At 39.7% G+C, this 57,671-nt stretch carries 47 protein-coding genes (1 of these 47 running past the window's edge); 23 read left to right on the top strand and 24 right to left on the bottom strand.

Going from position 1 to position 57,671, the window contains the following annotated elements; genetic code table 11:
- From hemW to HH219_RS04310, 3 genes are all read left to right on the top strand, one after another.
- Positions 1-1,084 carry the 3' portion of a radical SAM family heme chaperone HemW gene (gene hemW, locus HH219_RS04320; protein ID WP_054203136.1) on the top strand. Its footprint begins 53 nt before the window's first position, so 1,084 of the gene's 1,137 nt are visible here — the last part of the coding sequence; its start codon lies off the left edge, out of view; it ends in the stop codon at positions 1,082-1,084.
- 82 nt (positions 1,085-1,166) lie between these two features.
- Positions 1,167-2,999: a DUF885 domain-containing protein gene (locus tag HH219_RS04315; RefSeq protein ID WP_169326741.1), complete on the top strand. Its 1,833-nt coding sequence runs from the start codon at positions 1,167-1,169 to the stop codon at positions 2,997-2,999.
- Positions 3,000-3,135: 136 nt separating this feature from the next.
- A complete protein-coding gene (locus HH219_RS04310; protein WP_169326740.1) occupies positions 3,136-3,846 on the top strand; it encodes a hypothetical protein in 711 nt (236 codons plus the stop codon).
- 262 nt (positions 3,847-4,108) lie between these two features.
- Here the strand turns inward: HH219_RS04310 and HH219_RS04305 are convergent, their stop codons facing one another.
- The gene (locus tag HH219_RS04305; protein WP_169326739.1) at positions 4,109-4,825 is read right to left on the bottom strand and encodes an SIMPL domain-containing protein; all 717 of its coding nucleotides are present in this window, start codon (positions 4,823-4,825) and stop codon (positions 4,109-4,111) included.
- A 143-nt stretch (positions 4,826-4,968) separates the two neighbouring features.
- On the opposite strand from HH219_RS04305, the gene HH219_RS04300 reads away from it, so the two are divergent.
- The 5 genes from HH219_RS04300 (at position 4,969) to HH219_RS04280 (ending at position 11,224) form a co-directional block, all read left to right on the top strand.
- Positions 4,969-7,635, top strand: coding sequence for a bifunctional acetate--CoA ligase family protein/GNAT family N-acetyltransferase (locus tag HH219_RS04300; protein WP_169326738.1), 2,667 nt, complete (start codon positions 4,969-4,971; stop codon positions 7,633-7,635).
- Between the two features lie 10 nt (positions 7,636-7,645).
- Positions 7,646-8,578, top strand: coding sequence for a uroporphyrinogen decarboxylase family protein (locus HH219_RS04295; RefSeq protein WP_169326737.1), 933 nt, complete (start codon positions 7,646-7,648; stop codon positions 8,576-8,578).
- 9 nt (positions 8,579-8,587) lie between these two features.
- On the top strand, positions 8,588-9,649 hold the full coding sequence (locus tag HH219_RS04290) for a LicD family protein (protein WP_054203129.1): 1,062 nt from the start codon (positions 8,588-8,590) through the stop codon (positions 9,647-9,649).
- Positions 9,646-10,119 carry an adenylyltransferase/cytidyltransferase family protein gene (locus HH219_RS04285; protein WP_169326736.1) on the top strand — a complete coding sequence of 158 codons (474 nt, stop codon included), beginning with the start codon at positions 9,646-9,648 and terminating at the stop codon, positions 10,117-10,119. Before HH219_RS04290 ends, HH219_RS04285 begins: the two co-directional genes overlap by 4 nt.
- A gap of 157 nt (positions 10,120-10,276) precedes the next feature.
- Positions 10,277-11,224: an ion transporter gene (locus HH219_RS04280; protein ID WP_054203127.1), complete on the top strand. Its 948-nt coding sequence runs from the start codon at positions 10,277-10,279 to the stop codon at positions 11,222-11,224.
- Positions 11,225-11,235: 11 nt separating this feature from the next.
- Here the strand turns inward: HH219_RS04280 and HH219_RS04275 are convergent, their stop codons facing one another.
- The 3 genes from HH219_RS04275 to HH219_RS04265 are packed head-to-tail and all read right to left on the bottom strand — an operon-like array spanning position 11,236 to position 16,382.
- On the bottom strand, positions 11,236-15,717 hold the full coding sequence (locus tag HH219_RS04275; RefSeq protein WP_249118448.1) for an EAL domain-containing protein: 4,482 nt from the start codon (positions 15,715-15,717) through the stop codon (positions 11,236-11,238).
- 36 nt (positions 15,718-15,753) lie between these two features.
- Positions 15,754-16,176 (bottom strand): GNAT family N-acetyltransferase, encoded by a 423-nt coding sequence (locus HH219_RS04270; RefSeq protein WP_169326734.1) that lies wholly within the window; start codon positions 16,174-16,176, stop codon positions 15,754-15,756.
- Positions 16,177-16,178: 2 nt separating this feature from the next.
- Positions 16,179-16,382 carry a DUF3283 family protein gene (locus HH219_RS04265; protein WP_054203124.1) on the bottom strand — a complete coding sequence of 68 codons (204 nt, stop codon included), beginning with the start codon at positions 16,380-16,382 and terminating at the stop codon, positions 16,179-16,181.
- A gap of 226 nt (positions 16,383-16,608) precedes the next feature.
- Between HH219_RS04265 and HH219_RS04260 the strand changes: the two genes are divergently transcribed.
- Entirely contained in the window at positions 16,609-17,226 is a 618-nt protein-coding gene (locus tag HH219_RS04260; protein WP_249118447.1) for a transporter substrate-binding domain-containing protein, read from the top strand.
- Here HH219_RS04260 and HH219_RS04255 read toward each other — a convergent pair.
- From HH219_RS04255 to zntR, 4 genes are all read right to left on the bottom strand, one after another.
- Positions 17,223-17,468, bottom strand: a complete 246-nt coding sequence (locus tag HH219_RS04255; RefSeq protein WP_082378982.1) for a DUF1289 domain-containing protein — start codon at positions 17,466-17,468, stop codon at positions 17,223-17,225. The two genes, HH219_RS04260 and HH219_RS04255, sit on opposite strands and share 4 nt — an antisense overlap.
- Before the next feature lie 114 nt (positions 17,469-17,582).
- Positions 17,583-18,716 (bottom strand): 1-acyl-sn-glycerol-3-phosphate acyltransferase, encoded by a 1,134-nt coding sequence (locus HH219_RS04250; RefSeq protein ID WP_169326732.1) that lies wholly within the window; start codon positions 18,714-18,716, stop codon positions 17,583-17,585.
- 158 nt (positions 18,717-18,874) lie between these two features.
- The gene (locus HH219_RS04245; protein WP_169326731.1) at positions 18,875-20,068 is read right to left on the bottom strand and encodes an SO_0444 family Cu/Zn efflux transporter; all 1,194 of its coding nucleotides are present in this window, start codon (positions 20,066-20,068) and stop codon (positions 18,875-18,877) included.
- Positions 20,052-20,465, bottom strand: coding sequence for a Zn(2+)-responsive transcriptional regulator (gene zntR, locus HH219_RS04240; RefSeq protein ID WP_082355674.1), 414 nt, complete (start codon positions 20,463-20,465; stop codon positions 20,052-20,054). The genes HH219_RS04245 and zntR overlap by 17 nt, the downstream gene beginning before the upstream one ends.
- 100 nt (positions 20,466-20,565) lie before the next feature.
- On the opposite strand from zntR, the gene HH219_RS04235 reads away from it, so the two are divergent.
- Together HH219_RS04235 and HH219_RS04230 are read left to right on the top strand one after the other, a co-directional pair.
- The gene (locus HH219_RS04235; protein ID WP_169326730.1) at positions 20,566-21,510 is read left to right on the top strand and encodes a D-2-hydroxyacid dehydrogenase; all 945 of its coding nucleotides are present in this window, start codon (positions 20,566-20,568) and stop codon (positions 21,508-21,510) included.
- Between the two features lie 161 nt (positions 21,511-21,671).
- A complete protein-coding gene (locus HH219_RS04230; RefSeq protein WP_054203118.1) occupies positions 21,672-22,049 on the top strand; it encodes a DUF3192 domain-containing protein in 378 nt (125 codons plus the stop codon).
- Between the two features lie 464 nt (positions 22,050-22,513).
- Here HH219_RS04230 and HH219_RS04225 read toward each other — a convergent pair whose 3' ends face one another.
- The 3 genes from HH219_RS04225 to HH219_RS04215 form a co-directional block, all read right to left on the bottom strand.
- Positions 22,514-23,428: a diguanylate cyclase gene (locus tag HH219_RS04225; RefSeq protein WP_054203117.1), complete on the bottom strand. Its 915-nt coding sequence runs from the start codon at positions 23,426-23,428 to the stop codon at positions 22,514-22,516.
- Positions 23,412-27,191: a response regulator gene (locus tag HH219_RS04220; protein WP_169326729.1), complete on the bottom strand. Its 3,780-nt coding sequence runs from the start codon at positions 27,189-27,191 to the stop codon at positions 23,412-23,414. Before HH219_RS04220 ends, HH219_RS04225 begins: the two co-directional genes overlap by 17 nt.
- A gap of 66 nt (positions 27,192-27,257) precedes the next feature.
- Positions 27,258-28,655, bottom strand: coding sequence for a PhoH family protein (locus HH219_RS04215; protein ID WP_169326728.1), 1,398 nt, complete (start codon positions 28,653-28,655; stop codon positions 27,258-27,260).
- A 295-nt stretch (positions 28,656-28,950) separates the two neighbouring features.
- Between HH219_RS04215 and rapA the strand changes: the two genes are divergently transcribed.
- The 3 genes from rapA to HH219_RS04200 all read left to right on the top strand — a co-directional run bounded on the left by rapA (position 28,951) and on the right by HH219_RS04200 (position 33,747).
- Positions 28,951-31,845 carry an RNA polymerase-associated protein RapA gene (gene rapA, locus HH219_RS04210; RefSeq protein WP_169326727.1) on the top strand — a complete coding sequence of 965 codons (2,895 nt, stop codon included), beginning with the start codon at positions 28,951-28,953 and terminating at the stop codon, positions 31,843-31,845.
- Positions 31,846-32,041: 196 nt separating this feature from the next.
- Positions 32,042-32,695: a bifunctional tRNA pseudouridine(32) synthase/23S rRNA pseudouridine(746) synthase RluA gene (gene rluA, locus HH219_RS04205; RefSeq protein WP_054203113.1), complete on the top strand. Its 654-nt coding sequence runs from the start codon at positions 32,042-32,044 to the stop codon at positions 32,693-32,695.
- 143 nt (positions 32,696-32,838) lie between these two features.
- Positions 32,839-33,747 carry a DUF3530 family protein gene (locus tag HH219_RS04200; protein WP_249118446.1) on the top strand — a complete coding sequence of 303 codons (909 nt, stop codon included), beginning with the start codon at positions 32,839-32,841 and terminating at the stop codon, positions 33,745-33,747.
- Here the strand turns inward: HH219_RS04200 and djlA are convergent.
- The 3 genes from djlA to HH219_RS04185 are packed head-to-tail and all read right to left on the bottom strand — an operon-like array spanning position 33,730 to position 36,274.
- Complete coding sequence (gene djlA / locus HH219_RS04195) at positions 33,730-34,602, bottom strand: co-chaperone DjlA (protein WP_054203111.1); 873 nt, start codon at positions 34,600-34,602, stop codon at positions 33,730-33,732. The genes HH219_RS04200 and djlA overlap by 18 nt on opposite strands.
- Complete coding sequence (murU, locus tag HH219_RS04190; protein ID WP_054203110.1) at positions 34,592-35,263, bottom strand: N-acetylmuramate alpha-1-phosphate uridylyltransferase MurU; 672 nt, start codon at positions 35,261-35,263, stop codon at positions 34,592-34,594. Before murU ends, djlA begins: the two co-directional genes overlap by 11 nt.
- A gap of 3 nt (positions 35,264-35,266) precedes the next feature.
- Positions 35,267-36,274: a phosphotransferase gene (locus tag HH219_RS04185; RefSeq protein WP_169326725.1), complete on the bottom strand. Its 1,008-nt coding sequence runs from the start codon at positions 36,272-36,274 to the stop codon at positions 35,267-35,269.
- 103 nt (positions 36,275-36,377) lie between these two features.
- Here HH219_RS04185 and lptD point away from each other — a divergent pair, with 103 nt between their 5' ends.
- From lptD to HH219_RS04150, 7 genes are all read left to right on the top strand, one after another.
- Positions 36,378-38,624 (top strand): LPS assembly protein LptD, encoded by a 2,247-nt coding sequence (lptD, locus tag HH219_RS04180; RefSeq protein ID WP_169326724.1) that lies wholly within the window; start codon positions 36,378-36,380, stop codon positions 38,622-38,624.
- A gap of 25 nt (positions 38,625-38,649) precedes the next feature.
- Entirely contained in the window at positions 38,650-39,945 is a 1,296-nt protein-coding gene (gene surA / locus HH219_RS04175; protein ID WP_054203107.1) for a peptidylprolyl isomerase SurA, read from the top strand.
- A complete protein-coding gene (gene pdxA, locus HH219_RS04170) occupies positions 39,946-40,938 on the top strand; it encodes a 4-hydroxythreonine-4-phosphate dehydrogenase PdxA (RefSeq protein WP_169326723.1) in 993 nt (330 codons plus the stop codon).
- Positions 40,935-41,741: a 16S rRNA (adenine(1518)-N(6)/adenine(1519)-N(6))-dimethyltransferase RsmA gene (gene rsmA, locus HH219_RS04165; protein WP_054203105.1), complete on the top strand. Its 807-nt coding sequence runs from the start codon at positions 40,935-40,937 to the stop codon at positions 41,739-41,741. Before pdxA ends, rsmA begins: the two co-directional genes overlap by 4 nt.
- Entirely contained in the window at positions 41,725-42,114 is a 390-nt protein-coding gene (gene apaG, locus HH219_RS04160; protein WP_054203104.1) for a Co2+/Mg2+ efflux protein ApaG, read from the top strand. The genes rsmA and apaG overlap by 17 nt, the downstream gene beginning before the upstream one ends.
- 5 nt (positions 42,115-42,119) lie before the next feature.
- Positions 42,120-42,944 (top strand): symmetrical bis(5'-nucleosyl)-tetraphosphatase, encoded by an 825-nt coding sequence (locus HH219_RS04155; RefSeq protein ID WP_054454572.1) that lies wholly within the window; start codon positions 42,120-42,122, stop codon positions 42,942-42,944.
- 122 nt (positions 42,945-43,066) lie between these two features.
- Positions 43,067-45,082: a methyl-accepting chemotaxis protein gene (locus tag HH219_RS04150; RefSeq protein ID WP_169326722.1), complete on the top strand. Its 2,016-nt coding sequence runs from the start codon at positions 43,067-43,069 to the stop codon at positions 45,080-45,082.
- 623 nt (positions 45,083-45,705) lie between these two features.
- Here HH219_RS04150 and HH219_RS04145 read toward each other — a convergent pair.
- The 5 genes from HH219_RS04145 to rplU form a co-directional block, all read right to left on the bottom strand.
- Positions 45,706-46,083, bottom strand: a complete 378-nt coding sequence (locus HH219_RS04145) for a DUF3718 domain-containing protein (protein WP_169326721.1) — start codon at positions 46,081-46,083, stop codon at positions 45,706-45,708.
- 79 nt (positions 46,084-46,162) lie between these two features.
- Positions 46,163-46,654, bottom strand: coding sequence for a type 3 dihydrofolate reductase (gene folA / locus HH219_RS04140; protein ID WP_169326720.1), 492 nt, complete (start codon positions 46,652-46,654; stop codon positions 46,163-46,165).
- Positions 46,655-46,726: 72 nt separating this feature from the next.
- The gene (gene cgtA / locus HH219_RS04135) at positions 46,727-47,887 is read right to left on the bottom strand and encodes an Obg family GTPase CgtA (RefSeq protein WP_054203100.1); all 1,161 of its coding nucleotides are present in this window, start codon (positions 47,885-47,887) and stop codon (positions 46,727-46,729) included.
- 154 nt (positions 47,888-48,041) lie between these two features.
- The gene (gene rpmA, locus HH219_RS04130; protein WP_054203099.1) at positions 48,042-48,299 is read right to left on the bottom strand and encodes a 50S ribosomal protein L27; all 258 of its coding nucleotides are present in this window, start codon (positions 48,297-48,299) and stop codon (positions 48,042-48,044) included.
- 16 nt (positions 48,300-48,315) lie between these two features.
- Positions 48,316-48,627 carry a 50S ribosomal protein L21 gene (gene rplU / locus HH219_RS04125; RefSeq protein WP_004587921.1) on the bottom strand — a complete coding sequence of 104 codons (312 nt, stop codon included), beginning with the start codon at positions 48,625-48,627 and terminating at the stop codon, positions 48,316-48,318.
- Between the two features lie 687 nt (positions 48,628-49,314).
- Here rplU and ispB point away from each other — a divergent pair.
- A complete protein-coding gene (gene ispB, locus HH219_RS04120) occupies positions 49,315-50,286 on the top strand; it encodes an octaprenyl diphosphate synthase (RefSeq protein WP_169326719.1) in 972 nt (323 codons plus the stop codon).
- A gap of 84 nt (positions 50,287-50,370) precedes the next feature.
- Here the strand turns inward: ispB and mdh are convergent, their stop codons facing one another.
- The gene (mdh, locus tag HH219_RS04115) at positions 50,371-51,306 is read right to left on the bottom strand and encodes a malate dehydrogenase (RefSeq protein ID WP_169326718.1); all 936 of its coding nucleotides are present in this window, start codon (positions 51,304-51,306) and stop codon (positions 50,371-50,373) included.
- A 217-nt stretch (positions 51,307-51,523) separates the two neighbouring features.
- Between mdh and argR the strand changes: the two genes are divergently transcribed.
- Positions 51,524-51,991, top strand: coding sequence for a transcriptional regulator ArgR (gene argR / locus HH219_RS04110; protein WP_054454574.1), 468 nt, complete (start codon positions 51,524-51,526; stop codon positions 51,989-51,991).
- Here the strand turns inward: argR and HH219_RS04105 are convergent.
- From HH219_RS04105 to HH219_RS04090, 4 genes are all read right to left on the bottom strand, one after another.
- On the bottom strand, positions 51,988-52,887 hold the full coding sequence (locus HH219_RS04105; RefSeq protein WP_054203095.1) for a Dyp-type peroxidase: 900 nt from the start codon (positions 52,885-52,887) through the stop codon (positions 51,988-51,990). The genes argR and HH219_RS04105 overlap by 4 nt on opposite strands.
- A 63-nt stretch (positions 52,888-52,950) precedes the next feature.
- Positions 52,951-54,000: an ABC transporter ATP-binding protein gene (locus HH219_RS04100; protein ID WP_169326717.1), complete on the bottom strand. Its 1,050-nt coding sequence runs from the start codon at positions 53,998-54,000 to the stop codon at positions 52,951-52,953.
- Positions 54,001-55,632, bottom strand: a complete 1,632-nt coding sequence (locus HH219_RS04095; RefSeq protein WP_169326716.1) for an iron ABC transporter permease — start codon at positions 55,630-55,632, stop codon at positions 54,001-54,003. It abuts the gene before it with no gap.
- Positions 55,632-56,636, bottom strand: a complete 1,005-nt coding sequence (locus HH219_RS04090) for a Fe(3+) ABC transporter substrate-binding protein (RefSeq protein WP_169326715.1) — start codon at positions 56,634-56,636, stop codon at positions 55,632-55,634. The genes HH219_RS04095 and HH219_RS04090 overlap by 1 nt, the downstream gene beginning before the upstream one ends.
- Positions 56,637-57,671 lie beyond the last annotated feature (1,035 nt).

Raw genomic sequence — 57,671 nt, 5'->3', positions numbered from 1 at the left:
GTGCCCATACTGTGATTTTAATAGCCATGGTCAAAAAGGCGAAATCCCCGAAAAAGAGTATGTACAGCATTTAATTGATGATTTAAAAGCTGATTTACACTTGGTACAAGGGCGTAAAATTCACTCCATATTTATTGGCGGCGGCACACCTAGCTTATTAACAGGTGAGGCATACGTTAACTTATTGCAGGCCGTTGATTCTTTAATAGGCTTAAGTGATAACTGCGAAATAACCCTCGAAGCCAATCCGGGTACAGTTGAAACTGGCCGCTTTAAAGAATATGTAGCCGCTGGCATTAATCGTATTTCGATTGGCGTGCAAAGCATGCAAAATGATAAGTTAAAAGCACTCGGTCGTATTCACGGTGCTGACGAAGCCATCTATGCAGCAACACAAGCACACGAAGCGGGGTTAAACAGTTTTAACCTTGATTTAATGCATGGCTTACCGGGGCAATCACTTGACGATGCACTCGATGATTTGAAAAAAATCATTGCGCTTAACCCGCCGCATATCTCTTGGTATCAGTTAACCATTGAAGCAAATACAGCATTTGCATCAAAGCCGCCAACTTTACCGCCTGATGACACTTTATGGGATATTCAAGAGCAAGGCCAAGCGCTACTCAGTGCGGCAGGTTATCAACAATATGAAATATCAGGCTATGCCAAAGCCGGCTTTCAATGCCAACATAACTTGAATTATTGGCGTTTTGGCGACTATTTAGGAATTGGCTGCGGCGCACATGGTAAAATTACTGATGCAACCTCCGGCCTTATTACACGAACCATGAAGGTAAAACATCCGCGTGGTTATATGGATTTATCTAAACCTTATTTATTTAAGCAATGGCCGGTTGAACAAGACGACTTACCATTTGAGTTTTTTATGAATCGTTTTAGGCTTTTTGAAGCCTGCCCAAAAAATGATTTACATGCGCTTACAAAGTTATCACTACAAAGCCAGTCAGATGCCTTGAATCAAGCAATAAATAAAGGCCTACTGGTGGATATGGACACACATTGGCAGGTAAGCCAAAAAGGTCATCGTTTTTTAAATGACCTGCTAGAATTGTTTGTGTAATTACTTGTTCAAATTTAATGAACAATTACACACTAATAATAACGAACAACCTTTAATGGTTTCTAACAACAAAAGGGAAAACATGCGTAAACTTACCTTTATCGCCGCTGCAGTGAGTATTGCACTGCTAGGTGGTTGCCAGCAAACACCTGAGCAACAAAGTACACCAAGCGTACAAGCACAGCCTGTACAAAGCGAAATAGAAAAAGCCAATGCGTTTTTCGAAGATACCTTTAACCGCGATGTAATGAGCAGCCCGGTTTACCAAACTTATATGGGTATCAAACAAGATTACGACAAATGGGATGATGGCAGCGAAGAACGTGCCCTAAAAGACCTACAACAAACCAAAGACGATCTTGTCGCGTTAAACGCAATTAATCGTGATTTGTTAGATGACAGCACCAAAGTTAGCTATGATCTTAAAAAACAAGATCTTGAAAATAACATTGCTGATTTTAAATGGCGCTACCATAACTACCCAGTAAACCAAATGTTTGGTGTTCACTCGATGATCCCAGCATTTATGATCAACCAACACCAAATTGGTGATGTGTCTGATGCAAAAGCGTATATATCTCGCTTAAATGGCGTAACAACGGTTATCGATCAGTTAATTAAAGATTTAGAAACACGTGCTAGCAAAGGCATTATTGCACCTAAGTTTGTGTTTCCACACGTGATTGATTCAAGCAAAAACATCATTCTCGGTGCGCCATTTGAAAAAGGCGAAGATTCAACATTACTTGCTGACTTTAAACGTAAAGTAACGGCATTGGAAATTGATCAAGCACAGAAAGACAGCCTAATCAATGACGCTGAAAAAGCGCTTAAGTCGGCTATAAAACCGTCTTACTCTAAGCTAATTAATTATTTAGCGCAGCTTGAAAAGCGTGCTGACGATCGCGATGGTGCGTGGAAATTTCCTGATGGTGAAGCGTTCTACAACAACGCATTAGCACGTACAACAACGACCGACTTAACAGCAAAAGAAATCCACACTATTGGTCTTGCTGAAGTGTCTCGTATTCATGATGAAATGCGCGAAATTAAAGATAAAGTGGGCTTCAAAGGTGATTTAAAAGCGTTTATGCAGTTTATGAAAACTGACAAGCAATTTTATTATCCAAATACAGCTGAAGGTAAGCAGCGTTATCTTGATGAAGCAACAGCAATGATCGATAACATGAAGACGCGTTTAGACGAGCTATTCATTGTTAAACCAAAAGCGGATTTAAAAGTAAAAGCGGTTGAAGCTTTCCGTGAAAAAGCAGCTGGTAAAGCGTTTTACCAACAACCTGCACCAGATGGCTCACGCCCTGGTATTTACTACGCAAACCTTTATGACATGGAAGCGATGCCAACTTACCAAATGGAAGCATTAGCCTACCATGAGGGTATTCCAGGTCATCACATGCAAATAGCAATTTCGCAAGAACTTGAAGGTGTCCCTAAATTCCGTAAGTTTGGTGGCTACACAGCATACATTGAAGGCTGGGGTTTATACTCAGAGTTTGTACCAAAAGAGATGGGCCTATATGAAGACCCATATTCTGACTTTGGCCGTTTAGCAATGGAGCTATGGCGCGCATGTCGCCTAGTGGTTGATACTGGTATTCACGAAATGAAGTGGACTCGTCAACAAGGTATTGATTACTACGTAAACAATACACCAAACGCCACCTCTGATGGTGTTAAAATGGTAGAACGCCATGTGGTCATGCCTTCTCAAGCAACTGCTTATAAAGTGGGCATGCTGAAGATTTTAGAGCTACGTGAGGCTGCGAAAGTGAAACTGGGTGATAAGTTTGATATTCGCCAATTCCATGATGTCGTACTTAAAAATGGCGCAGTACCCCTTAACGTACTTGAGAGCTTTGTTGATCAATGGGTAGCAAGTAAATCAGCTGCTTAACAACACATGAGTTACTATATTAAAGGCCGCAATTGCGGCCTTTTTGTTGTTCATAAACCTAAATTTTAGCTCGTTAACAGCTTGACCAGTAAGTGATTTCAGCTAGGATAGAATAAACGATAATGAGGGACTACCAATGGACACATGCATAAAGCAGCTCACCCACCAGTTACAGCACCACCAACTCCAAGCCGTTGTCGATGACTTCCCAACACTATCGTCACAGCAACAAAGCATGCAACTGGTACATTTATACCAAAGTGCACAACGGATGGATGTTAAGTACAGCTATTTGCAAAATGTAGCGACTCGCATACTCACAGAACACCCATTTCCTAAAGATTTAATTAGCGAATTTAAACACACGGATCTATTGAGTTTCTTCACTCCTGGGCTTAAATTTAACAGTGGATTTGCCTTGCAGAATGACCTTAACAATAATGTGATCCACACCTTATTTAGCCACTGTGATGCCAATAAACTTCCCTTTAATTATGTTCGATCATTAATGCTATTTGAAAGTAACGAAAGCCTTTTACAAGCTCTTACTCAGGCAAATAGTGCCGGACTAACACCTGTTGCATGTTACATTACGTGTAATATTGAGCAAACTAGTTTGCCAAAACACGAATTCTCCGCACTACTGGCTCTGATGGAAGCTCAGTTTAAACAGCATGAAGACATCAATACGGCTGCATTTTTAAAGGCGCTGATCAACCTAAAAAACACTCTTTCGAGCCACACACTTAATGAATACACGGTATTGTTAGCAAGCGCTTACCTGCGTTGTAAGACAGACAAGATAGAAACTTACCTTCACAACATTAATAAAAATGAGCGAGCGTGAACACCTAATGTTAATTCAAATAACGCCTTCAAGTGTTCACATTGCCATTTCATATTAGGGCGTGTTGATCTTTGCGGATTGAAATTTGTTCAATCTAGGAGAACCCTTTGGACAGCGCATGTTTGGAATTTATACTGCCTTATCGCCTATTTATGGGGAATAACCACACATCATAGGCGCTGCTTTGCCTAAATAAAAAACATACGGCTGCAAAATCAATCACGAAAGATCAACGCGCCCTAACCGCCACACGCGCGGTAAATCAGTCAGATAAATAATATTCAACACTTGTTACAACGCGGATCTTTTTAAGTTGTGGCGTATTTGAATCTCTGTTCGAAATACTAAACTGACCTTGGCGTGCTGTTTTAATTTTACCTAACTTTGATTGCGAATCTTTAGCAAATTTAATCGCAACTTCACGCGCTTTTTCAGTCGCCTCTTGCACCATGGCAGGTTTAACATCGTTTAACCCCGTAAATAAATATTCAATACGTGTGTCATAACTATCTTGCACAATGGCAATCCCTTGCTTAGCCAATTGCCCTACTTTCGCTAAAGCATTTTTAACTTTATCTGGCTGCGATGAATAAACGGTTACACTCGCGCGTGCTATATATCTAAATTGCTGGTTTTCAGCGCCATATTCTCTTGCTTGTTTATCTACAATTGATTGCGCGCCTCGACTAATTTCGTCATCATCAAAGCCATGTAGCTTTAAAAAAGCAATAACAGCATCATTTTTTTGCTCAATGCGCGCTACTAACTTTTCAAGGTCGTTGTCAGCATCACTAAATTGCAATGGCCAAATTACCGTATCCGCTGCCACTTCTATTTCTGCAAGCCCTTTCACTGTGACAGTACGCTCCATATTTTTTACATCAATTGCAGCACTTTTTAAGATCAAGCCCAAACCTAATAACCCAACGGCTAATACTGCAGCAGCCACAGTCAAACTGTTGCTTTGTGATTTATTCATTTATAACTCCTTGATATAGATCTAGCTAAGACTCATTGCCACTCGAAACTTCGTGATAAACAGGTTACATTAATGAGTATAGATTGGGATATTAGAGTGTAAGTATCTAAACTTAACTCGTCCTGTACAGCAAAGGAAAAGCAATGAGTGTAAAGCGCATTAGTCAGTTTTTTAATCCAACCTCCGTAGCCGTTATTGGTGCTTCAAACAATCAAACCCGTGCTGGGTTTGTTGTAATGCGAAATTTATTACAAGGTGGCTTTAAAGGGCCGATAATGCCCGTTAGCCCGTCACACTCTGCAGTGCATGGTGTGCTTGCTTATCCATCCATAACTGACTTACCAAAAATACCTGACCTTGCGGTTATTTGTACCAACAAGAACACTTTAATAAATATTATTAATGAGTTAGGTGAGCTAGGATGTAAAAATGCCATTGTTATTGCTGCGGGCTTAAATAAAGAACAAAAAGAGTCTCTGCAACAAGCGGCACTTACCGCTGGCGTTTCTTTACTTGGCCCTAATTGCCTCGGTTTGCTTATTCCTCACTTGGGGCTTAACGCGAGTTTCTCACACACAGTAGCAAGCCCAGGTAAACTGGCGTTTATTTCTCAATCAGCCGCTGTATGCTCAACTATTTTAGATTGGGCTAAGCATAAAGAAATTGGATTTTCATATTTTGTATCCGTAGGTGACTGCCTTGATATTGATTTTGCAGAGCTGCTGGATTTTTTAGGACGGGACGCCAAAACCAAAGCTATTTTACTTTATATTGATAACATTGAGAATATCCGCAGCTTTATTTCCGCTGCGCGGGCTGCGGCATTTAGCAAACCCGTTATAGCGATTAAAACGGGAAAAACAGCCGCAGGTGCACTCGCGGCTGAAATACACACCGGCGGACAACAAAGTTCTGATGCCGTGTATGATGCACTATTTCAACGTGCCGGCATGTTAAGAGTTAATGATTTAACCGAGTTATTTGCAGCAACACAAACTCTCGCCATGCACCCTAAATTATTAAAAGTTGAACAGCTGACCATTTTAACTAATGGCGGCGGCCCTGGTGTAATGGCTGTTGATAGCCTATTACAAAGCTCAGGAAAGCTCACACAACTGAGCGAGGAGACACGCGCCGCGCTTAATAAAGTCATTCCACAATCAGATATGACTTCAAATCCAGTTGATATTTTTGGTGACTCAGCCCCCGCACGCTATCAACAAGCATTAGAAATATTACTACACGCTAAAGAAGTGAAAAACCTATTAATCATTCATACACCATCGGCACTGGCACCCAGTGAAGACTATGCGCATATTATTGCGCAGACTCTTAACAAACTCCCGCCAATGGCGCGCCCTTATGTGATCACCAACTTTATGGGCGAAGATGCTGCTTATGCTGCTAGGCGTTTATGTAGTAACAATAGCATTCCAACCTATCGTACCCCAGAGGGCGCTGTCAGAGCCTTTATGCATTTAGTGAGCTATCGTCGTAACCAAAAGCATTTAACGCAAACACCTGAGTCAAATACGGACGATGCGAAAATAAATAAGCAAGCAGCTAAAGAAACCGTCAATGAGTTTTTAGAAGAGCAGCAAAGCTATTTATCAACTCATCAGGCAAGTCAAATATTGACTCATTATGGCGTTGAATGTATTCAAACTGAAGTGGCTTACACCCCCACAGAAGCCAAAGAGCAAGCAATTGAATTAGGTTTTCCTGTCGCCCTTAAATTAATTAGTCCAAGCATTCCCTCTAAATCAGAAGTCGGTGGTGTGGTGCTGAATTTAAATGATGCTCAAGAGGTAGAGCAAACCGCATTTGCGATGTTATTAAGAATACGAAACACCTACCCCGATGCAATTATTGAAGGTTTCTCGTTACAAAAAATGGCACCGAGAGCTGGCGCGAATGAACTGCGAATTGCCGTAAAAACTGAACCTAACTTTGGTCCTGTTATACTTCTTGGTGAAGCAGGCACAGGCTTAGAATTTGCTCAAGCAGCGGTCGCCCTGCCACCATTAAATATGAACTTAGCAAAATATTTAATTGCTGCGGCACATGATAAAGGTGTGCTTAAAGATCGCATTCTGCCAGAGAAGGTTGACAAATATCGCTTATGCGCACTTTTAACGCGTATTTCTCAGTTAGTTATTGATCAACCTGACATCACTTCTGTTGAGTTAAACCCTATTTTAGCCAGTAACGGGCAATTTTTAGTCCTTGATGCAACCATGACTTTGAATCGTTATAAAATACAGTCGCACCGTAAACGACTCTCTATCCGCCCTTACCCTATTGAACTAGTTGAACATGTCACATTAAAAAATGGTAGCGCCGCCATATTACGACCTATCAAACCTGAAGATGAGCAAGCCCATCAGGCATTTGATCAATCATTGAGTAAAGAAGATCGTTATAAACGCTTTTTTGGAGAACTGCCACAATTTAATCATGACCAACTCGCTAAAATGACGCAGATTGATTATGACCGTGAAATGGCCTTTATCGTCACTCAAGAGCAATCGCGCGAACACCTTACTTTAGGTGTATCTCGTGTTTTAATGGATCCTGATAAAGTTCATGCTGAGTTTGCGATTGTAGTGCGATCTAATTGCCAAGGACTCGGATTAGGAGGAATGCTTATGCGTGCTGCGATTGGTTATTGCCAAAGCCAAGGGGTGCAATTTATAGAAGGGATCACGCTGCCTGAAAATACCGGCATGATCGAGCTTGCTCGTAAACTTGGTTTTAAGATAACCCGTGATTTTGAAGAAGGCAGTATAAACATGGTACTGACACTATAAGGCGCTTTAGTTGAAAGTAACGACTTGGAGGCACTGGCCAAATATCGACTTAGATGCTGACTTACTCGCTGAGTCAGTTATTGCCTATCAAGATATTCATGATCATTGCTTTATTAAACTAAGCTGTAATAGTAATAGTGTATGCAGTGCATTTGGCATTAAACGACACTTTCAACATAACCCTTTGGGGTCAGTTGAAAAAAACAGCTGTGTTTATAATTTATCAGCTTTATTAAATGATGAAAAAAGCCCTAAAAAATTAAACGATTGCCCGCAGTTACTCATAAATATTGAAGCACACAAACGTGTTAGCGAACACCCTAGCGGTATCAATAAAGCATGTTTTGCAACGGTTTACTCTCCGCTTTATCACTTAAATTCAATGTTGGGGGGAACATTAACAGCAGCCCAATTAGAGCACACATCTTATAAAAAAATGTTATCTTTATTAACTGATATTACAGCGCAATATATTGACGCTTTACTGTTAATCAAAAATGTTAGAATTTACTACTGCAGCTTTCATGCGAGCGCTGCATTTTGCAATTATGAGCAATTTAAAACTCTCGTAGCCCCATATGATGAACAATGTATAACGCAATTAACCCACCAGCACCACCTTATTCATTATCATTGCAGTGCACCTATTTATTTTGATTTCCTTGATAGTAAGAAGTTCTCATTACTATCAATTGATGATTGTGATGATGTTATAGCTATAAAGGCTTTACTGACTCGCTTTCCTGATATTACATTTGTAGGGCTATTGGATAAATTATTATCACCACGCCCACTTAAAGCAAAAGAAATTGAACGAATTTTTTCATCTTGCAGCCGCCATTTGGATTTTAATAGAGTCATTATCGCCCCAAGCTGCACTCTACCTTTAAGCATTAAAAACAATACATTATTAAAAACATGTTCTATTGTAAAAGGACTGTGAATTAAGTTTATGCCTACGGAAGATAAACAATTGAGTACTATACATGCCGAGTTAATAAAGGCCGTTGAGTTATACCAACAAAACCAATATCAATTAGCGCGGGGGCAGTTTGAGTATGTACTGAGCCAAGATAACTCATGTTTGATTGCACATCGTTATTTGGCCGAAATCGCACTGATAGAAGGCACAGCAAAAAATCACATAGAATCATTGATAGCTTCCTTAGCGGCACACCCAACATCAAGCGAGATTAGCCATACGCTAGGCATGTGCTACCAACAAGCACGCGAGCTGCCCCAAGCAGTTGAGCAATATCGCCATGCACTAGAGGTGCTGTTAAACACGCCACCTAATCATAGTTATAAACCAAAACCAAACGTTGAATTCGATACCGAAATACATGAAAGCTTACTATGGCAAACCCTTGCTCTTTTTCGTCAAGCAAATATTAAATCCTTTGCCACCGCCGGTAGCCTACTAGGCATAATACGCGAAGGCGCAATCCTGCCTTTTGATAAAGACATTGATATTGGGGTTGATTGGGGGCAAATGGAGCAAGCCATTACACTTTTAAAAAGCCAAGGTTGGCATGAGCATATGCGATCCTATGATTTAATTAACCCTCGCTGCTTTGCCCACCCCGATGGAGTGACCATGGATCTTTGTGGCTTTGGCGTTGATACCGTCAGTCAGCGTACTATTTGCGGGCTTTGGATGAGTGATATTCCCTTTGAGTGGAATAGAATTACAGAGTATCCAACTATAAATTTAGTCGAAAAAATAACTCCCCATGGCAATGTATGGCATCTAGCCCAACCTGAACTAACGCTAAATGCACTTTATGGAGATTGGCAAACACCCGACCCACTTTTTGATACAATTTTATGTGCAAAAAACATTCGATCATTTTCGTTATTAACCCAGTGCTTTGTGTATTCAAGACTTTATAAATTATGCCTAATGAGCGAATGGGGAAAATTAGAGCACACATTAAACCAACTTTCTTTTTTTGATAAACACGACATATTAATAAATAAACTTACCGATAAAGCCAAAAGTATGCAGACATGACCCTAAACTCAGAAAATAAAAGTAACCATAATACACGCTGCTTAGCCCTGGGTGTGTTTGACTTATTTCATATTGGTCATTTAAATTACTTAAAGTTTGCTAAAGCTCAAGGCAGTGAACTATTTGTTGCTGTTGCGCCAGATGACTTGTGCTTTGAAAATAAAAAAACATTTCCCATCATCAGCCAGCATGAAAGAATGTCCATAGTAAGCGCATTGGCGATCGTGGATCATGTGGCCTTAGTACCAAGTCCAATTATAAAGACCCAGAGCGCTTGTAGGTGGATAAAAGCATGGGGAATTAATAAAGTAGTTGTTGGTGGGCAATGGCAAAACAGTGAGCGCTGGTATGAAGCTGCGAATGCATTACAAGCGCATAATATTGACGTCATGTTTGCACCACAAACCCCTGATATTTCGAGTACTGATATTAAGCAAAAAATAATCACATACTGCTCAGAGGTTTTATAATGTGTATACCCAAACCACCTCAAGATGCGAGGTTATGTTGGAATTAAAAGGGGCTGCCATTATTACAACGTATCATTATTACAACGTATAGTCGTATATTTTTTGCATATAATAACTAAAACTGAAACAACAATATTTTTGAACACACGGATTTAATTTGAATAATTTACGTAAACGCACAGCTCTATTTTTCGAAGGCAACGGTGAATACCGTAAAGTGGGTCATTACATTGATGTATTTCTAATATCATTGATCATGATAAATGTGGTTGCGATTGTGCTTGAGTCTGTAATCAGTCTAGCGCAGCAATATAAACATGAGTTTTTATTACTAGAACTGATCTCTGTGAGTATTTTTAGCATTGAGTATTTATTAAGAGTGTGGTCGTGTGTTGAGCGTATCGAATACACGAGCATGAAATGCAGTAATTTAAAGCGCCGTATTAAATATGTATTTTCACCATTGGCATTAATTGATCTTATAGCGATTCTACCCACCTTATTAATGTTTTTTATTACTTTCGATTTACGCTTCTTGCGGGTATTTAGACTATTACGTGTTTTTAAGCTCACTCGTTACTCAAGAGCAATGCAGCTGCTTTTACAATCATTTCGTGATGAAAGCAGCTCACTTATGGCTGCATTTTTTATTATGGCGGTGGTGCTCATTTTAGCTTCATGTGGGATTTACTTAATTGAACATGATATTCAACCTGATAAATTTGGCTCTATTCCCGCAGCTATGTGGTGGGCAATGGCTACTCTGACAACCGTTGGCTATGGCGATGTGGTGCCCGTTACTCCACTAGGGCGTTTTTTTGGTGGTCTAATCACATTGCTAAGCATGGGCATGGTAGCAATACCTACTGGCTTATTAGCGTCAAGCTTTTCTGAACAACTACGAAAACGTAGGATCATGTTTAGCGATGCAGTACATGAGCGCCTACATGACGGTCAAATTGATGACGACCAAGCAGAGTACCTAGAAAATCTACGCTGTAAATTAGGTTTAAGTAAACAAGAAGCAAATAAAGCAATTAAAGTTCAACTTAGCTCTCGCTCAAAACACTTATACTGTCGCCATTGTGGTGAGCGCCAAGATTAAAGTACGTTATTTTAACCCAGTAGCGCTCGCCAATCATGCTCTAATAACATCGCAACTTCATCGCCAGGGACTGGCTTGCTAAATAAATAACCTTGGAATAAATTACATCCAAGCTTTCGTAAAAAAGCTAATTGCTCTGGTGTTTCAACCCCTTCAGCAACACATTCTTTTCCTAAACTTTTAGCCAGTGCAAGCGTTGACTCTATGATTGCTTCGTCATCACTATCCACCCCTATATCATTAACAAAGCTACGATCGATTTTTAGTACATCAATTGGAAAGCGCTTTAAATAAGTTAATGAGGCATAGCCAGTACCAAAGTCATCCATATATAACTTACAGCCTAACTGCTTAAGCTTAAGCATGCTTTCTTGTGCATACGATGAATCATGCATTAACACAGATTCAGTGATCTCAAATACAACGGATTGAGGTTGTACACCTGCGGTGATCAAGGCTTGACGAATTTCGCTCACCAAGTTTTTATACTCAAAATCCAACGCAGATAAATTAATAGATATATATAGCTGCGGTGAAATTCGTCGCCATTGCTTTAGTTCAATTAAAGCCCGCGCAAGAGTTTGTAACATAATTTTAGTGATTAACCCTATCCCTTCAGCGGCTAAAGCAAACTCTTGAGTCTTATATTCATCATTCTCAGGCCAACGAAGCAATACTTCAAATCCCTCAACCTGCTGGGTATGTGCATTTACAATAGCTTGGTAGTGATTACAAAATTCATGTTCTTGATATGCTTTGGTCAACTGAGACTCTAAATGTAAGGCTTTTTGAACATGAACATTCATTTCTTGCTTGTAGAATTGGTAACATCCTTCTACGCTTTTTTTAGCGTGGTAAAGAGCGATGTCAGCCGCTTTAATTAAGCTTTTATCACTGCTGGCATCATCTGGGTAAATAGCAACTCCAATACTAAGGCTAACATTAAGTGCTTGTTCGTTGGCGACAATATTTTCACTCACGCACTGCATCAGTTTAGCGCAAACTAACAATACCTCTTCTACTTGATTGATATCTTCAACTAGCAGCATAAATTCATCACCACTAAAGCGTGCAATACTGTCTTGAGGACGTATTGTGGCTTTTAATCGTAAGGCTACTGATTTTATAATTTCATCGGCTACGCCATGCCCTAATGAGTCATTAAAGTACTTAAAACGTTTAATATTTATATTTAGTAATGCAACTTTGCAATCATGAGATTTAGCCTGTTCAAGCGCATGCTCAACACGGTCGTTAAATAATGTGCGATTAGGTAAACCTGTTAAAGCATCATAATTAGCCAATAAAAACAATTCATTTTCAGCTAATTTCTGCGCATTAATATCTGTCAAAATAATTACATAGCTTTCTAAACGCTGATCACTTCCTGCAACAGCGCTTATTTTTATGAGTACTTGGCGTGCTTCACCACTTGCTAAATATACTGTTTCTTCTGCAGAATAATGCTCACCAACCAATTGTTTTTTCATGATACGTAAGTAATTCACGCGCACAGTTCGTGCTAGCCCTAAGTTAAGCGAACGACTAGAACGGTACTCTGACGGAAAGTTAAATGCATTTTGCAGTGCTTTATTCGTTGCTAAAATTCGTAAGTTTTTATCTAAAATAAACACCCAATCTCGTGTTTGCTCAAATGCAGCACCAAATAGTCGCGCGTGCTCCTCAAAAACTAATTCGCGTGTCATATTTGTATAAGTGCCCGCAACCTTTATTGGTGTACTGCCTTGCCAAGCAACGACTTTGCCAAAATCTTTATACCAACGCCAATCGCCATTTTTGTGGCGTAAACGGTAAGTGCAATTAAAATAGCCTTTATCCGTAGAAAGAAATTCTAGCCACTCTAACCGAAATGTTTGTTTATCCTGCGGATGTATTTTTGCTAAATAATCGTCTAAATTAACAGCGTCCATATCATAATCGAGTTCATTTTTAAGCCGTGGTTGATAGATAATAGGGCTCGTAGACTGCCAATCCCAAACACCAGAATGACTTCCCTCCAACGCTAGTTTTAAGCGCGCTTCACTCTCTTGGCTTTCTCTATGTGCAGCAAGTAATAATTGTTGTATACGATTACGGCGCATATTCCAAGCACCGGCTAAAGCAAACAAAATTATCGCGTAAAAAACCATAAAGTGAGGCGCTCGCCACAGTGGATACTTCACAATAATATCTAATACTGCGGGCGTAGTATAATCTCCAGTTAAAGGGTCTTTAGCCCAGATTTTTAGTTGATACTCACCAGGATTAAGTTTTGGAAAAAGTACACGATTATTATTTCGTGTATATGATTTTTGACCATCAGAAAGCTGATACTCATAAACAATACGCTCTTGGTAATTAAACGCCATGGCTGAAAAAGCGACTTCAAGACCGATATCATCATGATTTAAAATAACCTGATTAATTGGCTGTTTTAGATCTTCAGATAGCTCTCGAGACATTAGATCGATATTAGTAATATTGACCTTATCAATTAGCCCATGCTGTGGATAATTTTCATTCGGGTAGAAGTAAGTAAAGCCTTTTAATGTTCCATAAACAATTTCACCGCTTTTTAGACGTGTAAATGCACCACTGTTAAATTCAGTTGAAACGAGTCCTTCTGATGTTGTGAACTGCTGAAAATGTTGATTCTGTGGATTCAATCGCCAAATACCTTTGTGGCTACTCATCCAAATCATTCCCGCCTCATCCAACACCATGTCATAGAGCAAGGTACCTAATTTATTTTTATCAAGATCTATCGTATAAAGCAGCTTATAGTTACTGGCATCTAATCCAATAAGGCCGTAATTTGAAAATGAAATCCACAATATATTATTGTTATCAACAATATATGACATCACATTGATAGCAACATTTTCATGCTGTTTTGGCACTGAGTAAATTTTTGATAACGCAAAGGTTTGCGGGTCAACGTGGTATAAAATACCTGCATTATAAAATAAAGGCGCGTCTGGTTTTGTTGATAATGGTGGTAAAAATCCATAAACTAAGAAAGGTTCAAAACTATTAAAATCACCTTCTAATGGCGTAATAATCTGACTATCTAAATTGAAGGTAAACATACCATGATCTGAGTGCACGTAAAAAAGATCACCATTGGGCATTAGTGTTGTTCCGTGAACCCAACCATCAATTAAATGTTGTTTACTAGGTTGCGCACTTTTTGCTGGTGTTACTTCATATGTTTTTGGATCAAAGCTAAATACCCCTCGATTACTGTGTAGCCACAACTTACCTTTATAAGGCATAACCTTGTAGATGCTAAACTCTGTTGTAAACAAATCAACCTGATAGTCCTTCAAAAACACCTGCCCTTGCAAGGTTTCTAAATCGACCGCAGTTAAACCATTATTAGTTGCTAACCATACTTTATTTTCAAACTCAGCAACTCCCCAAATAGAGGGGTGTGATAAGCCATCTCCTTTCAAAATATTGCTGTTAACATTCTTAAAATGGTAATGATCTGATGGCAAATAAAATGCACCATCACTTTTTGTTGCCACCCACATAGCACCATTACTATCTTTAACTATATCGATAATACTTGCGTCAGAAAGTGAGTAATCGCTATCATTTATTCTATGGCTTTTAAATAAATCACCGCTCGCTAAGTCATACTTAAATAAGCCTTTGTCTGTACCTAGATCTACTGATGAATTCTCATTAATAATTTTCCATATATTTAAATCAGCCAGTAGTGTTTTATTTTTAAAAGGGATATCAGGACGTTCAAACATGGTTGGTAAATCACTAATATCTACTTCATATAGACCGCGAACAGCCCCAACCAATAAACGGCCACTCTCGCCTAACGCAAAGGACTTAACATAGTTTTGATATACATGATCGGGGTCACCGCTTAGATGCTCTAGTGGGCGGTATTCACCACTTGGAATATGATACACATACGCACCAATACTCGTGGCGATAAAAATATAATCTTGGTAATGGAGTAACTCTCGGATGACAGTGCTACGAGTGCGCTCTGGTAGTTCAAAAATCGTTTCTATTTGTCCACTCGCAATATCTAACCTAGCAAAATCCCACCCTCGCCCCATCCACAGTGATTTATCATCAACCGCAATCATGCTAAAAACAGATTGACTAAGTATCTCTTGTGCAGTGATGGGTTTTGATAAAAACTGTTGATAACTGTCGGTACTCGGATCATAGCGAAACAAACCAGCTAGAATGGATGAAATCCAAATATAACCATTTGAATCTTGATAAATACTATCAATGACAGCTTCATCCAATTCCCCATTAGGACCTGCAATGTGCAGCACTTGATAACCATCATAACGATTGAGCCCACCTTCGGTTGCCAGCCAAAGGTATCCATTGTTATCAATCAACATGTTACTGACGTAACTTTGTGATAGCCCTTCACTTGGTGATAATCGTTTTACTTGTGCAACAGCTAAGTGACTAATAGCGATATTGATGGCTAAGAAAAAAAAAGTCATAACCTTAAACCATTTGCTCATTCATAACCCCAAGTTTTATTTTAAATAATTACTCGACCTAATGCTCATTGCTACTATTTTTCGTTGCTGGTAAAAACAAAATAGTGTCGCTAAAGGCTCTGGCAATGTTAACACAAAGTTAAACCCAATTGACCGATAAAAATCAATTAAACTTTGGTATGCAAATGTATAAACTTCTTGCTGTTGACTTTTTATGATCTGGCTAAGTAACTGTCTTGCAATCCCTTTACCACGCCAAGATGGTGTAACTAATAAGGTAGATAAAAATAAGTGATCACCGCGATTTTGAATTCTACATGCTGCGATTATGTCAAAGTCAGCATAGGCAACCCACACAGCATCTTGTTTGTTTGCTCGTCCTCGCGCGCCATTTGAATCATAAAATTTATTTACTAAAGGCGTTTTTACAGGATCTAAACATTCAAACCTAAATGCCATGGTTAACTCAGCATAACTGCTAAATATTGCTCAAATTGTTGCTTAAGAAACACTTGGTCAGCAACAGGGCGGCTATGTATGGTGTTATATATTTGTTCGCGAGTGCTTTTTCCACGTTTTATTTGATACGCCCAAAACGATGCTTCATAGTCTAATTGAATTTGATATTTTTGCTCTCTAGGGAGTAAACATAAGTTAAATGACATCAATTACCCGTTATTATTACAAACCATATAAGTGAGCTTAGTATATCAAATAATAATTTAAAACGAGCAAAAAGTAGTAGCTAACCTTGCTCTTTGAGGGATTTAAACGTAAATTAGTGGCGTTTTTTCGTCCTCACCTGGAGACATGTTGATTAAATATATCTTGCAGATTTTCATATTCATTCTATTACTTTCCCCTTGCCGTAGTATGGCTGAAACTAAATATATGACTTTCAATCGACCCGCCGATACACAGCAAGCACGCTATGTTATTGAGTTAATGACGATGGCATATAAAGAGCTTGGCTACGAACTGCATATTATAGACTTCAACCATCAGAGCTCGCTTGCAGCTGCAAATAACGGTACGCTCGATGGCCAACTAGGTCGAGTTGCAAGTATCAATAAAAAATATAAAAACTTACGATTAGTCAATGTCCCATTATTTGAATTTGATTTGATTTTATTGAAAAATTGTCAACAATGTAACTTTGAGCAAATAGCTAATATCGCGATTCAATCTGGTTACCCTGCAGCGCAAAACTACCTTGACCAACACCCATATATTGGCGATGTTATACGTGTAAAAAGTGTCACTGCGCAGCTTAACTTACTTACCCAAAAGAAAGTTCAAGGGGCTATTTTACTCGATTTCCTATTAGATACTGCCCACCCAAGTTTTGATGTAAATCAGTTCCACAAAGAAGTATTAATCCCAATTAAAAGCTTTCATTTTTTACATTCACGTCATCAAGCATTAATTCCAAAATTAGAAACCCAATTAAATAAACTAAATAAAAATGGCACTGTGCACTTGCTAAAAAATAAGTACAACCTTAATTAAAAATCAAAATCAGTTTGCTGATTAGGTATTATCGAATCATTCGTCATTGACACTTTTTGCTGATAACGTTTATATCGCTGCTGGCAGAGGCTTATCACTTTTCTCTTCTGCGCATTCGTGAATGTATTCCATGTAAACCGTTCATCCCGGCTACGATAACACCCTTTGCAATAGCCTCGGTTATTTACCTCGCATATACCTTTACAAGGACTTGGAATATCAAATATTTCAATTTGTTGCATGGTTAACAGTTAATAAAAAACACTAAATTAAGTATAGCCCGTTTTTTAAACGAAAAAAAAGCCGTCTACTAAAAACGGCTTTAATTTATCTAAACGACTTGATAGAGACTTAATTTATTTATAACTTTCGCTACTGTTTAACTCAGCTTTACGCTCAAAAGGCTTTGCGTACATTGCCAACACTAATGACTTTAATTCTTCAGGAACTAACGCCATACGCTGCTCAAACTCTGCGACATCTTTTTTATCTATAACGCCTTGTTTACACCCACCAGCAATATAATTTCCTGGGTGTAAAAAGAATGAATCAATGATTTGCTCATCGATTGTCTTTGCTAGCTGCTCAGGTGAGTCGCAACCATCTTCAACCGGCTGTCCAAATGCTAGATGCACACGCCCTTTGGCCGCACTAAACCCTTCAACGATACTCGCTATGTCTTCACCTGCTGATTTGGTGTATTTACCATGATGTAGCTTATGATAGAGCTCTTTAGCCTTGGCTATTGCGCACGGCTCATATTGGTAAGAGATAGACACAGGTACAATTTTTAATTCGCGAATATATTCAGAGAATTCTTTTTTCTGCTTCCGCCCCTGTAATTGCAACATTTTCAGCAATGCAGGGTCTGTTTGATCAAATCCATCTTTTGCACGCCCTTCTTTTTGTGCAATCCAAATTGAATTACCACCGATTAATGAATCATAAATATAAGCAGAAAGGTGTGACAAAGCACGAAACATCTCTTTTGGGGCTTTAATAGAACGCTTTACAATAAAACTCTTATTTAAGCGCATTAGCTCTGTAATATAAGGGATTTGCAGTAGGTTATCGCCAATAGCAATACGCACTGTTTTCATCTTATAGCTAAATAACCCCCAATTAACTAACGCTGGGTCCAATACAATATCGCGATGATTTGAAATAAATAAATAAGCTTGTTTTGGGTCTAGTTTATCAAGTCCAGAAAATGTTACCTCTGACGTTGTCCGCTTAACTAACATTGCTAAATATCTAGATACTTCTTGTTGAACTTCCTCAACAGTGGATATAGCTCCCCATTTTTTACGTAATTGACGCCTAACAAGCGCACGAGAAACAATCGAGAATGTAGATAAAAATCGCGGCAGATTATATTTAGCTAACACATCAACAAACGCATTATCATCAATTAAGCGTGCCACTGATGCGGCCACTTCATCATCATTGTAGGGTCTTATATCGGCGTACTTATCCACGAGCTCACTCATTTGTGCATCTTTAAAGTTAAAAAAACGGCACGCAATAGCGTACCGTTTATATTCTGTTGACGATTATAACTCAGCCAATTGAAAATGCGAACTAAGTCATTAACTTAGTCATCTATTGATGTTAAACAAAATCATCAAAACCCTTTAATAACAATTGGCTATGCAATGCTCTTACCAGTAGTTCCATATTTACCAATAGCAGATTTGACTACTAAACGTACCATTAGTATCAGTAAAATGACCCCACTGAGCAAAGTTAACCAATGCGGCAATACCTGATGCTCCTCACCTAGCAATGGCGTAACTACAAAACCAAATTCAGCAACAAGGTAATCAGTTAAAAAGCCAAACAGTAATGCAACGCCTATTACCCCTGTTAAATAGGCTGCAACAGCTCGCCTACCAAGTTCGTTTGCTACAACGCCAAGAGTAGCTATGTTTGTTGCAGGGCCCGCCAACATAAAGACCAAAACTGCCCCTGGTGCAACACCACTTAATAATAATCCAGCCGCAATAGGGGTTGAGGCAGTGGCACAAATATACATTGGAATACTAATCAATATCACCACTAGCATTGCCAAAATACCACTCCCCCACTGAGTTAAAAATGACTCAGGTACGAAAGTTTGAACCAATGCCGCAAAAAATAAACCAATCATGAGCCATTTCATTGTATCTGATAGCAACTTATTACAACTAAAGCTTACTGCTTGTTTAAACTTTTCCCATTGCGTATCAGTCACCGTGTCTGTCGTATCACAACAACTTGGTTCATTAATTTGTTTGGCTGTCTCTGCGCTTGGTGCGCAACATGTCTCACTTTCTACCTTTATTGAATCTGTACTTGATGAGCAACAGCTAGGTTTTACTGTCGGTTCAGGTTGTTTCTTTGAGCAACAACTTGGTTTCCCCGCTAAGCCCTCATCACTTTTTAGATCAATTGGTTGCTCATCCTTTGTATCTCGCCCAACTAAAACACCTGCAACGATTGCACTACAAATTGCTGCAATTGGACGAATAACGGCCATAAATGGGCCCAATAAAACGTATGATACAGATACCGAGTCAACCCCAGTTTCTGGCGTTGAGACTAAAAATGCAGTTGTTGCGCTTTTTGACGCGCCCGCACGTCTTAACCCTATGGCAGCAGGGATAACACCACATGAACATAAAGGCATTGGCGCACCAATCAGTGCGGCTTTAACCGTGGTCCAGAAACCTTCTTTCCCCAAATGCTTGTTAAGAAAGTTAACAGGTAAATAAACATTAAGCATGCCAGCGATCAGCAAACCAAGCATTAACCAAGGTGCAGATAATAAAAATAGCTGCCAAAAATTATTGAGTAAGTCCATCGATATCCTCCAAAGTAGTTAATATAGAGCAGTTATCTGCGGGCTCTTCACCGCCACAGCATTTGTCAGCTAAAACAGATAATGACTGATGAAAGCGCGTTAATTCAGCAATGCGCACTGCAACAAGATCTCGCTTTTGTAAGGTTAAATTTTTAACTTCGTGGCATGAATGCTGCTGTTTATGAAATTTAATTTGCAGTAACTCTTTAATTTCTGACAAACTAAAACCGACATTCTTTGCGCGTAAAATAAACTTCATTTGTTTTAAGTCTGACTGGCTATAATCACGATACCCAGATTGTGTCCGCGATGTAGCCGTTAACAAAGCATGCTTTTCGTAGTACCTTAATGTATCTGTTGAGACACCTAACTGGCTTGCAAATTCGCCTATTTTCATCATCGTCTCCAATGAATTTTTTATCAACTTTTACTTACTATAAACCTTAGAGCACACACTAAGGTCAAGTATTTATAATTTTTATTTTAAAGGAAATAGTATGAATATCACTCTACTCGATAGCGATACTTTAGCAGGCACTTCACTTAAGCCTTTTCAAGAGCTTGGTAAGTTTAAAAGCTACCCTCTAACGAGCACTGAGCAAGTTATTACTCATAGCCTAAATGCCGATGTGTTGATCACTAATAAAGTTGTACTTAATCGCGAGACGCTCGCACAACTCCCCGCAGTTAAACTTATTTGCGTTGCAGCAACTGGCACAAATAATGTCGACTTAATCGCAGCGAAAGAGCTTGGCATTGCAGTCGCCAATGTAGCTGGATATTCTACACCTAGCGTTGTTCAACACACTTTTGCATTAATTACTAACTTGCTCGGTAATACACATCGCTATATTAATGATTGCCAACAGGGGCAGTGGCAGCAAAGCCAAATGTTTTGCCGTCTTGATTATAGTTTTAACGAAATTGCGGGTAAAACATTAGCGATTATTGGTTATGGTTCATTAGGTAAAGCCGTTGCAACTGTAGCCAATGCATTTGGCGCACACGTCATTCTTGCTGAGCGTAAAAACCATCCCGTTAGGCAAGGCCGCACTGAATTTTATCAAGCAATAAAAAGCGCTGATATTATTAGCGTACATTGCCCTTTAACTGATGAAAGCCGAGATCTAATTAGCGCAGAAGAGCTAAGTATGATGAAGCCCTGTGCTATTTTAATTAATACAGCCAGAGGCGGTATTGTAAATGAAGCTGACTTAGCCCATGCACTCGCTGAGAATCAAATTGCCGCAGCTGGGGTTGATGTGTTAACGAAGGAGCCTGCCACTGACACTAACCCGCTAGCAGGTTATCAAGGCCATAACTTAATTTTAACCCCTCATATTGCATGGGCCAGTGAAGAGTCAATCATTCGCCTAGTTAAACAGATAAGCTTGAATATCAGTGCATTTAGCCAAGGTGAGAGCCGAAATAGACTGGTCTAATAGACTAATTATTAGTTATAAATACCAAGCCATATGCTATTCACACATCGTATATGGTTTCAAAAAACCTAACACACTGATTTTAAACAAGCTAAAAACTTGGCCAGCTATTTGCTAAATATTCAATAATAAATACCGTACTTAGCATCAGGGCAAATATAATGAAAAAAACACTTTTAATCGCAGCACTTACAATACCATTTTTAACTGGATGCGTTATTGCAGTATCAGATGGTGAAGCAGAAACACATTGGGCAGGCAGTGATACATCTAGCTGGGAAAAGCACCACAAATATAATCGAGAGGCTATTGCAAATATTGATTTAGATAGCAGTTATCAATCTGTTTTAAGTAAACTTAAAACGCCTAACTTCTCTGAGCTGTTAAAAAAGAATGATGATGTGTATCAGGTGTTATTTTACGCCACTCACAGCATTCACTCTGACGGTAAAATGACCAAAGATGAGTGCACTGCGCTTGTATTTAAAAATGAGAAACTCATTGGGGTGGGCGATACCATCTATAAATCACTTAACTAACATTTATACCAATCTGCGTAGATATGGGGTCTATTTAACGACAAGAAAATTGCGCTATACCTAGGCAGAAATTTTTATATCTAGTTGTTCTAAATAAAAAATTTTTAACGACGTTATAGCGTGATTTAATTCGTTAAATTGTTCAAATATTTATGCAGATTGGTATTATCTACCTAAACCACCTCAAGATGCGAGGGTCGTTGGAATTAAAAGCGATTTAGACAAGACATTAGTTGCAAGTAATAGTGGTTCTATTTTTAAAATCAACCCCTTATAAAAGTAACGCAGTATAAATCGCTTTTAAACTAACCCATTGAGCGGTTCACAGGCACTTGTGAAACGCTGAATTCTGCATCTTGAGGTGCTTTGGGTATATTGCGCTGGGTAGATAACAATCTACCCATGATTTTATTTTAACTAACTACAACATTGGAAGCTTTTAAAAAACCTAACTGGCTCTTTTATTATTGCGTTCGAATGACACGCGCAACAATGATATCTCGACCAGCATCTTTCGCTTGATATAACCCTAAATCAGCCTCTTCTAACAGTGTATGTTCGCCATATACTTGGCCGCACTCTGTTGTCGCAACACCAATACTTATTGTTATATGATCAGCATTTAATGATGCCTTATGCGGTATATTTAATTTTTTCACCGCATTTCTTAACTTATTTGCAAACTGCAACGCTTCATTTTTTCCCATATCGGGTAACACTGCAGCAAACTCTTCTCCCCCATAACGCGCAACAAAATCACTTGCACGCTCACATTCGCCCACTAATGCATGCGCAATACGTTTCAAGCAGTCATCTCCAGCACGGTGGCCATAACAATCGTTGTAACGTTTAAAGTGATCTATATCCATAAGTAAAACTGATAATGGGGTTCCAGCTCGGCGGCTTCGTCGCCACTCCCGAGATAAGCTTTCATCCAAATAACGTCTATTGGGGATTTCCGTCAAACCATCAATGGATGCTAGCATTTCAAGTAAGTCATTTTTCTGTTTTATAAGTAATTGGTTTCTGATACGAGCTTTTACAATTGTAGGGCTAAAAGGTTTTGCAATATAATCCATAGCACCTAGTTCAAACCCTTTAGCTTCATCATCATGACTTGTATTGGCCGAAATAAAAATAACGGGGAGAGCTTGAGTTGATGGATTTTCTTTTAACTGAATTAATACCTCATAGCCACTAATACCAGGCATCACTATATCAAGTATAATTAAATCAACCGCTGTCGATTTTAAAAAAGTGAGTGCTTTTTCACCATTTTCAACCAAGAAAGTATCATGCTCACTTGCAAGTGTTTTCTCCAATACCAATCGATTTAGAGGATCATCATCAACAATAAGTATTTTAGCTCTTTTTAACATCTGCTAGTCCTTGTATCTGGATATAAGCCATGGCTTGTTTTAACTCCTGTATAAGTTGATCCTGTAATAATGGATCGGCTTCTTTCAAGGCTCGTAACTTATACTCTAGTTGCTTAGCCAACTCTGAGAGCCTGCAAAATCCTAGGTTTCCTGATACGCCTTTAATGCTATGCACTAACCGTTCCAGTTCTCTTGGTTGATTATATGTTATTAATTTATTTAGGTGGTCATTACATAATTTAGCAAACTTCCCCAGCATAACCAGTAATAAATCACTATCACCGGAGAATTGTTCCAATGCAAAAGGTTCATCATAAAAATTGGGGATTTCAATTTCAAGATCATTAATTGCTTGCAATAAAGTAGGGGCTATAACGGGCTTTGTTAGGTGTTTGTTCATTCCTGCAGCTAATGAACGATCCTCGTCTGCTTGTTCACAATGGGCCGTTAGCGCAAAAATCGGCAACTGCTGTTGATCATATTGCTTACGCAGCAATTGCGCTGCCTGTAAGCCATCCATTTCTGGCATTTGTATATCCATTAGAATGAGATCTGGCATTATTTTCTTGACTAACTCCAAGCCTAACAAAGCACTTGTCGCCGTAAGTACATTAATATTAGCTTGAGTTAAAACATTACTAATAATATCGATATTAAGCTGATTATCATCAATCACAAGCACTAACATCCCTTTAATATTTAGGGGGGGAGCTTGTATCGGCGCTTTTATTCCGGCATTACTAAATAATGCCACTGGTTGCATAAGACGCTGTACTAATGCACTACTTTTAATAATGTAAATAGGAATATTAGCAATAGAGGGCAGCGTTATCGTTTGGCTAGTTTGAATAACGTAAAGGGGGATATTATGTGTGATTATTGCAGCTTTTTGGTATTCGCAGCTCAGTAACGTTGATACGTCAACATCGCTGATTATAACTTTCTGGTAATCAGTGAGCATTACATTTTTACCTACGTCCGCGATACGGCTAAAATGTAAGTCTGTCATTGGTGCAAGCGCATTCGATAAATTCGTTTCAGCCTGTTCGTAAACAACTAAGGTGTTACGCCACAGAGTTGGCACCTCTGTATCAGGAGCATTGAATGCAATGCTGAAATAAAACTCGCTCCCCACTCCTTTTGCACTTTTTAGCGCAATTTCAGAACCCATTAATGCAATTTCGTGCTTTACGATGGCTAACCCTAAGCCTACACCTTGGTGGGTACGTGTCAGTGATTCATCACCTTGGGTAAATGCGTCAAATAACCGACTTTGGTCAGCTTTACCAATACCTATTCCGGTGTCAATCACCCTAAAGCAAATACGCTGTAGTGCAGAGCCAGTCTCTCTACTTTGCAACTTGAGAGTGACGCATCCTTGCTCTGTAAATTTAACTGCATTTGTCAGCAGATTACCCAGAACTTGCTCTAAACGAATATAATCACCAATCAATTGCGCTGATATATCTGGGTCAACCTCGATCTTAAATGTCAATCCTTTTTGCTGGCATAGCCCGGTCAATAAGCTTTCGCAGCTATCAATTAATGTTACGAGATCAAACGTGACCATTTCTAGGCGGACTGAGCTATTTTCTACACGAGCAAAATCGAGCATTCGATTTAACATCGTTAATAAGCTTTGTGCTGAATTTTTTGCTTGCACTGCATATTGCTGTTGTTGGTTTGTGATCCCCTGCTGAGTGATCATGTCAATCAACCCAGTAACTGCGTTTAGAGGCGTACGTATTTCATGGCTCAAATTAGCGATAAAGCGACTTTTAGCTTCGGTTGCCCGCTCAGCATCCTGTTTGGCTTGTGTCAAAGCGCTAATATCTTGAATATGAATAACATAATAATAAGGAGCTTGCTGAGCATCCCACACTAACGACACACTGAGTTGCCACCAGCTTTGCAGCTCTTGTTGCGCAAGAGTAAGATGGTAAACCTTCTTTTTTTCACTCAATAATAATGCAAGCAGTGACTCAATTTCCTGCCATTGGCCTGCCCCAAATAAATCAGCTAAAGGCATTGCCTCCTCAGCTTGCTCAATCTTAAAAAGCTTACGGGCAGTTTTATTCAATTGTAATACGGTATGCTCAAGTGACAGCAAAATAACACCGTTTGCAGCATATTCAATAGCGCTTCTAAACTTTGATTCAGAAGCCCTTAATGCTAATAAAGCCTGTTGCTGCGCTGTAATATCACGGCCAATACCCATGGTCCCCAATAAATGGTTTTGATCATTATAAAAAGGCGCAATTGTTAATTGAAACGTTTGCTGCGGTGTTTCTATTCGTTGTTCTGCTTTACTTCTCGTTTTTAAAACATGCTGCTCTAGCTCATTAATATGATGACTATCATCGCTGATATCACAAAGCTGCTGGCCCACTAGCTGACCTTGCTCAATGCCTATGTATTTTTCATATGCACGATTACACCCTAAAAATGAACCGTCGATATTTTTAAAGTAAATTAAGTCAGGTACGCTATTTAGCATAGTATTAAGTAATGCTAAATGGCGTTCTTTTGCTTCATAACTACGTGCCAACTCTCTCGTTTTTATTTTTACTTGAGCATCTAGTTCAGTATTTGCTAGCTGTAAGGATTCTACTAATTGCTGATTTTCATTAAGCACTCGTTTTATTCTGCTAAACCAAGGCTGCCAATTTATGGGTATACGATAATCTAAATTGTCACTATAGCGCTCATCATTTTGCTCAAGGAAAGCCATTAAATACGTCATTGGCTTAACAAAAATACGACGACTTAGCCAAAACACCACACTGAACATCATCACTAAAAAAACACTTAAAAAAACAAACTCTATAATGACCTCATAGCGAATAGGCGGCACCAACTGGTAATGAGATTCAAAATATGCGGCATAAACGGGTTGCCGTTTTTTATCTTGAAAAACAACTAAATTATCACGACTGTCCCACTCTCCTTGCATTGGTTTTACCGGTCTTGAAGATGACCAATACTGATCAAGCTCAGAGACATTTCCAATCTCAGTCACAGAGCTGGCAATAACCGTATTCGCCTCAGTTAAAAATATATACTCACCGTTTTTTGATGATATTTTTCTTAACCAATCAGAAACAGCCCCCAGATCATAGATTAAAATTATATAGTCTTGACTACCTTGCTCTCGCTGCTTACCTATCGCAAAATACTTTTTATCATCAAGCTTAATAATACGGCTTGAGGAAAGCATGTTTTCTCTAAAATCAGGACGCAAACCACCATCAAGTATCTGTGTTAATAAGATACTGCTATCGTCATCCCGACGCTTAACATACGCAAAACCTTGCTCATTTACATAAGCAACAGCCGCCAATGACTGAATTAATGACAGTGCTGTATTAAAAGCAGGCCCTAGCGCAATTACATGCTGCCATTTTGCGAGCGCATTAGGTGTTGAGGAAAATTGTTCTTGGCCTACAATCTCCCCTCCACCAGAGGGAATTTTGCGATAATAATAGTTTTCTAATTGATTAACGTCTTCTAACCACTGGCCGTCAAATTGATAAGATAAGGGTTGTTCATATTGTAAAAATAAAGTGCTGACTAAGTCTTCCGCAGCTTCCATGCGATATTCAAGTTGTGCTGCCAGTGTAATAAAGTCTGCTTCACGTTTAGCAACCGTTCGATCTAATTTAATAGAATATAAATGTAAGCAGAGTAAAAAAGCCACTAGCAGTGGCACTATAAGCGCAACGGCTAATGAGCGGTAATAGTGTTTTAATGGTAAAAAGTCCAACAGACTGCCTATTTCTTGACCCAATAATCAGAGTTTAGATTATCGAGCCAAGTACATTCGCGCAAGTTATAAATTTTCTTCCGCAAATGAAGCTAAGCGACTTCGAACAACACCATTGAGGTTCACGGTAGCACTGCCTTCAAAGTCTTTAAAGCGTTCAACAATGTACGTTAAACCCGATGTGACAGGGGTTAAGTAGTTACTATCTATTTGTGCCAGATTGCCTGAACAAATTAACTTTGTCCCTTCACCACAACGGGTGATAATCGTCTTTAGCTGTGACGCAGTCAGGTTTTGACTTTCATCTAAAATTACCACTGCATTTTGGATGCTACGACCACGCATAAAGTTAACTGATTTAAACTGTACATTCGCTTTTTCCATAATGTAATTACGACTTGATATTGGGTTTTCATCCCCCTTATGGAGCACTTCTAACGTATCTGTAATTGCAGCTAACCATGGCGCCATTTTCTCCTCTTCTGTACCTGGTAAAAAGCCAATTGATTCTGCGATTTCAGGGGTGTTGCGAGTAACGATTACTTTATCGTAAATACCTTTTTCAATAATCATTTCAAGAGCGCTGGCCAGTGCTAATAAGGTTTTACCGCATCCTGCTGGGCCAGTTAAAATGACTAACTCAATATTAGGGTCTAGCAACGCATCAAGGGCCATACCTTGGTAAATGTTTTTTGGTTTAACACCCCACGCAGATTGATGCATCAAACGTTCAACACCAATATCTTTGAGCATTATGTGTTGATCATCATACGATTTAACTCGCGCTGCAAAATGGCCGTTGTCATCAAATAAATACTCATTACAAAACACACCTGGAATGAGGCTTTTTGCTACTTTATGAAAAGTATCTCTACCATGTTGCTGCGTTTCACACTCGCCAACATGTTGCCAAAAATCACCGGTGATTTTTTGATAGCCACTGCTTAAGAGTGCAATATCATCAATGAGTTGGTCGGTGCGGTAATCTTCAACGTATTTAAGCCCTGCCCCCTTGGCTTTCAAGCGCATATTGATATCTTTAGTAACCAATACAACTTTGACATGTGGGTGCTGCTTTTGTAAATGCACGGCACAATTAATAATACGATGGTCATTTTCATTTCCCGGTAAACCAGAGATCGAATCTGCAAATAAATGGTCGTTAACAATGATTAATGTGCCTGCAGATGACGCTTTAGCCTTTTTATTACTAGGTAACGCAACGCCTTTGAGCATTTGCTCTGGCGTGGCGTCTTTGAGTACTTCATCTAAACCGCGAATGGCCACACGTGCATCGCGGCTAACATCATGCTTACGGTCTTTAATATGATCCAGTTCTTCTAGAACGGTCATTGGAATAACGACGTCGTGTTCTTGGAATGATAAATACGCGAGGGGTTCGTGAAGCAATACATTGGTATCTAGCACATACATTTTACTATCAAGGTTCGAAGCTTTTTCCATAGCACTTTCCTTACGTTTTATGATTTTTATGCTATACCCAACTAACTAAGTAAAACGAGTTAACGCTAAGCTCATAACACTTAATTGCTAAGGTATATTGTAAGTTTAGCTTAGTTGTCATAAAAGACCCTTTTATGACAAAGCTTTTTTAGTTTGAAATTAGTCAATTAAACATGTGCGTTAATAGGAATAATGCGCAGTTACTAAATTAATTAAAAGTGAGCTAGTTAGCGCCTTGCAGTGGTGTTAGGTTACAGGTAACATAGCCGCCTTTTTCTTCATAGACGAGACATACATGAATTTTTCCTTAGGTCAGCGTTGGATCAGTGATACAGAGTCAGATTTAGGATTAGGCACGGTCGTTGCCCTTGAAGGCCGACAGGTCAGCATTTTATTCCCAGCCAGTGGCGAAAACCGTGTTTATTCAATGCAAGAAGCACCGGTTACTCGCGTGGCATTTAATTCTGGTGATGTGATCAAAAGCGTTGAAGAATGGGAACTTGAAGTCGAGTCAATTGAACCTATCGGTGATCTACTTTGTTATCATGGCACTCGTGTCGATAACGGTGAAAAAGCACAATTAAAAGAAACTTTTTTAGATCACTTTATAAAATTTAATAAACCACAAGACCGCCTATTTGCCGGCCAAGTTGACCGTTTTGATCGTTACACATTGCGCTACCAAACCTGGCAACATCAATTTGAACGCCAACAATCCCCCATTAAAGGACTTATTGGCCAAAGAGCAAGCTTAATACCGCATCAGCTTTACATTGCTCAAGAAGTCGGCAAACGATTTGCACCACGCGTATTATTGTCTGACGAAGTGGGCCTTGGTAAAACTATTGAAGCAGGTATGATTTTACATCAACAAATCATCAGTGGCCGTGCCAGCCGTGTATTAATCATAGTACCTGAAAATTTACAGCATCAATGGTTAGTCGAAATGTTGCGCCGCTTTAACTTACACTTCTCTATTTTTGATGAAGAACGTTGCGACGAAGCATTTGCTGATTCACCCAATGTATTTGATACCGAACAATTAGTGCTTACCAGCCTTGAATTTATAACCAAGAAAAAACGCTGGTTTGAACAAGCAACCATGGCAGATTGGGATTTACTTATTGTTGATGAAGCGCATCATTTAAGTATTGCCAATGGCAAGCAAAGTACTGAATATCAACGTATCGCTGAATTAAGCCAAGACATTCCTGGGTTAATATTATTAACCGCAACTCCTGATCAATTAGGTCACCGTAGCCATTTTGCGCGTTTACAGTTACTCGACCCTGATCGTTTTTATGATTACGATGCCTTTGTAGAAGAAGAAAGTAATTACAAGCACATTGCAGAGGCAGCCAATCAATTACTTCAAGACAAAGCGCTTGATGATAGCGCCAAAGCCACATTGATTGAGCTGTTAAAAGAAACCGATATCACAGGTATCCTTGAACAAGCACAAAGTGGTGATGAAGCGGCTCGTAAAGAAATTTTAGCCATGCTATTAGATCGCCACGGCACAGGCCGTATCTTATTTAGAAATAGTCGCAGTGGCATTGATGGTTACCCTAGTCGTAAGCTCCATGCTTACCCAATGGAAATACCAAAACAATATAAAACAGCAATGTCTGTACTTGGCAATATGAGCGGCATTCAAAATGCTCAGTTAAGTGCACAACGCGCACTCTTTCCTGAAAAAATATTTCAAGAGTTTGAAGGCGAAAGCGCAAGCTGGGGGATGTTTGATCCTCGCGTAGATTGGCTGATCAACACCCTTAAAACTCTCAAACACGAAAAAGTATTACTGATTTGTGCTAAAGCAGAAACGGCGATTAGCTTAGAGCAAATATTGCGTGAACGTGAAGCGATTAAAGCCTCAGTATTCCATGAAGGTATGTCGATTATTGAACGCGACCGCGCTGCTGCATTTTTTGCTGACGAGTACGACAACGCACAAATATTGTTATGCTCTGAAATTGGCTCTGAAGGTCGTAACTTCCAATTTTCACATCATTTAGTCTTATTTGATTTACCGCTAAACCCTGATTTATTAGAACAACGCATTGGCCGTTTAGACCGTATTGGTCAAACGCAAGACGTCAATATCCATGTGCCGTATTTTGAAAACACTGCACAAGAAGTGCTACTGCGCTGGTATAACGAAGGCCTAGATGCCTTTGAGACCACGTCAACCACAGGTCAAATGCTCTATAAAGAATTTAGTGAAGATCTGCTTGAATTTATTTCAGCGCACAACTGCGATGAAGATGAACTTGATCCATTACTTGAGCAAGTTGCCAACCAAAATGCTAAATTGCGTAAGCAAATGGAAAGCGGCCGTGACCGTTTACTTGAGCTACATTCATCAGGTCAAGGTGCCGCTGATTCATTAGTAGCTGATATTGAAAAGCTTGATAACCAGTTTGAATTGCCAAGTTATATGATCAATGTATTTGATACCTTTGGCGTCAGCCAAGAAGATAAAGGTGAAAATACCATAATCCTAAAGCCAACAGAACACATGCTAAACCCATCGTTCCCAAGCTTAAAAGATGACGGTATAACCGTAACATTCGACCGTGATACCGCGTTATCACAAGAAGATGTTCACTTTATCAGTTGGGATCACCCTATGGTGCAAGGCACCTTAGACATGATTTGTGATGATGACTTTGGCACCGCCTCTGTTGCGCTTCTTAAAAACAAAAAGTTACCACCGGGAACTTTCTTTGTTGAGCTAATTTTCTTAGGCGAAGCGATGGCACCAAAAGCTCTACAAGTAGGTCGTTTTTTACCACCAACACCGATTCGTATTTTGCTTGATAAAGCGAGTAATAATTTAGGTGAAAATGTTGGGTTTGATGGATTTAATCAGCAGCTCTCTGCTGTTGGCCGTCAAACAGCAAGTAAATTAGCCGGAGCATTACAAAGCGCAATTCATCCAATGATCAAAACCGCGCAAGCAATGGCGCAAACAAAACTTGAAGTGATCCGTGCCGCTGCCCTTGAGAAAATGCAACATTCACTCGCTGAAGAGCAAGCTCGCTTAGCTGCGCTGAAACAAATTAATCCAAACATTCGTGAAGAAGAGCTGACTTTTTACGACAAGCAACGCACTGAACTAACCACGCATATTGAAAAAGCGCAGTTAAAACTTGATGCTATTCGCTTAATCGTGGTTTCTCACTGATCATAGCTTTAGCTCGAAGTTTTAAGTTATAAGCTTTAGAAAAGCGCGGTGTATTAATTTATACCACGCTTTTTTAACCTTCAAACAAATATTGTAGCCAACATAAACGCTTACTTGAAAAGGAATCAAGCCTAGTGATTGTGAAATAAGGACGACTACACTAAAATGCAACGCTTGTGAATCGCTGAGGTCTATCGTGTTACTTAATTACAACCCCCCGCTCGATCCGTATTTAACCATCGTATATCAAGATGATGATTTACTGATTGTAAATAAGCCCAGTGAGCTATTAACAGTGCCCGGCAAAGATCCTAAACACGCAGACTGTTTAATTGCCCGTGTTAATCGTGTATTCCCCACCGCTAAAATTGTTCATCGTTTGGATATGGCAACCTCTGGGATTATTTGTTTAGCGATGAATAAAGCCGCTCATCGCCATGTAAGTATGCAATTTCAAGAACGTCAAACAGCTAAGCGCTATATTGCTCGTGTGTACGGCAAGCTTAAACCTGAAACTGGATCTGTAGATTTACCCCTTATTTGTGACTGGCCTAACCGCCCAAAACAAATGGTTGATCATGATAATGGTAAGCCTTCCTTGACGCATTACAACGTACTGGAATATGAAGCACACGCAACGCGCGTAGAGTTAACGCCAATTACAGGTCGCTCTCATCAATTACGCGTCCATATGCTATCGTTGGGTCACCCTATTTTAGGTGATAGGTTGTACGCTCACCCTGATGCCTTAAGTGCAGCACCACGCTTGCAGTTACATGCGCAAATGTTACAACTCACCCACCCTATCACTGAACAAACTATGATCTTTGAAGCTGAACCTGATTTTTAATTGCATCGTTTGCATGATAGAAATTGCGCTAAACTTTTTACAATTAAAGCCGATAACCATATATTGATTCATTGCACGTGGTTACTATGATTATTGGCAAAAAATTAAAAAACCATCAATTAATCAGCTTTGTCGGCTGTTTAATGTTGGCAGCGCCCCTCCTTGCGGCTGATTTCATTGCGCCAACACCATGGTCAACTATTGCTAGCAGTGATTTAGCACGCTTAATGCCAGATGATGAAGTAAAACCCCTACTCGCTGGCGAAACAGAGTTTACAACGTTATACCGTCAACATATGAGTGCTCAACAACGTGGTGTGGTTTTAATTATTCCTGATTGGCAGCATTTACCAACGAATAATGACGGTGTTAATTTTTTGCGTACTGAGCTAAATGATTTAGGCTACGCAACTATTGCAATGACAGTCCCTGATATAGATTGGTACGCCAACGATAGCACCGTCAACGATAGCGCCATCAACGAAACAGAAACCACAACACCCGATCCCCAAGAAAATACCGAAGCACCAACTAATACTCCTGCAAATGATGCGCTAGAACAAGCCCCTGCACCAATAGCTTCACCCAAGCATGTAGATGCAATTCCTATGATCAGCAACGCGATTATAGATAACTATAAGCTTAACCTTATTACGCGATTTAACGCCTTGTATGAAAGTGCTTTAAATGAAGATGGGAAAATAGTCGTAGTGGCTCAAGGTGCCAGTGCTGGGGTTTTATTAGAGCATTATGCAAGCTTTCCAAGCACAAATATTGATGCATTTATTAGCCTTAGCAGCTACTTGCCAAACACTGAGCGAAATAAAAAGCTCAATGCAACAATATCAACGATTAGCCCACCACTGCTGGATGTTTATTACAGCGTTGATAATTCCAACTTGCTGTTAAGCATTGCCCAAAGAAAGCGTTGGGTAAAACGTCATAGTAAATATGATTACCGCCAACGTGAGTTATTTGGTTTACGCTCAGCGCCGGAGCAACATGAGCGATTAACCAAAGAGGTGGACGGTTTTTTACGCCGCCTTTTTTAAGTACTCATAAGCCGATTGAATATCTTGGCTTTTTTTCACAGCCAGTTCCATCATATGCTTAGGTAAGCCTTGAGATACTAATTTATCAGGGTGATGTTGCGCCATTAATTTACGATACGCTACTTTTACATCACGCTCACTCGCTTCATTATTTAAACCCAACAACGCCAAGGCTTGAGTGCGGCTCATGCCATTATTGGGTGGAACATGATGACCTGAGCCTTCTCGATAGCTACTGCTTTGACCTTGCTGACGATTTTGCTGTTGTTGATAGCGCTGTTGCTGCTGGCGGAATGAAAACTCAGCCTGATACCGCTTAAGTACAAACGCAAAATGTGTTTTTGAAATACCCAAATGCTTGCTGACTTCTTGTAATAGCTCTTTTTCTTGAGCGGCAAGCACACCGTCAGAAAATGCCATTTGGATTTGAATTTCTAAAAAAAGCTGCAGTAAATCATGACGACGAGCAAAGCGCTCTTTAAAATCATAAACCGTTTCTTTTAATGAAAAGTCAGCTTCTTTACCTGCTTTAAATGCACCTTGTGCTTCTTTGCGATCATCGCCTTTTAAACCCATCTCATCCATAAATAGGCTGGCAGCACGAATATGAGTTTCACTGACTCTCCCATTTGATTTCGCTATATGCCCCATAACAGCAAAACAGCTTGAAAAGAACAATGCTTGGCGTTGATTTATATCATCATCACCTTTAAATAAGTTTGAAAAGCCACCCGCTTTATCAAAATTTTTCTTGAGGCTTTTATCAAACATATGCCCTAAATATAGGCCTATAAACAATCCAACAATACGCCCAAACATAAAACCAAAACAGGCACCTAAAATTTTACCCCACATGAGGTGCTCCTCTTACATGTTCATTTAATTGTGCTAACCGTTGCGGGGTACCGACATCATTCCACATACCAATGTACAACTGTGTCGATACATCACATTCGTTCAAACGCATGCGTAATAATGGCCCTAAAGGCAATACGCCGCCTTGTAAACCATCAAAAAAATGACGCTGAAACCGACTAATACCCGAAAAAGTATACTTTTGACTTTCAGGGCCCAAGTGACGCAAAGTAAAATCCCCATCAGGGTTATGCGCAGGGTTTTCAACAAGTACGATATGCCCTTCACCAATATCTAAATGTAATTGCGCTAATGAGCTTATATCGTAATCGGTAAATATATCCCCGTTAATAACGATAAAGTCATCACCAAGCAAAGGTAATGCATGGATGATCCCGCCGGCAGTTTCAAGCCCCCCTTCAGGCTCGTGGCTGTAAATAATTTTTACATCAAATGCGCTGCCGTCACCAAAGTAATCACTAATTTTATCACCTTGCCATGCAAGATTAATTACAATTTCTGTAATTCCCGCGCTTTTCAGACGCTCGATATGGTGTTCTATAAGCGGCATACCTGCGACCTGTAACATCGGCTTGGGCAATTTCGCTGTCAGTGGCATCATTCTTTGACCACGCCCCGCGGCTAAAATCATCGCTTTCATTTATTAATTACCTAATTTTTCTTTTATCGCGACACGCGTAGCAGGAATGATGGTATTGGCAATCCATAACCCTAATGGTTGCAGCGTTTTATGTTCTTGTGCCACATCCGCAATATAGCGTAATGTCGGAAGTACGTTTTCCATATAGCCCAGCTTGCCATCACGTAAATTTAAACGACAAAAGATACCTGCGGCTTTTAAATGCCGTTGAATACCGGTCAAATCAAACCACTGCTTAAATTGTGCAAAACTTACGTTAACACCGATCAGACCTTGCTCCTTAAACTCTTTATAGGCGTGCTCAAGTAAATATTCGAGCTCATCATGGGGCAGTTTAAAATAGCAATCGCGCAATAATGAAACAAGGTCATAACACACAGGGCCTTGAACCGCGTCTTGGTAATCAATAATCGCCCATTGCTGGTTACTCCGCATAATGTTACGACTATGAAAATCTCGATGTACTGTAACACTTGGCTGGGCAAGTACATTTTCAATAAGCAATTCCGCGCTGCGTTTCCACAGGGCATCAATTGCGGGTGTCACTGTCAGCCCTAAAAATCCTTCCACTAGCCACTGCAAGAAAATACCGAGTTCAAGCTCTAAAAATTCACGGTCAAAATCTTTCATGTATGCTACAGGCGGCATTTTAGCCCATTGTGCACTGAGTTTTATGAGGTGCTTATAGTGGCTAGTCCGTTCTTTGTCCTCTAGCATATCAGCGAGGTGTATATTGCCTAGATCACTTAATAAGAAGAATCCTTGTTTTTCATCGGCATGTAATATTTTTGGTAGTTTGAAGCCATGCTCGGAAAAAACTTTATTAAGTTCAATATAGGGGGTGTTATCGAGTTTAGTTGGATCAGAGTCCATAACAATGTAACTATCTTGACCGCGATTTAAACGGAAATAACGGCGAAAACTCGCATCCCCCGTGATCGCAGCTAACTGGTATTCTTCATCACTAAAGTGGGGATTTAAAAACTGCTGTAAACTTTTATAACGGTTCATTTTACAAGATATCTATTTTTCACTAAGTCAATTACTGTATTTGCCATTGTTTTCCTTTATTATGTGAGGTCTATATTCAACGACACCATATTAAGGTTAATAAATGAGCAAAACCTGGGGCATAATGATGCTAAGTGTGATCAGCGCACCATCGCTTGCCGAAACTGAACTGGCACACAATCTTTGTGGCAATTCAATGCAAACCAGAGCTTGGCAACCGCTTGCTGGCCTTGACTTTGGCATGGTCGATATCAAATCAGATGATATTGAATTGCTTGGTACTCAAAGCGCAGAATTTACCGGTAACGTTGATATTAACACCCTTACTATGAGTTTGTCCGCACAAAGTGCACTTATTGATAAACAGCGCGGGCTCCTTAATGCTACAGGCCCAATTACTTATCGCGATCCAATTAGTGAAGTAAAAAGCTCAGGTTTAAATGCTGATTTAAATAACTCTCAAATTAGTTTATTGGGTGCTGATTACAAACTTACTGACCAACAAGGCCATGGCGGTGCTGAAAAACTCACTGTTAACAAGTCTGGCTTAAACCTGCTGAACGCAAGCTTTACTACCTGCCCAGGCGAAACGCCATTGTGGGCAATTCAAGCTGAGGAAATTGCTCTTTCTCGTGAAGAAGGCTGGGGAGAAACACATGACATGGTATTGCGTATTATGGATACCCCTGTGTTGTACTTGCCCTATTTTACCTTCCCTATTGATGAGCGCAGAAAGTCAGGGTTATTAACACCAAACATTTCGAGTTCTGATCGTTATGGTATTGAAACAGTCACGCCATACTACTGGAATATTGCCCCAAACTACGATGCCACCATCACACCTCGTTATATGTCTAATAAAGGCTTACAACTGCAGGCTGAATTTAGATATTTAAGCGAAACGAGCCAAGGATTACTTGGTCTAGAGTATTTAAATAAAGATGAGTCTGAACCTGAACTAAACGATCGTTTCCTATTTCACTGGCAACAACAAAGCTATTTCGGTGAAAATTGGCGCGCAAATATCGACATTACAAATGTCAGCGATGATAACTACTTAACTGATTTAAATTCAGGCTATGCTGCAAGTACCGACACACAACTATATCGCACCGGTTCTTTATCTTATTTAGGAGAACTGTGGCGAACAGATATTCAAGTACAAAACTTTGAAGTGCTTGGTGATCACGTAGAATCTTACGCAGCACTGCCGCAAATTACGTTTACACAAACAACACCATTTCAATTTAAAGCCGTTGATTTAACCTTAAATGGTGAATTAAGCCACTTTACTAACGACACTGAGGTAATTGAAAAGGCTACTCGCTTACACATTGAACCTAAAGCCAGCTTTGGTTATCAAGAACATGCATGGTCATTTTTGTCTGAACTTAGCCTTCTACATACTAACTATAGGCAAGAAGGTGACTTAAACGGTACTGACTACGCTAAGTCAGTCTCTCGTACGCTGCCTAAAGTTCGTTTACACAGCCAATTAAATTTTGAACGTGACACAACAACGTTTACTGATAACGGCATTCAAACCTTAGAACCACAAATACAATATTTATACACACCAAATAAAGATCAATCAGATATTGGCTTATACGATACAACTAAGCTACAAGATGACTTTTTTGGTCTGTTTCGCGATAGCCGCTTTTCAAGCGTTGACCGTATTGCTGCAGCGAACCAATTTACACTCGGTGCAACAACCCGGTTATTTAATAATAAAAGCGAGGAATTGTTTAATTTCAGTGCAGGACAAATCTTCTACCTGAGCGATTCAGCTAAGCCAACATCGCAAGGGTTAAACTCCGATACAAACTATAATGCCTTGTTTGCCGCGCAAACCATGTTACATTGGCACCGTCGTTGGTATTTATCCGGTGGCATACAATATGACACTGATGGCAAGCAGATTATCCAATCAAATGTTACTTTAGACTATAAAGGTGACGATAATCAGCTGATACAATTGAACCATCGCTATGCAAACGATGTCTCAGGCAATACAATCGAGCAAGTTGGCTTGTTTACTAGCATACCGCTAAGTGATCAATGGCAGTTTGTAAGTAGCTACCACCGTGATTTAGAAAGCGGTCGTAGTATTGAGGCATTCAGTGGATTGCAGTATGAATCCTGCTGTTGGGCCTTTCAAATTACCGGTCGTCGTCAAATCGAAACTGATTTAAATCAGGCGATAGGCCTAGAACAAGCCACCTTTGACTCAAGCATTGGTTTTAACATTGTCTTGAAAGGATTAGGTAGTAAAAGCCGTTATGATGCACAAAAATTATTACAACAAGGTATTTTTGGCTATCGTAGACCGTATTTTCTTAATAACTAGTATTAGCAAGAGTATTAGAAAAAGTATGAATTTAAATAAATTATTAGCATCAGCATTATTAGGCTTAAGCCTATCTCACAGCGTTTTCGCAGCCCCTGTTGAAATCGATAAAGTTGTCGGTATTGTCAATCAAGGCGTTATTTTAAAAAGCGAAGTTGACACCATCGTTAACCGCGTAAAACTGCAAGCAAAAGAACAAAAACAAGAGCTTCCTTCTGACGAAACTTTACGTATCCAAGCGATGGAGCGTTTAGTTAACCAAGCACTTATGATGCAGCTTGCTGGGCGTATGGGTTTAGAGATTTCAGATAGTCAACTAGATCAAACATTGGTTGGTATGGCAAAAGAGCAAGGCGGGTCGATTGCTGATTTACGCCGAACTATCGAGGCATCAGGTGAAAGCTTTCAAGTGTATCGTGAAGAAATTCGTAAAGAAATCACAACGCAACAAGTTATGCGCGCCAATGTTGATCGCCGTATTTATATAAGCCCACAGGAAGTGGACAACTTATTAAAAATAATGGAAAGCCAAGGTCAAAATACTGAAGAGTATGATATTGGTCATATCCTTGTTGATATTCCAAACAACGCTACAGCAGATGAAATAGCCAGTGCAAAAACTCGTGCAGATAAAGTCATTGAGTTTTTACAAGAGGGTAAAGAATTTAAGCGTATTGCTATTTCATCTTCAAGCGGCTCTAAAGCACTTGAAGGTGGCCAGCTTGGATGGATGAGCATCAATGAAATGCCATCGCTATTTGCTGAAGCAGTTAAAGGCGCGAAGAAAGAAGCCATTGTTGGCCCACTTCGCTCAGGCGCAGGTTTCCATATTATTAAAGTTCAAGATATTCGTGGTCGTCAAGTAGTGGAAACCACCGAAGTACGCTCTCGCCATATTTTGATCAACCCATCTATAATTTTAAGTGAAGAAAAAGCCCGTAACATGCTTAATGGTTTTGCCAAAGACTTACGTGCTGGTAAAGCAGACTTTGGCGAACTTGCGAAAGAATATTCAGAAGATCCAGGCTCTGCGCTAAAAGGCGGCGAGTATGATTGGACAGATCCAACAACGTATGTACCTGCATTTAGAGATACACTTTTATCATTGGATAAAAATGAAATTAGTGACCCTTTTAGAACAAAATTTGGTTGGCACATTATACAGTTGCTAGATACGCGAGTGGCTGATAAAACTGAGCTAGCTAAACGTAATCGTGCTCATGGCATGCTGTTTAATCGTAAATTTAAAGAAGAAAGTTTTAACTGGCAGCAAGAAATGCGTGAACAAGCCCATGTTGAAATCTTTCCATTGGATCAGTAAATGACCCTACGTATAGCAATAACTCCCGGTGAACCTGCCGGGATTGGCCCTGATTTACTTTTAAAGCTAATCCAGCATGGCTGGCCGGCTCAATTAATCGCAATTGCTGACGCTAAATTATTACAGCAGCGTGCAGAACAGTTAGGTTTAAATATCAACTTAATTCCATTTGATGAATCATCAGCGCCTGCGATTGCACCTGCTGGCAGTATTTATATTCATCAAGTCGATTTAGGGGCTGATGTTGAGCTTGGTGTTTTAAATGATGCAAATGGCCAATATGTGTTAGATACCCTGCGTATTGCTTCTGAAAAAAATATGGATGGTACATTTGATGCTGTCGTTACAGGTCCTGTTCATAAAGGGATCATTAACCAAGCAGGTATTTCATTCAGTGGTCACACAGAGTATTTCGCTCAACAATCAAATACTGCCGATGTAGTCATGATGCTTGCAACCGAGGGACTACGTGTTGCACTGGTAACCACACATATTCCGCTTGCTTATGTATCACGCGCAATTACTGCCGAACGTTTGACAAAAGTTGCGGGGATACTAAACCATGACTTACAAACTAAGTTTGGTATTGAAAAACCACGAATTTTAGTGTGTGGGCTCAACCCGCATGCAGGTGAAGATGGCCATTTAGGCCGTGAAGAAATCGACACGATAACCCCAACAATTGAACAGTTAAATACCGATGGTATGAACCTAATTGGCCCATTACCTGCTGATACATTATTTCAGGATAAATACCTATCACAAGCGGATGCGGTACTGGCAATGTATCACGATCAAGGCTTACCTGTGCTAAAATACAAAGGGTTTGGCAAATCAGTGAATATAACTCTTGGTTTGCCGTTTATACGCACTTCAGTAGATCACGGTACGGCACTCGATTTAGCCGGTACAGGTGATGCTGAGGTTGGCAGTTTTGAATTAGCGATCCGCGAAGCAATTAAGCTCGCCCATGAAAAAGCACAAAATCAATGACAGATAAAGTACATTTAGGACACCGCGCCCGTAAACGTTTTGGGCAAAACTTTTTATTTGATGAAATGATCATCGATAAAATCGTCACCGCGATTGATCCTAAACCTGAAGATAATTTAGTTGAAATCGGTCCTGGTCTTGGTGCAATCACTGAGCCTGTAAGCGAGTTAAGTGGTCACTTAACCGTTGTTGAGCTAGATAAAGACTTGGCTTTACGCCTAACCGAACATCCGTTTTTAGGTCCAAAGCTCACCGTACACCAAGGTGATGCGATGAAGTTTGATTTTTCTACTCTCATTAATGATGAGCGAAAATTAAAAGTTTTTGGTAATTTGCCATACAACATTTCAACACCTTTATTGTTTCACTTATTTGAATTTGCTGACAACATTGAGCACATGCACTTCATGCTTCAAAAAGAAGTTGTAAAGCGTATGGTTGCAGGTCCAGGTAGTAAAACATTTGGCCGTTTAAGTGTCATGACGCAATATTATTGCCACGCAATGCCAGTGGTAGAAGTACCACCTGAGTGCTTTAAACCTGCACCAAAAGTAGATTCTGCGGTTATTCGGTTAATTCCAAAAAAACCAGAACAACGTACAGCTAAAAGTACTAAAATTCTTAACACAGTGTGTTTAGAAGCTTTTAATCAACGCCGTAAAACGCTGCGTAATAGCCTAGCTAATTTACTCACGGCTGATGAATTAACAAGTATTGGTATTGATATTAAGCTGCGTGCAGAATGTCTTTCGTTACAACAATTTATTGATATAGCTAATTGGATTTATGACAACAAGCAGTAATTTGGGCTCACCCATCAAGGTTTCAGTAGAGACATTTTATGTTGAAGGGCAATCACAGCCAGAACAAGATAAATATGTATTCGCGTACTCTGTAACAATTAAAAACCATAGTTTATGCAGTGCTAAATTGGTAAGTCGATATTGGTTAATTACCGATGCCAATGGCAAAGAAATAGAAGTGCAAGGAGAAGGTGTTGTTGGTGAAAAGCCAACAATTGGTCCTGGTGAAAGCTATAAGTACACAAGCGGCGCAGTACTAGACACCCCTGTTGGCACCATGCAAGGATACTATACCTTGAAGAATGAATTTGGCACTGAATTTGACGCGCCAATTAATGTTTTTCGTTTAGCACAGCCAAATATTTTACATTAACAACTATGGCTAACTATGCAATTGGTGATCTACAAGGCTGCTTTAATGAATTTCACGCCTTACTGCAACAGGTTGACTTTAACCCTAGCAAAGATCACCTTTACTTAGTTGGCGATATTGTTGCTCGTGGACCTGACTCACTCGCTTGTTTAGATTATCTATATACATACCAAGATAGTATTACCGTTACGTTAGGTAATCACGATCTACACCTCATTGCTAACTACTTTTTAAATAAAGCGGCCAACCCTAAAGATAAGTTAGGCCCCTTACTGCGCAGTGAAAAATTCCCAGCTTACATAAAGATGTTACAACAGCAACCCCTTGCATTATGGCTTGAAGAACAGCAAGTATTTATAAGCCATGCTGGTCTTAACCCCGCATGGACGATTAAAGAAGCTCTCAAACATGCTCAATTTGCCACAGACTGCTATCAAAGTACTCACGCTCATGATTTCTTCAATCATATGTACTTGGCTCACCCTAGTACCTGGAGCAAACAACTTACTAAATTTGAAAAATTTCGCTATATCGTTAATTACTTTACTCGAATGCGCTTTCTAACCCCCGATGAACAACTAGATCTTAGTTATAAAGGTGCTATTACTGACTCTAATGCAATGATCCCTTGGTTCAATCACCCTCGATTTAAAACATTGAAAAAAGATATTGTCTTTGGGCATTGGGCTGCACTTGAAGGGAAAACGTCGCACTCCCATATACATGCTTTAGACACTGGCTGTGTTTGGGGAGGAAAAATGACCCTCTTAGAGCTAAGTAATAAGCAACGCTTTAGTGTTAATTCTACTAATTTTGTCTCATTTAACTGAAAAATTATTCATCTTCTGTTAAATTTATAGTAATCAATGTTAAAAGTAATTAGATTTAATTACTTAACTTATTTGCAATAAAGCCGATAAGCACTTGTCGCTACTCTTTTATGGAAATTCATATGAACTTAACTGTTAGTCAACGTATATGGGGTGGATTTATTTGTATCACCTTATTGCTTCTATTAATTGGGGTGAATTCACTGCTAAGAATAGCCAATATCAATAATTCAGCACAGCAAGTAAATCAACTATCGCTTCCAGCATTACAAAAAAGCTCTGATTTACAAGTTGAATTTATATTAATGAGCAAAGCAGCTCAAGGTAGTTTTTATACATCATCTGCTGCAGAGTTAGCTCCAATTAAAAAAGCAGTTTTTGCTCAAAAACAACGCTTTGATAAATATTATTTACAATTACAAGATGTTGTAAGAAACAACCCAGAGCTGAATCAAAGTAGCCTCGATGTAGAACAAACATACAAGGGGTTTATCAAATCGGTTGAAGATTTGTTAAAAGACAAAAGCACCCAACTAGAATTAAACAAAAAACTTCACGCTCAATTAGAAAATATTGAACTGGCAGCAGAAGATGCTAACTCTGTGGTATTAGATATTATTGACATAGATGGGTTAGAAGAAAAAGATGCTCGTGCTTTTCAAGCCGCAAATATGTTAGAAAATAATTTCTTGTCATTAGTTACTACAAGTACGGATATGCTAACAGTAAAAACACAAAATACGTTAGATATCGTCAAAAACGAACAAGTCTATTATTTAGAAGAAATTGAACGCAGCTTAAAACTTTTAAAACCTGCGGTAGAAGCAGATAACCCTGATTTATTTAACGATCTAAATACCTATTTTGTTTCGTTGAATGACAACGTTATGGGCAGAAATAGCATTTCAATTAACAAGAAAAAGCTAATTAATGTGATCGCAATGACCCAAGCTGAGCTTGCACAAGCAGAGATTGCCACTTCCACAGCATTAAAGCAGCTTAACAAATTGGTTAATCAAGCAAGTAATCTCGCTTTTGAGTTGCAAAAAGATGTAAGCACCGACGTTAAATCTGCTAACCTTTGGACTTGGATTGGTATGATCAGTGCAACACTGATAGCAATTATAGTTGCCTACATTACCGTTAGCCGCATTACTAAACCTTTAGCTGAAGTAAACCGCATCCTTGACATTGTTGCCAGTGGCGATATGACACAACGCTTAGATGATACTGCCAAAGATGAATTTGGCGAGTTATCTCGTAGCTGTAATACATTAATTGAAAGCTTAAGAAACTTGATCCAAGGTATTATTTCTCGTTCTACACAGCTTGCTGCTGCATCTGAAGAAACATCGGCGATTACAGGTGAATCTAGTCAAGCTATTCGTAACCAACAAGCACAAGTTGAACAAGCTGCTACTGCGACTACCGAAATGAGCAGCACCTCGCAAACCGTTAGCAACAGTGCACAACAAGCATTAAAAGAAATTAAAAATGCAGACAAAGAAGCTGACCGTGTTAAGGGTATTTCAAGCCATAATAAAGCGACCATTGAGCAACTAGCGCGTGAAGTTGACGCTGCTTCACAAGTGATCAATAAGCTTCACCAAGATAGTGCTTCTATTGGCAGTATCCTTGATGTTATCCGTGGTATTGCTGACCAAACAAACTTACTCGCGCTTAATGCCGCAATTGAAGCAGCTCGCGCTGGAGAACAAGGCCGAGGCTTTGCTGTTGTTGCTGATGAAGTTCGCTCGCTCGCAAGTAAGACACAAGAGTCAACGCAAGAGATTCAAGCAATGATCGAATCACTACAAAGCGGTGCTGAAGCTGCGGTTGCTGCTATGTCAAAAGGAAAACAGCAAGCTGAATCATGCGTTGAGCAATCTGACTTAGCAAACACAGCCTTAGATTCAATCACAGCAGCCGTAGCACAAGCACACGATGTAAGTGAAGAGATTTCAACCGCAGCACAAGAGCAGCAACAAGTATCTCAAGAGATCAGCGAACGCCTAGAGTCAATAGTCGCAATCGCTGAACAAACTGCTGAGGGAGCTAACCAGACCAATATATCAAGCTCGGAAGTAGCTAAACTCGCCGAAGAATTACGCTTATCGGTAGATGCATTTAAAGTATAATATAAAGAGTAAAAAAGATAAAAAGCCGCGCTTGAAATCACAGACGCGGCTTTTTTAATCTAAGTTCAAGAGTAAAGTTATTCGATTAAAAATCACACCAACCACATTAGATTTTCACCTAAATTTGGTATGAATAAAGCTCAACCCAATCCTAAATATCTTTTTACTTAACGCTAGGGCGTGTTGACCTTTAGTGATTTATTTTACAGCAGTATGTTTGGTATTTAGGCAAGGCAGCGCCTATGGTGTGTGGTTGTTCCTCATAAATAGGCGATAACGCAGTATAAATGCCAAACATGCGCTGCCCAAAGGGTTCTTCCTAGGGGCGATTTACTCTTTCTTTGTTGCTTGGTTTTCACTCAGCCCACTCGATTCCAAACCTCGCGGAGCGATTAAACCTCCCCGCGTTTGAACAAATTTCAATCCACAAAGGTCAACACGCCCTAGGCAAAAATTTTTATATCTAGTTGTTCTAAATAAAATTTTTAACGACGTAATAGCGTGATTTAATTCGTTAAATTGTTCAAATATTTATGCAGATTGGTATAAGAAGGTAACGCCACATTCGAATCGCCATAAAAAAACCGCGGCAGCCGCGGTTCTTTTAATAATTAAATCAGCGGTTATAAACCCGCACGATCTTTAATTACTGCAATTAGTGCAGAGCCGCCATGGCCGTTTGCCTCAGCCCATGCGATGTCTGCACCGTCAGATAGTGCACTTTTAGATAAGTTTTTCACAACATACTCACCTGCATCTGCCGCATTACTGGCAATCGCATGACGAAGAAGGTTATTACCATTACATAGTACAGCATCGTAAAGATTACGGATTTTTACACGCGAGCTCTTAAGCTTACTACGCAAGCGGTTTTTATCATCCGCAGCAATGTATTCGCAGACTGAAACTGCTAATTGATTATCTGCTTTAGCTGGTGCACTGAAAACCATAGAACCAGAAACTACTGTTGCAGCAATAAGTAACGTCGATAATTTAATCATTTTGTACCCTTGTGTAATACTTTTAACCTACCCTAATTGTCTAATATTGTACCAACGTATAAGAATAAGCGCAATAATGTTACGTAATTTTATCTAATGTAACGAATTTATAGGCATGTAAATTCTTTTCATCAGCTTGGTTAAATTGTTCTTCAACAACGTGCCAATTAGCCATTTTTTCATAATCAGGAAATTGCGTATCCCCGTCAACATCAAGCTCAATAAAAGTAAGATAGAGTGAATCTGCGCGTTCTAAAAATTGCTGATAAATATTTCCACCACCAACAATCATCACTTCATCACTCTCACAAGCCAATGAAAGCGCGGCTTCTGGCGATGCTACAACCTCAATACCTGGTGCACTATATTCAGTGTTACGACTAATGATTATATTTTTTCGTCCAGGTAAAGGACGACCGATTGACTCAAATGTTTTACGTCCCATGATCACAGGTTTACTCATTGTTACCGCTTTAAAATGCTGTAAATCAGCAGGTAAATGCCATGGCATTTTATTATCTTGGCCTATGACTCGGTTGTTAGCCATCGCGGCAATCATTGAAATTTTCACATTAACATCCAATACTTTTTCATTAAACAAGAAAAAAGGAGCACAGGCTCCTTTTATATAATCTATCTCTGATTAACGTTCGTAGACAACTTCAACGTCATAATCATCGTCATCCCAGTTGTCCCAATCATCGTCGTCATCATTCTTCTTCTTAGTCGCATCTTTATGGTAAGTATCCCATTTAAACTCAACATCTTCATCTTCGATTGGCACAAACTTCTCTTTCGGCATACTATCAAGCAGTGTCATGATGTTATGAATAAGAGGCTGTGTATGTAATTTATTAATTGCTGAAATACTATAAATATTTTCAGTCTCGCCAAGCTCTTCAGCAATTTGCTCACACAACGCCTTAGCTTCATCCTCTGGCAATAAATCAATCTTATTGAACACTAACCAACGCGGTTTTTCAGCAAGCTTAGGGCTGTACTGATGTAGCTCATTAATAATCGCGAATGCATTATCAACTGGGTTTGAACCATCCACAGGCATTACATCAATAATATGCAGCAATACACGGCAACGCTCAAGGTGCTTCAAAAAGCGAATACCAAGACCTGCACCATCAGATGCGCCTTCTATTAAGCCTGGGATATCGGCAATAACAAATGATTTATTTGCTTCTGGACGCACAACACCCAGATTAGGAACAAGCGTGGTGAACGGGTAGTCTGCCACTTTAGGTCTAGCTGCTGATACACTGCGTATGAAGGTAGATTTCCCTGCATTAGGTAAACCTAATAAACCTACATCAGCTAATAATAATAGCTCTAATTTAAGGTTACGAACTTCACCTGGTGTACCCAGTGTTTTTTGACGAGGCGCTCGGTTAGTACTTGATTTAAAACGCGCATTCCCCAAGCCGTGGAAACCGCCTTTTGCAACCAAAATTCTTTGACCATTTTGCGTTAAATCGCCAAGACCTTCTTGAGTATCAACATCCATTATACGAGTACCCACTGGCACCATCACATATAAGTCGTCAGCCTTTTTACCCGTACAGTTACGGCTGCGACCATTTGTACCACGCTCAGCTCGATGAAAACGCTCAAACTGATAATCGATCAGGGTATTTAAGTTTTCATCCGCTTGTAGATAAACACTACCACCATCTCCACCGTCACCGCCGTCTGGTCCACCATCTGGGACATATTTTTCACGACGGAAAGACACGATACCACTGCCACCGTCGCCAGCTTCTGCGCGAATTTCTACTTCATCTACAAACTTCATGATTACTCACTTTAGGATTGGCTTGTTAATAACTCTATTATATACCCAAGTGGCCTATAGAGCACACTATGTAATAAAAACACTTGGGGATATATTCTTAAGACTTAAAACAAAAAACCCCGCAAAGGCGGGGTTTTTTAAGAACCGATTCTGATTACTCAGATACGATGCTTATGTATTTACGGTTTAAAGGACCTTTTTGTTCAAACTGAACTTTACCATCTGCTTTTGCGAAGATAGTGTGGTCTTTACCGATACCTGCGTTTGTGCCAGCATGGAATTTAGTTCCACGTTGACGAACAATGATGCTACCCGCTAGAACTGATTCGCCACCAAAACGCTTAACGCCAAGGCGTTTGCTTTCTGAATCGCGACCGTTACGAGTACTACCAGCTGCTTTTTTATGTGCCATTTCTAAGTACCTCTAATTAAGCGCTAATGCCAGTGATTTTAACTTCTGTGAACCATTGACGATGGCCCATTTGCTTACGAGAATGCTTACGGCGTCTAAATTTAACAACCTTAATCTTCTCACCGCGACCATGTGAAACAACCTCAGCTGTTACTTTACCACCGTTTACGAACGGTACACCGATCTCGATTTTCTCACCATCAGCAACTAAAAGTACTGAATCAAATTCAACTGCTGCACCAGTCTCAACGTCTAATTTCTCAAGACGAATTGTTTGACCTTCAGTCACACGGTGCTGTTTACCACCACTTTGGAAAACCGCGTACATAATTAACTCCGTCTGTGCGCCCTCAAATCGACGCAACTAAAATATTCTTCAATAGGGCGCGAAGTTTACGCTAATGTGCAAAAACTAGCAAGCCCGTTTATTAATTAAATGAATAAAAAATAGCTGCATTGAGAGCAATTCAATATTTTCCCCTATTTTATATTAAATTGACGTTATGCCAAGCGCTTTTTAACACCGAATGACAAATAAGTTACAGAGTAGGCAAACAGACGTCATGAATAAAAAACATCCACGATAAATTAGGGCGTGTTGACCTTTGTGGATTGAAATTTGTTCGATCTAGGGGCGATTTAATCGCGGCGCGAGGTTTGTAACCTAGCGGGCTAAGTAAAAACCGAGCAACAAAGAGTCAATCGCCCCTAGGAAGAACCCTTTGGGCAGCGCATGTTTGGAATTTATACTGCGTTATCGCCTATTTATGGGGAACAACCACACTACATAGGCTCTGCCTTGCCTAAATACCAAACATACTGCTGCAAAATCAATCACGAAAGGTCAACACGCCCTAGGCCAACTTTAAAAAAATAAAAAGTTAACTTGGCTAATTAAGGCTAAATTAAGCTGCTTAAACGTGTTTTTTCAGGGAATTGTCACAAAATATCGAGCAAGCGCGTTTTTTGTTGTACAATCGGCTGCGTATACCCATTAAATTTGGCTCGGAGATCAATGGATATAAAAGCTATCCAGGCGTTAATCGAAAACGATATGAATAACGTCAATCAACTTATATATGCGCAAATGCGCTCAGATGTGGCACTTGTCAATCAGCTTGGCTTATATATTGTTAACAGTGGCGGCAAACGCGTTCGTCCTATGTTAGCTATTTTAGCGGCCAAAGCACTTGGCTATGAAGGCAAAGACCATATCACCTTAGCAACCATTGTTGAATTTATTCACACTGCAACACTGCTTCATGACGATGTTGTTGATGAGTCAAACCTACGTCGCGGCACACCAACAGCAAATGCTGAATTTGGTAATGCTGCAAGCGTATTGGTCGGCGACTTTATCTACACTCGCTCATTTCAGCTTATGGTCGGGATTGGTAAAATGCAGGTAATGCAAATACTTGCCGATGCAACGAACGTGATTGCTGAAGGTGAAGTGCTGCAATTAATGAACTGCAATGACCCTGACACCACTGAAGACAGTTATATGCAGGTTATTTACTCTAAGACAGCTAAGTTATTCGAAGCTGCTACAGGGCTTGCTGCAGTCATTACTGAACAAAATGAAAAAACACTTAAAGCACTCAATTTATACGGGATGCATTTAGGTACTGCTTTTCAATTGGTTGATGATGTACTTGATTACAATGCGGATGCAGATCAGTTAGGTAAAAACATTGGTGATGATTTAGCTGAAGGTAAACCAACCCTGCCACTTATCTATGCTATGCAACAAGGTAATGCTGAACAGGTTCAGCTAATTCGTGATGCAATTGAGCACAGTAATGGTATGGAGCACTTAGACGCAATACTCAATACGCTAAATGAAACAAATGCACTCGAGTTCACCATGAATAAAGCAAACGAAGAAGCATATAAAGCCATTGCTTGTTTATCTGTGTTAGCTGATTCGCCTTATAAAGAAGCCTTAGTTAGCCTAGCCCGTATTGCTGTTGATCGTAGTCACTAAAATTAACGATTTGATTTCGAGCACAAAAAAGCCTGCAATTGCAGGCTTTTTTATTACCGCCAACAGCTGGCGATATAAGCAAGGTTAAGCGTTGATGAAATCAACACCTTCTTGGATGTCTTTTTTCAGCGTATCAAGCATATCGTTTTTAGCTTGTAGCTCAAACGCGCTTAGTTCGCCGTAAGAAAGAATCTCTTCTACGCCATTTTTACCTAAACGTACTGGATGAGCGAAGTATTCTGCATCGCCACTTTCAACTGCAACGTATGCATAATCTACAACGTCTTCACCTTGTAGGCCTTTAACTAAAGACATACAAAAACGTGCTGCAGCAGCACCCATTGATAATGTAGCAGAACCACCGCCAGCTTTAGCATTTACTACTTCAGTACCTGCATTTTGGATACGTGGAGTAAGCGCTGCAACTTCTTCATCAGTAAAGCTAACACCTTCAACTTGAGATAAAAGAGGAAGAATAGTTGTGCCTGAGTGACCACCAATTACTGGTACTTTCACAGTTGCAACATCAACACCTTTAAGCTCAGCTACGAACGCTTCAGAACGGATCACATCTAAAGTAGTGATACCGAAAACACGCTTAGCATCGTAAGTACCTGCTTTTTTGAAAACTTCAGCAACAATTGGCACAGTGCCATTTACTGGGTTTGTAATAATACCCACAAGTGCAGTAGGACAATTAGCAACAATGCCTTCTGCTAATGTTTTGATGATACCCGCATTTACGTTGAATAAATCAGCACGGTCCATACCAGGCTTACGTGGCATACCCGCAGGGATAAGCACGATATCACAACCCGTTAACGCTTGGTCAAGTGCGTCAGCACCAAAACCAGCTACTTTAACATCTGTTGGGATGTGAGAAAGGTCAACAGCAACACCAGGAACAACTGGAGCAACATCATAAAGTGATAATTCAGAACCAGCTGGTAAACCTGTTTTTAATAATAAAGACAACGCTTGGCCGATACCGCCTGCAGCACCTAATACAGCAACTTTCATTGGAATTCTCCGTAATTTGAGATAGGGAAATATTTGTGGCTCTAAAGATAATGAAATTAATGCCTAAAGACAAATTTATCCTGCTTATTTTGCATATAATTTCGACCATAGTTGTAAACTTTCTTGTTTACAAAGCGCATACGACAAACAACTACTGCATAAATATTCATTTTTGTGTAGAATTTAGCTCATCAAATAACAAGAGCAGAACAGCAACATGCAACCACATGATAAACAAGAAGCACTGGTAAAAGCCTTTAAATCACTTTTAAAAGAGGAGAATTTTGGTTCTCAAGGCGAAATCGTAGACGCTCTAAAAGAGCAAGGTTTTGATAATATCAGCCAGAGTAAAGTATCGCGCATGTTGAGTAAATTTGGCGCCGTACGCACGCGTAATGCAAAACAAGAGATGGTATATTGCCTACCCGCTGAAATGGGTGTACCTACAGCAAAAAGCCCATTGCGCCAATTAGTGATTGATATTATGCATAATGAAATGATGATCATTATTCGCACCAGCCCAGGTGCTGCACAATTAATTGCTCGCTTACTCGATTCATTAGGTAAAGCAGATGGTGTTTTGGGTACAATTGCCGGAGACGACACTATTTTTATCGCCCCAGCTAAAATTTCAGAAATTGATGTAACCCTTGAGCGTGTTCGTCTTTTATTTGATACGGTTTAAAGCTGCTTTAAAAAGTTAATTGACGGGGCAAAGAATGCCGACCCCATATCAGCTTGTGTAAAATCAAGCCAATGGTCATAGCATTCGCCCTGCCCTAAGCGGCTACGTAACACCTGCTCAAACACCGAGCCAAATGCGCCGCAGCTTATTGCTAATACACCTTGCTCATTTACATCACCGTAAGGCATGCTTTGATTGAGAAGCAACGCTTGACCTTGCTCGTCTTTAAGTTCAGTTCGTACTGCATGACTGGTTTCTAACGGTGGTATGATCAGCGTGTTATCTAATCGCGTACGCCCCATTATTTGCTCTTGTTCATGTAATGATAGATGCTGCCATACACTCAAATCATGCTTATAACGCTGCACATGGATATAACTACCTTGATCTTCAAAGTGCCCCGGCCTGCTAACTAAAGCCGTGATTCGCTTTTGACGACCATGGGGGGTATCCCCCCCGAGTATAAAACCATTAAAGTCGCGGCCATCTAAAAAGCGAAAATTACGTACTTGCTCAACAAGCTCAACATCAGGGGCAAACAATTTAAGTATTTGTAATGCGAACAAATGGTTTACGTCTTCTCTATCTGAACGAATTTGTACAAATAAATCGAACGGCTGTGCCCCCATAACATGATCATTATGCGTAATATTAGGAAAGCTTTGTAGTTGGCTTGGAATGAACTCAGGTAAAACATGTGGCCAATACTGCGCGCCTACAGCCACAAGGCTTGAGAGCATAGATTCTGAAAATTGATCAGCGAACTCGTCTTGAATCACACTGACTCGCTTTAATTTTTTACGCAATGACTCGTCATGACCATCAAATACATTAAAAAATAAATGCAAACCGTGTAGGTTTGCCTCAGCACAAATCCCCGATTGCGCTTGCGCCATGGTATTTCCTTAACTCAAAGTCTCATACACGGCGCTTTTGCTTTAAAATAAAAAGTCACTACTCTAATTAGCGAAAAAGTTTACCGTGTGCGGTTTTATTTTTATTGTAACCTGATCATTCTCTTTAAATGACTGGTCTAATTGAGCTGCAACTTCTATTTCTTGCTGTGCAATCATCACTTTATAAACATAATGGGAGCCAATAAAGCGACTATTGATAATAGTTACTGTATTAATACCCTCCTCACCTATTGAAACCGCGGTTAATAAAAGGTGATGTGGGCGAATATATAGCTGACCTAGTTGAGCCTGAGAACCTCGTGCAGCAAATGATTCAACACGCCCGTATGCAGTATTATATTCAGTTGCCGTTAATGCTTCTGCGTCCAAGTATATGCCTTGACCTAGAAACTCTGCAACCACCTTTGAACTCGGAGAGCTAAAAAGTTGCTCAGCGGTGCCCTGTTGAGCAATTTTTCCGCGATGCATCACCGCCAAAGTGTCAGAGAATGCAAATGCTTCCTCTTTTGAGTGTGTAACAAATACTGCAGACACGCGCTGCGCTTTAATAATACGACGGATATCAGCAATTAATTCAAATCGTACTTGGGTATCAATATTTGAAAATGGTTCATCTAATAATAATAAACTAGGTTTATAAGCGAGTGCCCTCGCAATCGCGACTCGCTGCTGCTGGCCGCCAGACAATTGGTGTGGAAAACGTTTAGCACAACCGATTAAATGTACCAATTCAAGCATTTCATCAACACGTTGCTGCTTTTGCGCTTTTGGCATTTTGGCTAACCCAAATGCAATATTATCGGCCACTGTTAAATGTGGGAACAATGCATAATCTTGAAACATCATACCGATATTACGATACTCTGGCGCCAAAAATAACTGTTCATCACTTACTAACTTACCATCAATAAAGACTTTACCTTGCTTGGCTTCTATTAACCCTGCTATTGCTTTTAATGTCGTGGTCTTTCCACAACCACTTGCACCAAGCAAACAGACGATCTCATCTTTGGCGACAGTTAAATCTAGATTTTCAATCACTGCGGTGCCGTTATACTGATACGATAAATTATCTAAGACTAAACTGCTCATTTAACTACGTTGCTCCATTGAGCGATTAACAAAATACAAAGGAATTAACCCTACTACGACTATCGATAACGCTGAAATAGAAGCCAACTCTAATTGCTCATCACTAACGTATTGGAATACATGTGTTGCTAATGTTTCAAAATTAAAAGGCCTTAATAATAAAGCGGCTGGTAACTCTTTCATGCATTCAATAAATACTAGTAACCCTGCGGTTAAAATACCACGACGTAACAACGGTATATGTACCTTGCGCAGAGTTTTACCTTGGCTTTGCCCCATGGATTGACTCGCCATATCAAGCGATGGGCTAATGCGCATAAAACTGGATTCTATTGCACCATGGGCAATGGCATAAAAGCGTACAACGTATGCAAATATAATTGCAAACAAAGTGCCACTTAATAACAGTCCTGGCACAAACCCAAGCGGCTCTAACCACGCATTTAATTTATCATCTAATAAAGTTAGGGGTAATAGTACTGCAATTGCAAGTACGGTACCTGGTAAAGCATACCCGGTACTCGCTAAGCGCCCAGGTATTAACGGGTACTGTTGCTTCGCTATTCGCTGATAAAAAACCACTAACAAACTCAAGATTATGGTAATGATGCTAACAATAGCTGCCACTTTAAAGCTTTGCCATGCATAAAGGAAAAACTGATCACTCCATGCTTGCTCAGCATACGAAATGGCATAACCTACCAACACTGCCACAGGCAGTAAAAACGCAAAAAACAAAACCACACAACAAAATGTAGTTGCACACCAGGCATGCTTCCCTTTAAGGCTATATAGTGCATCACTATTAACCCCTGATTGGCGCTCAAATACGGCTTGATCACGACGGCTAAAGCGCTCCATCATCAGAGCAATAAATAAAATAAGCAGCATAATGCCTGAAATTTTTGCAGCCGCAGTTAGTGAGTAATACCCTAGCCATGTGTCATACACAGCCGTTGTTAAAGTGCTCACAGCAAAGTAGTTAACAGTAGCAAAATCAGCCATTGTCTCCATACTTATAAGTGCAAGAGCGGCGACAATAGCACCACGAGCAAGCGGCAAGCTCACTTTAAAAAAACTTTGCCTAGGTGATAGCCCCATCAATTGACTTGCTTGCACTAATTTAAATGACTGCTCACGCAACGCTGTTTTAAAAATCAAATAAAGGTAAGGATAAAGCACTAAAGCAATCATCATAATCGCGCCGGGTAAGGTACGAATATCAAAAAACCAGTAGTCGTCTGGGGACTGCCAATTAAACCAATCACGCAGCGCTATTTGCACAGGTCCGGCATAATCAAACAAATCAGTATATACATAAGCAATAATGTACGTTGGCATCGCAAGGGGGAGCATTAATGCCCATTCAAACTGCTTTCGTCCGGGGAAATCACAATAAGCCGTTAACCAACCAAGCGGGAGTGCAATCGCACAGCTGACAACAGCCACTCCAAAAATAAGCACCAAAGTATTGCGGATGTAATCCCATAACACGGTTTCCCAGAGGTGACTAAACACCTCTGAATCCCCCTGTAGAGATTCAAAAAGAAGAAAACACAGCGGGGTTACTAGCACGATGCCAATAACCCACGCGAAAGATTGCCATCGCGACAACGAAAATTTAAAACTCATTAAAGATCGAACTTCACCTCATCTATTAGCTTAAGCGCTAACGGACGATATTTGCTAATTTCATCAAGTGGCAAGCTATCTTCCTTAAAGCTTCCCCAAGACGCAACTAAACTTGATAATTCAACGCCAGGTTTAACCGGATATTCCATATTAACCGACGCATATGTATTCTGTGCCTTATTGTCGGTCATAAACTCTATAAGTTTCAAGGCATTTTCAGAGTTTTTAGCGTACTTAGTCATAACTACACCAGAAACATTGATATGTGAGCCTCTATTATCTTGATTTGGGAAGTTTATATGTACAGCATCTGCCCATGGTTTTTGTGCTGGGTCTTCAATCATCTTACCAAAGTAGTAACTGTTACCTAACGCGATATCACACAATCCCTCTTTAACGGCCTTAACTTGCCCACGATCATTACCTTGTGGCTTACGCGCTAAGTTTGCTTTAACACCTTCAAGCCATGTTTTTGCTTGTACTTCACCATGATGCGCAATCATTGATGCAACTAAACCTAGGTTATAAGGATGTTTACCAGAGCGTGTACATAACTTACCTTTGTATTTAGGTAAAGCCAGCTCTTCGTAACTTAAATGCGGTAGTGCACCAACACGCTCTTTTGATGAATATACATTACGTACGCGTTTGGTTAATGCAATCCATTGGCCTTCAACATCACGAAATTTAGCAGGCACATTGCGGTTGACTGTTTCGCTATTGATTGTTTGAGTTAAATTTAGCTCATCTAATTGTACTAAATCACTAAAATTAGAAGTTAGAACTAAATCAGCTTGGCTATGTTTCCCTTCGCGTTTAACACGTTCAATTAAGCCTTTTTTAGCAAATACCACATTGGTTTTAATACCGGTTTGCTTAGTAAAATCATCTAAGATTGGTTGAATTAAGAATGGTTGACGAAAAGAATAAATATTTACCGCATCATCTGCAAATGCAGGTGCTGCCACGGTTAACCCAACCAAAATTGCTAACGTCTTTTTCATATATCGCTTCCACTTAAATAATAACTATTATCATGAAATAATACCTTTTCTCCATTTAAAGTGCACTCATTAAATATGCCTGACAACCATAATGGAAATTGCGTGTGAGATATCTCTTACGATCGTGCCAGTCATTGAGTATAAAACCTCAGAAAAGCCATCAAAAAACAAATTAAAACATTGAAATTTAAGGGTTATATTTATTTGTTGTTTCAATAGCCATATTTTACATCCGATTTGACCACTATTTTGTTTGCTAAAAGGCTCTATACTTACTTCATCGGTTAAGCAGTTAGGCTTAAATGAGTAAACGGACAAGGAATGATTACTCATAAACCTCGGATTTTAGGTTACGTTAGGAAAAAATGGAATTATGGACAGGCTCAGGATGAGCAACACTATGGATAGTAAATATATGGACAGCATCAAGATGATGCGAAAAGGATTAACAACAGGGCTCGTAAGAGGGTTGTTATACAGGATGTTATAAAAGCGGACGAATGGACAGGCCTTAAGGGTAACGCAATGGAACTGTTAATAAATGGATAGCATCAGGATGATGTGTAATGGATTAACAACAGGGTTCGTAAGAAGGTTGTTTACAGGATGTTGTAAAAAAGGATAGACGGACAGGCCTTAAAGGCAACGCAATGGAACTGTTTAATAAATGGATAGCATTAGGATTGATGCATAAAGGACGGGTAATAGATTTTACCGATATGGATGAATGGATACTACTTGGATATAGGCCCGGATAGCCTAAATCACGCAGAACGAATAAGTAACAGCGTGATCACATGGAATTGTAAAGTTTAGGAGTTGATTAAGTTCAATTGCAGGATGCAGAAAATTAGAAGATTCCGCAAGCGCGACTAGAGATAGTTCGCGCTTTTCTTTTGCCTGAATAAAGCTATCAGCTATCAGCTATCAGCTATCAGCTATCAGCTATCAGCTATCAGCTATCAGCTATCAGCTATCAGCTATCAGCTATCAGCTATCAGCTATCAGCTATCAGCTATCAGCTATCAGCTATCA

The organism is Pseudoalteromonas sp. NEC-BIFX-2020_015, assembly GCF_012952265.1.
Taxonomy (GTDB): domain Bacteria; phylum Pseudomonadota; class Gammaproteobacteria; order Enterobacterales; family Alteromonadaceae; genus Pseudoalteromonas; species Pseudoalteromonas neustonica.
Note: the sequence above shows the minus strand (reverse complement) of the source record. Positions and strands in the feature narration are given on the sequence as shown.

Coding starts and splice junctions, on each gene's coding strand:
- HH219_RS04315 (WP_169326741.1), top strand. CDS start 1,167: ATGCGTAAACTTACCTTTATCGCCGCTGCAGTGAGTATTGCACTGCTA.
- HH219_RS04310 (WP_169326740.1), top strand. CDS start 3,136: ATGGACACATGCATAAAGCAGCTCACCCACCAGTTACAGCACCACCAA.
- HH219_RS04305 (WP_169326739.1), bottom strand. CDS start 4,825: ATGAATAAATCACAAAGCAACAGTTTGACTGTGGCTGCTGCAGTATTA.
- HH219_RS04300 (WP_169326738.1), top strand. CDS start 4,969: ATGAGTGTAAAGCGCATTAGTCAGTTTTTTAATCCAACCTCCGTAGCC.
- HH219_RS04290 (WP_054203129.1), top strand. CDS start 8,588: ATGCCTACGGAAGATAAACAATTGAGTACTATACATGCCGAGTTAATA.
- HH219_RS04285 (WP_169326736.1), top strand. CDS start 9,646: ATGACCCTAAACTCAGAAAATAAAAGTAACCATAATACACGCTGCTTA.
- HH219_RS04275 (WP_249118448.1), bottom strand. CDS start 15,717: ATGACTTTTTTTTTCTTAGCCATCAATATCGCTATTAGTCACTTAGCT.
- HH219_RS04270 (WP_169326734.1), bottom strand. CDS start 16,176: ATGGCATTTAGGTTTGAATGTTTAGATCCTGTAAAAACGCCTTTAGTA.
- HH219_RS04265 (WP_054203124.1), bottom strand. CDS start 16,382: ATGTCATTTAACTTATGTTTACTCCCTAGAGAGCAAAAATATCAAATT.
- HH219_RS04260 (WP_249118447.1), top strand. CDS start 16,609: ATGACTTTCAATCGACCCGCCGATACACAGCAAGCACGCTATGTTATT.
- HH219_RS04255 (WP_082378982.1), bottom strand. CDS start 17,468: ATGCAACAAATTGAAATATTTGATATTCCAAGTCCTTGTAAAGGTATA.
- HH219_RS04250 (WP_169326732.1), bottom strand. CDS start 18,716: ATGAGTGAGCTCGTGGATAAGTACGCCGATATAAGACCCTACAATGAT.
- HH219_RS04245 (WP_169326731.1), bottom strand. CDS start 20,068: ATGGACTTACTCAATAATTTTTGGCAGCTATTTTTATTATCTGCACCT.
- zntR (WP_082355674.1), bottom strand. CDS start 20,465: ATGAAAATAGGCGAATTTGCAAGCCAGTTAGGTGTCTCAACAGATACA.
- HH219_RS04235 (WP_169326730.1), top strand. CDS start 20,566: ATGAATATCACTCTACTCGATAGCGATACTTTAGCAGGCACTTCACTT.
- HH219_RS04230 (WP_054203118.1), top strand. CDS start 21,672: ATGAAAAAAACACTTTTAATCGCAGCACTTACAATACCATTTTTAACT.
- HH219_RS04225 (WP_054203117.1), bottom strand. CDS start 23,428: ATGTTAAAAAGAGCTAAAATACTTATTGTTGATGATGATCCTCTAAAT.
- HH219_RS04215 (WP_169326728.1), bottom strand. CDS start 28,655: ATGGAAAAAGCTTCGAACCTTGATAGTAAAATGTATGTGCTAGATACC.
- rapA (WP_169326727.1), top strand. CDS start 28,951: ATGAATTTTTCCTTAGGTCAGCGTTGGATCAGTGATACAGAGTCAGAT.
- HH219_RS04200 (WP_249118446.1), top strand. CDS start 32,839: ATGTTGGCAGCGCCCCTCCTTGCGGCTGATTTCATTGCGCCAACACCA.
- djlA (WP_054203111.1), bottom strand. CDS start 34,602: ATGTGGGGTAAAATTTTAGGTGCCTGTTTTGGTTTTATGTTTGGGCGT.
- murU (WP_054203110.1), bottom strand. CDS start 35,263: ATGAAAGCGATGATTTTAGCCGCGGGGCGTGGTCAAAGAATGATGCCA.
- HH219_RS04185 (WP_169326725.1), bottom strand. CDS start 36,274: ATGAACCGTTATAAAAGTTTACAGCAGTTTTTAAATCCCCACTTTAGT.
- lptD (WP_169326724.1), top strand. CDS start 36,378: ATGAGCAAAACCTGGGGCATAATGATGCTAAGTGTGATCAGCGCACCA.
- surA (WP_054203107.1), top strand. CDS start 38,650: ATGAATTTAAATAAATTATTAGCATCAGCATTATTAGGCTTAAGCCTA.
- pdxA (WP_169326723.1), top strand. CDS start 39,946: ATGACCCTACGTATAGCAATAACTCCCGGTGAACCTGCCGGGATTGGC.
- rsmA (WP_054203105.1), top strand. CDS start 40,935: ATGACAGATAAAGTACATTTAGGACACCGCGCCCGTAAACGTTTTGGG.
- apaG (WP_054203104.1), top strand. CDS start 41,725: ATGACAACAAGCAGTAATTTGGGCTCACCCATCAAGGTTTCAGTAGAG.
- HH219_RS04155 (WP_054454572.1), top strand. CDS start 42,120: ATGGCTAACTATGCAATTGGTGATCTACAAGGCTGCTTTAATGAATTT.
- HH219_RS04150 (WP_169326722.1), top strand. CDS start 43,067: ATGAACTTAACTGTTAGTCAACGTATATGGGGTGGATTTATTTGTATC.
- HH219_RS04145 (WP_169326721.1), bottom strand. CDS start 46,083: ATGATTAAATTATCGACGTTACTTATTGCTGCAACAGTAGTTTCTGGT.
- cgtA (WP_054203100.1), bottom strand. CDS start 47,887: ATGAAGTTTGTAGATGAAGTAGAAATTCGCGCAGAAGCTGGCGACGGT.
- rpmA (WP_054203099.1), bottom strand. CDS start 48,299: ATGGCACATAAAAAAGCAGCTGGTAGTACTCGTAACGGTCGCGATTCA.
- rplU (WP_004587921.1), bottom strand. CDS start 48,627: ATGTACGCGGTTTTCCAAAGTGGTGGTAAACAGCACCGTGTGACTGAA.
- ispB (WP_169326719.1), top strand. CDS start 49,315: ATGGATATAAAAGCTATCCAGGCGTTAATCGAAAACGATATGAATAAC.
- mdh (WP_169326718.1), bottom strand. CDS start 51,306: ATGAAAGTTGCTGTATTAGGTGCTGCAGGCGGTATCGGCCAAGCGTTG.
- argR (WP_054454574.1), top strand. CDS start 51,524: ATGCAACCACATGATAAACAAGAAGCACTGGTAAAAGCCTTTAAATCA.
- HH219_RS04105 (WP_054203095.1), bottom strand. CDS start 52,887: ATGGCGCAAGCGCAATCGGGGATTTGTGCTGAGGCAAACCTACACGGT.
- HH219_RS04100 (WP_169326717.1), bottom strand. CDS start 54,000: ATGAGCAGTTTAGTCTTAGATAATTTATCGTATCAGTATAACGGCACC.
- HH219_RS04095 (WP_169326716.1), bottom strand. CDS start 55,632: ATGAGTTTTAAATTTTCGTTGTCGCGATGGCAATCTTTCGCGTGGGTT.
- HH219_RS04090 (WP_169326715.1), bottom strand. CDS start 56,636: ATGAAAAAGACGTTAGCAATTTTGGTTGGGTTAACCGTGGCAGCACCT.